The sequence below is a fragment of the Streptomyces sp. NPDC041108 genome (assembly GCF_055592645.1).
Genome location: NZ_JBVIYK010000001.1, coordinates 582,426 through 639,588 on the forward strand (window position 1 = coordinate 582,426; position 57,163 = coordinate 639,588).

General features: G+C 72.6%; 48 protein-coding genes and 1 pseudogene (2 of these 49 only partly in view). 37 read left to right on the forward strand and 12 right to left on the reverse strand.

The genetic code is table 11. The features are described from left to right. Positions 1-863, forward strand: partial view of an SWIM zinc finger family protein gene (locus ACZ6BB_RS02400; protein WP_471613462.1) — the 3' portion only. It extends 1,585 nt beyond the left edge of the window; the window shows 863 of its 2,448 coding nt (coding positions 1,586-2,448); its start codon lies beyond the left edge, outside the window; its stop codon occupies positions 861-863. 279 nt (positions 864-1,142) lie between these two features. Here ACZ6BB_RS02400 and ACZ6BB_RS02405 read toward each other — a convergent pair whose 3' ends face one another. Next, a complete protein-coding gene (locus ACZ6BB_RS02405) occupies positions 1,143-2,507 on the reverse strand; it encodes a glutamate decarboxylase (protein WP_471613463.1) in 1,365 nt (454 codons plus the stop codon). A 524-nt stretch (positions 2,508-3,031) separates the two neighbouring features. Here ACZ6BB_RS02405 and ACZ6BB_RS02410 point away from each other — a divergent pair. The 5 genes and pseudogenes from ACZ6BB_RS02410 (at position 3,032) to ACZ6BB_RS02430 (ending at position 8,434) form a co-directional block, all read left to right on the forward strand. Continuing rightward, positions 3,032-4,519, forward strand: coding sequence for an alpha/beta hydrolase family protein (locus ACZ6BB_RS02410; RefSeq protein WP_471613464.1), 1,488 nt, complete (start codon positions 3,032-3,034; stop codon positions 4,517-4,519). Between the two features lie 598 nt (positions 4,520-5,117). Next, positions 5,118-5,366: pseudogene (locus tag ACZ6BB_RS02415) on the forward strand (hypothetical protein); the annotation flags it as partial. Positions 5,367-5,591: 225 nt separating this feature from the next. Next, positions 5,592-6,890, forward strand: coding sequence for a bifunctional 3-oxoadipate enol-lactonase/4-carboxymuconolactone decarboxylase PcaDC (pcaDC, locus tag ACZ6BB_RS02420; RefSeq protein ID WP_471614100.1), 1,299 nt, complete (start codon positions 5,592-5,594; stop codon positions 6,888-6,890). Between the two features lie 58 nt (positions 6,891-6,948). Beyond that, entirely contained in the window at positions 6,949-7,584 is a 636-nt protein-coding gene (locus ACZ6BB_RS02425) for an MBL fold metallo-hydrolase (protein WP_471613465.1), read from the forward strand. Between the two features lie 70 nt (positions 7,585-7,654). Continuing rightward, positions 7,655-8,434 carry an exodeoxyribonuclease III gene (locus ACZ6BB_RS02430; RefSeq protein WP_471613466.1) on the forward strand — a complete coding sequence of 260 codons (780 nt, stop codon included), beginning with the start codon at positions 7,655-7,657 and terminating at the stop codon, positions 8,432-8,434. Between the two features lie 11 nt (positions 8,435-8,445). On the opposite strand, the gene ACZ6BB_RS02435 is transcribed toward ACZ6BB_RS02430, so the two are convergent. Further along, entirely contained in the window at positions 8,446-10,206 is a 1,761-nt protein-coding gene (locus tag ACZ6BB_RS02435) for an SGNH/GDSL hydrolase family protein (RefSeq protein WP_471613467.1), read from the reverse strand. A 212-nt stretch (positions 10,207-10,418) separates the two neighbouring features. Here ACZ6BB_RS02435 and ACZ6BB_RS02440 point away from each other — a divergent pair, with 212 nt between their 5' ends. Further along, positions 10,419-10,868 carry a DUF6278 family protein gene (locus tag ACZ6BB_RS02440; protein ID WP_471613468.1) on the forward strand — a complete coding sequence of 150 codons (450 nt, stop codon included), beginning with the start codon at positions 10,419-10,421 and terminating at the stop codon, positions 10,866-10,868. Between the two features lie 253 nt (positions 10,869-11,121). Then, positions 11,122-11,865, forward strand: coding sequence for an amino acid ABC transporter ATP-binding protein (locus ACZ6BB_RS02445; protein ID WP_471613469.1), 744 nt, complete (start codon positions 11,122-11,124; stop codon positions 11,863-11,865). A 155-nt stretch (positions 11,866-12,020) separates the two neighbouring features. Here ACZ6BB_RS02445 and ACZ6BB_RS02450 read toward each other — a convergent pair whose 3' ends face one another. Further along, positions 12,021-13,619, reverse strand: coding sequence for a CocE/NonD family hydrolase (locus ACZ6BB_RS02450; RefSeq protein WP_471613470.1), 1,599 nt, complete (start codon positions 13,617-13,619; stop codon positions 12,021-12,023). A gap of 135 nt (positions 13,620-13,754) precedes the next feature. Then, entirely contained in the window at positions 13,755-14,510 is a 756-nt protein-coding gene (locus tag ACZ6BB_RS02455; protein ID WP_471613471.1) for a hypothetical protein, read from the reverse strand. A gap of 183 nt (positions 14,511-14,693) precedes the next feature. Between ACZ6BB_RS02455 and ggt the strand changes: the two genes are divergently transcribed. Then, positions 14,694-16,499: a gamma-glutamyltransferase gene (ggt, locus tag ACZ6BB_RS02460; RefSeq protein ID WP_471613472.1), complete on the forward strand. Its 1,806-nt coding sequence runs from the start codon at positions 14,694-14,696 to the stop codon at positions 16,497-16,499. Between the two features lie 81 nt (positions 16,500-16,580). On the opposite strand, the gene ACZ6BB_RS02465 is transcribed toward ggt, so the two are convergent. Both ACZ6BB_RS02465 and map read right to left on the reverse strand, forming a co-directional pair. Further along, a complete protein-coding gene (locus tag ACZ6BB_RS02465; protein ID WP_471613473.1) occupies positions 16,581-19,178 on the reverse strand; it encodes an ATP-dependent Clp protease ATP-binding subunit in 2,598 nt (865 codons plus the stop codon). A 294-nt stretch (positions 19,179-19,472) separates the two neighbouring features. Then, a complete protein-coding gene (gene map, locus ACZ6BB_RS02470; RefSeq protein WP_471613474.1) occupies positions 19,473-20,240 on the reverse strand; it encodes a type I methionyl aminopeptidase in 768 nt (255 codons plus the stop codon). A 73-nt stretch (positions 20,241-20,313) separates the two neighbouring features. On the opposite strand from map, the gene ACZ6BB_RS02475 reads away from it, so the two are divergent. The 9 genes from ACZ6BB_RS02475 to ACZ6BB_RS02515 all read left to right on the forward strand — a co-directional run bounded on the left by ACZ6BB_RS02475 (position 20,314) and on the right by ACZ6BB_RS02515 (position 31,688). Beyond that, positions 20,314-20,589 carry a helix-turn-helix domain-containing protein gene (locus ACZ6BB_RS02475; protein ID WP_471613475.1) on the forward strand — a complete coding sequence of 92 codons (276 nt, stop codon included), beginning with the start codon at positions 20,314-20,316 and terminating at the stop codon, positions 20,587-20,589. A 146-nt stretch (positions 20,590-20,735) separates the two neighbouring features. Continuing rightward, the gene (locus ACZ6BB_RS02480; RefSeq protein WP_471613476.1) at positions 20,736-22,283 is read left to right on the forward strand and encodes a hypothetical protein; all 1,548 of its coding nucleotides are present in this window, start codon (positions 20,736-20,738) and stop codon (positions 22,281-22,283) included. 242 nt (positions 22,284-22,525) lie between these two features. Further along, positions 22,526-23,368, forward strand: a complete 843-nt coding sequence (locus ACZ6BB_RS02485; protein ID WP_471613477.1) for a nitrilase-related carbon-nitrogen hydrolase — start codon at positions 22,526-22,528, stop codon at positions 23,366-23,368. An 83-nt stretch (positions 23,369-23,451) separates the two neighbouring features. Then, the gene (locus ACZ6BB_RS02490; RefSeq protein ID WP_471613478.1) at positions 23,452-24,738 is read left to right on the forward strand and encodes an aspartate aminotransferase family protein; all 1,287 of its coding nucleotides are present in this window, start codon (positions 23,452-23,454) and stop codon (positions 24,736-24,738) included. A 31-nt stretch (positions 24,739-24,769) separates the two neighbouring features. After that, on the forward strand, positions 24,770-26,347 hold the full coding sequence (locus ACZ6BB_RS02495; RefSeq protein WP_471613479.1) for a PucR family transcriptional regulator: 1,578 nt from the start codon (positions 24,770-24,772) through the stop codon (positions 26,345-26,347). Between the two features lie 155 nt (positions 26,348-26,502). Then, on the forward strand, positions 26,503-27,345 hold the full coding sequence (locus tag ACZ6BB_RS02500; RefSeq protein WP_230213592.1) for a nitrilase-related carbon-nitrogen hydrolase: 843 nt from the start codon (positions 26,503-26,505) through the stop codon (positions 27,343-27,345). Positions 27,346-27,475: 130 nt separating this feature from the next. Further along, positions 27,476-28,879, forward strand: coding sequence for a dihydropyrimidinase (hydA, locus tag ACZ6BB_RS02505; RefSeq protein ID WP_471613480.1), 1,404 nt, complete (start codon positions 27,476-27,478; stop codon positions 28,877-28,879). An 11-nt stretch (positions 28,880-28,890) separates the two neighbouring features. Further along, a complete protein-coding gene (locus ACZ6BB_RS02510; protein ID WP_471613481.1) occupies positions 28,891-29,910 on the forward strand; it encodes a TIGR03842 family LLM class F420-dependent oxidoreductase in 1,020 nt (339 codons plus the stop codon). Between the two features lie 209 nt (positions 29,911-30,119). Continuing rightward, on the forward strand, positions 30,120-31,688 hold the full coding sequence (locus ACZ6BB_RS02515) for an NCS1 family nucleobase:cation symporter-1 (protein WP_471613482.1): 1,569 nt from the start codon (positions 30,120-30,122) through the stop codon (positions 31,686-31,688). Positions 31,689-31,736: 48 nt separating this feature from the next. Here the strand turns inward: ACZ6BB_RS02515 and ACZ6BB_RS02520 are convergent, their stop codons facing one another. Beyond that, positions 31,737-32,408 carry a hypothetical protein gene (locus ACZ6BB_RS02520; RefSeq protein ID WP_471613483.1) on the reverse strand — a complete coding sequence of 224 codons (672 nt, stop codon included), beginning with the start codon at positions 32,406-32,408 and terminating at the stop codon, positions 31,737-31,739. Positions 32,409-32,649: 241 nt separating this feature from the next. On the opposite strand from ACZ6BB_RS02520, the gene ACZ6BB_RS02525 reads away from it, so the two are divergent. From ACZ6BB_RS02525 to ACZ6BB_RS02595, 15 genes are all read left to right on the forward strand, one after another. After that, positions 32,650-33,264: a DUF4232 domain-containing protein gene (locus tag ACZ6BB_RS02525; protein ID WP_471613484.1), complete on the forward strand. Its 615-nt coding sequence runs from the start codon at positions 32,650-32,652 to the stop codon at positions 33,262-33,264. Between the two features lie 40 nt (positions 33,265-33,304). Next, positions 33,305-33,508: a hypothetical protein gene (locus ACZ6BB_RS02530; RefSeq protein ID WP_471613485.1), complete on the forward strand. Its 204-nt coding sequence runs from the start codon at positions 33,305-33,307 to the stop codon at positions 33,506-33,508. A gap of 61 nt (positions 33,509-33,569) precedes the next feature. Further along, complete coding sequence (locus ACZ6BB_RS02535) at positions 33,570-35,396, forward strand: gamma-glutamyltransferase family protein (RefSeq protein ID WP_471613486.1); 1,827 nt, start codon at positions 33,570-33,572, stop codon at positions 35,394-35,396. A 111-nt stretch (positions 35,397-35,507) separates the two neighbouring features. Continuing rightward, positions 35,508-36,353: an inositol monophosphatase family protein gene (locus ACZ6BB_RS02540; protein ID WP_471613487.1), complete on the forward strand. Its 846-nt coding sequence runs from the start codon at positions 35,508-35,510 to the stop codon at positions 36,351-36,353. 156 nt (positions 36,354-36,509) lie between these two features. Next, positions 36,510-37,922 (forward strand): phytoene desaturase family protein, encoded by a 1,413-nt coding sequence (locus ACZ6BB_RS02545; protein ID WP_471614101.1) that lies wholly within the window; start codon positions 36,510-36,512, stop codon positions 37,920-37,922. A gap of 101 nt (positions 37,923-38,023) precedes the next feature. Continuing rightward, positions 38,024-39,022: an SCO3242 family prenyltransferase gene (locus ACZ6BB_RS02550; RefSeq protein ID WP_471613488.1), complete on the forward strand. Its 999-nt coding sequence runs from the start codon at positions 38,024-38,026 to the stop codon at positions 39,020-39,022. A 31-nt stretch (positions 39,023-39,053) separates the two neighbouring features. Further along, positions 39,054-39,902 (forward strand): sugar phosphate isomerase/epimerase family protein, encoded by an 849-nt coding sequence (locus tag ACZ6BB_RS02555; protein WP_471613489.1) that lies wholly within the window; start codon positions 39,054-39,056, stop codon positions 39,900-39,902. Positions 39,903-39,961: 59 nt separating this feature from the next. Continuing rightward, entirely contained in the window at positions 39,962-40,786 is an 825-nt protein-coding gene (locus ACZ6BB_RS02560) for an EboA domain-containing protein (protein WP_471613490.1), read from the forward strand. A gap of 133 nt (positions 40,787-40,919) precedes the next feature. Further along, complete coding sequence (locus ACZ6BB_RS02565) at positions 40,920-41,774, forward strand: TatD family hydrolase (RefSeq protein ID WP_471613491.1); 855 nt, start codon at positions 40,920-40,922, stop codon at positions 41,772-41,774. Between the two features lie 10 nt (positions 41,775-41,784). Continuing rightward, on the forward strand, positions 41,785-42,951 hold the full coding sequence (gene eboE, locus ACZ6BB_RS02570; RefSeq protein WP_471613492.1) for a metabolite traffic protein EboE: 1,167 nt from the start codon (positions 41,785-41,787) through the stop codon (positions 42,949-42,951). Beyond that, on the forward strand, positions 42,948-44,360 hold the full coding sequence (locus ACZ6BB_RS02575) for an alkaline phosphatase family protein (protein WP_471613493.1): 1,413 nt from the start codon (positions 42,948-42,950) through the stop codon (positions 44,358-44,360). Before eboE ends, ACZ6BB_RS02575 begins: the two co-directional genes overlap by 4 nt. Further along, positions 44,357-45,541, forward strand: a complete 1,185-nt coding sequence (locus ACZ6BB_RS02580) for a cytochrome P450 (protein WP_471613494.1) — start codon at positions 44,357-44,359, stop codon at positions 45,539-45,541. The genes ACZ6BB_RS02575 and ACZ6BB_RS02580 overlap by 4 nt, the downstream gene beginning before the upstream one ends. A gap of 170 nt (positions 45,542-45,711) precedes the next feature. Further along, entirely contained in the window at positions 45,712-46,212 is a 501-nt protein-coding gene (locus ACZ6BB_RS02585; RefSeq protein WP_471613495.1) for a VOC family protein, read from the forward strand. 115 nt (positions 46,213-46,327) lie between these two features. After that, a complete protein-coding gene (locus ACZ6BB_RS02590) occupies positions 46,328-46,837 on the forward strand; it encodes an O-acetyl-ADP-ribose deacetylase (protein WP_471613496.1) in 510 nt (169 codons plus the stop codon). 258 nt (positions 46,838-47,095) lie between these two features. After that, entirely contained in the window at positions 47,096-48,043 is a 948-nt protein-coding gene (locus ACZ6BB_RS02595; RefSeq protein WP_471613497.1) for a hypothetical protein, read from the forward strand. Positions 48,044-48,046: 3 nt separating this feature from the next. Here ACZ6BB_RS02595 and ACZ6BB_RS02600 read toward each other — a convergent pair whose 3' ends face one another. Continuing rightward, positions 48,047-48,415 (reverse strand): ArsR/SmtB family transcription factor, encoded by a 369-nt coding sequence (locus tag ACZ6BB_RS02600; RefSeq protein WP_028796612.1) that lies wholly within the window; start codon positions 48,413-48,415, stop codon positions 48,047-48,049. Positions 48,416-48,472: 57 nt separating this feature from the next. Between ACZ6BB_RS02600 and ACZ6BB_RS02605 the strand changes: the two genes are divergently transcribed. From ACZ6BB_RS02605 to ACZ6BB_RS02615, 3 genes are all read left to right on the forward strand, one after another. Continuing rightward, positions 48,473-50,422 carry a heavy metal translocating P-type ATPase gene (locus ACZ6BB_RS02605; protein ID WP_471613498.1) on the forward strand — a complete coding sequence of 650 codons (1,950 nt, stop codon included), beginning with the start codon at positions 48,473-48,475 and terminating at the stop codon, positions 50,420-50,422. Positions 50,423-50,562: 140 nt separating this feature from the next. Then, positions 50,563-52,047, forward strand: a complete 1,485-nt coding sequence (locus ACZ6BB_RS02610) for an AlkA N-terminal domain-containing protein (protein WP_471613499.1) — start codon at positions 50,563-50,565, stop codon at positions 52,045-52,047. 37 nt (positions 52,048-52,084) lie between these two features. Beyond that, complete coding sequence (locus tag ACZ6BB_RS02615) at positions 52,085-52,585, forward strand: methylated-DNA--[protein]-cysteine S-methyltransferase (RefSeq protein WP_471613500.1); 501 nt, start codon at positions 52,085-52,087, stop codon at positions 52,583-52,585. A gap of 43 nt (positions 52,586-52,628) precedes the next feature. Here the strand turns inward: ACZ6BB_RS02615 and ACZ6BB_RS02620 are convergent, their stop codons facing one another. Then, on the reverse strand, positions 52,629-53,336 hold the full coding sequence (locus ACZ6BB_RS02620; protein WP_471613501.1) for a response regulator: 708 nt from the start codon (positions 53,334-53,336) through the stop codon (positions 52,629-52,631). Continuing rightward, positions 53,333-54,592 carry a sensor histidine kinase gene (locus ACZ6BB_RS02625; protein WP_471613502.1) on the reverse strand — a complete coding sequence of 420 codons (1,260 nt, stop codon included), beginning with the start codon at positions 54,590-54,592 and terminating at the stop codon, positions 53,333-53,335. Before ACZ6BB_RS02625 ends, ACZ6BB_RS02620 begins: the two co-directional genes overlap by 4 nt. Positions 54,593-54,825: 233 nt before the next feature. Between ACZ6BB_RS02625 and ACZ6BB_RS02630 the strand changes: the two genes are divergently transcribed. Then, positions 54,826-55,614 (forward strand): class I SAM-dependent methyltransferase, encoded by a 789-nt coding sequence (locus ACZ6BB_RS02630; protein WP_471613503.1) that lies wholly within the window; start codon positions 54,826-54,828, stop codon positions 55,612-55,614. Between the two features lie 22 nt (positions 55,615-55,636). Here the strand turns inward: ACZ6BB_RS02630 and ACZ6BB_RS02635 are convergent, their stop codons facing one another. Together ACZ6BB_RS02635 and ACZ6BB_RS02640 are read right to left on the reverse strand one after the other, a co-directional pair. Continuing rightward, entirely contained in the window at positions 55,637-56,371 is a 735-nt protein-coding gene (locus ACZ6BB_RS02635; protein WP_471613504.1) for an SIR2 family NAD-dependent protein deacylase, read from the reverse strand. A 66-nt stretch (positions 56,372-56,437) separates the two neighbouring features. Then, positions 56,438-57,163, reverse strand: partial view of a protein kinase domain-containing protein gene (locus tag ACZ6BB_RS02640; protein WP_471613505.1) — the final stretch only. It continues 1,656 nt past the right edge of the window; only the last 726 of its 2,382 coding nucleotides appear in the window; its start codon lies beyond the right edge, outside the window; the stop codon is at positions 56,438-56,440.

The following is a 57,163-nucleotide window of genomic DNA, read 5'->3' on the forward strand; positions in this document are numbered from 1 at the left end:
CCGGCGAGCTGGAACCCCGGTGCAGCTGCCCCGACTTCGGCCACCCCTGCAAGCACGCGGCGGCACTCTGCTACCAGACCGCGCGACTGCTGGACGAGGACCCGTTCGTGCTGCTGCTGTTGCGAGGCCGGGGCGAGCGGGAGCTGCTCGACGCCCTGTCCCGGCGGAACGCGGCCCGTGCCGCGCGCGCCGCGCAGGAACAGGGGCACGAGCCCGCGGCGTTCCCGGGGGTCCGGGCCCGCGACGCCCTCGCTGCACGCACCCTCCCCCCGCTGCCCGCCCCGCTGCCCCCGCCGCCGCACCCGGAGCAGCCGCCGGTGTACCCGGGCGCGCCCGGCGGCCCGGACCCGTTCGCGCTGGACCAGCTGGCCACCGACGCCGCGGCCCGCGCCCACGCGCTGCTCACCACGGGGCGCGACCCGGTGGCCGAACTGACGCTGTGGCAGGACGCGGTACGGCTCGCCGCCGCCCGCCCCGGCTCCGGTCTCACCGCCACGACCCGGGCTCTCTACTCGTCGCTGGCTGCGGCCACCGGCCGGACCCCGGCCGACCTGGCCCGCGCGGTCGCCGCCTGGCGGCAGGGCGGTGCGGAAGGGCTGACCGTCCTGGAGGAGCCCTGGGATCCGCCCGCCGGCCGCTTCGACCGCGCCCGCCCCCTGTTGCGCGCCGCGGACCTCCCGGCCTTCCGCCCCTGGCGCAACCACCTCACCCACCCTCGAGGCCATATCCAGCTCCGCCTCGGCCGCGACGGCCTGTGGTACGCGTACGAGTCCGAACCGGGCCACGACGACTGGTGGCCGAGAGGCACTCCGGACCTCGACCCGGTCGGCGCCCTGACCGGCCTGGGGGCCTCCGACGACTGACGCACGCCCGGCGCCGGCGGGACCGCGCCCCTCTCCTCGCCAGGATCTGTGAGCCCGTGGCGAGCGCGACGGTCAGGTCCACTGCACCTGCGTACGGCACGCACCGCCGCAAAGCCGTCCGGGTGACCCGGGCGGTAGAGCCGCCCGCGGGACAGACTCGTGGGCCTGCTCTCCACGGCCCGGCCACAGCAATGAGACCAGCGCCGTTCACGATGCTCATCTGGGCTGCCGCGCCCGACGCCACTCCCGACGCTCGCCCTGAGGGTGCCGGTAGCTGCGTCAGAAACTGGTGCTGCGGTGGACCTGAGCGCGCTCGACCTCGGTGGTCGCACCCTTGTGATCCAAGGTGCTGCACGCGTCAGCGATGTCCTGGGTCAGACGCTCGATCTGCTCACGACTCAGGGTCTCCTTGACCAGGGCGCGCAGGATCTTCACCCGCTCGGCGTCGGGCGGGAGCGTGTACGCCGGCACCATCCAGCCGCGCTCGGCCGAGAGCTGCCAGGCGATGTCGGACTCGTCATAGGCGTGCTTGCCGACGAGGCGGAAGGCGACCAGCGGCAGCTGCTCGAGGTCGCTGCCGATCACTTCGAAGCGACCGCTGTCACGGAGGTTGTCCGCCAACGCGCGGGCGTTCTTCTGCATCGTCTCCATGACGTAGGTGTAGCCCTGGCGACCCAGCCTCACGAAGTTGTAGTACTGCGCGAGCACCATCGCCGAGCCGGTCGAGAAGTTCAGCGTGAACGTCGCGTCGGTCTTTCCCAGATAGTTCTCGTAGAACACAAGGTCCTCGGCCAGGTCGGACTCTTCACGGAAGACCAGCCAGCCGACACCGGGGTAGACCAGGCCGTACTTATGGCCCGAGACATTGATGGAGCGGACCTGCTGGAGCCGGAAGTCCCATTTCGAGTCCGGGTAGAGGAAGGGCCACACGAAACCACCGCTGGCACCGTCGACATGAATCGGGATGTCGAGGTCCCGTTCCTTACGGATCTCCCGCAGGAGCTTGTCGATCCCGACGACATCGTCCTTGTGGCCGGTGAAGGTGGTGCCGACCACGGCGACCACACCGATCGTGTTCTCGTCGAGGCGGGGTTGCACGTCCTCCGGGCCGATCGTGTACTTGCCCTCGGCAAGCGGCACGATCCGCGGCTCGACGTCGAAGTAGCGGCAGAACTTCTCCCACACGACGTGGACGTCACCGCCGAAAACCAGATTGGGCCGGTCGACCGACAGGCCGGCCGCCTGGCGGCGCTCCCGCCACTTCCACTTCAGCGACAGCGCACCGAGCATGATCGCCTCGGACGAGCCCTGGGTCCGACATCCCGTGGTCTTGCCCGGCGCGTGGAACAGGTCGGCGAGCATGCGCACGCAGCGCTGCTCGATCTCGGCGGAGATGGGGTACTCCGCGTGGTCGATGAAGTTGCGGTGGAGGTTCTCGGCGATGACGCGTTGTGCCTCCGGCTCCATCCAGGTGGTGACAAACGTGGCGAGATTGCGTTGCGGGTCGCCTTCCATGACGAGGTCCTCATCCAGCAGCCTCATGGCATCCGTCGCGGTCATTCCCTCCTCAGGGAATTTCTCCGACGGGGCGGGCATGGTCAGGAAACGGTTACCGAACAGATCTGCGACGTCTCTCTTGGTCATGCCTGCGATTCAATCAGTTCCAGAGCTTTGCTCTCTGAAGCACACGCCGACGAAGCGCAGCGAGGCGCGGCCTCGTACGCCTGGCCGTTCACGGCCGGAGAGTAGCTGCAAGGCGTAAATCGAATTCGCCTTTTAAGTTTTAGGAATTTCGCCTCGCGTCGGCCGATTGAAATCGACCACCGCTCGGTCATCCACTTGAAAAATCTCCGCCTTCAAAGACGCTGATAATGAAATGGATCGGGGCAGCCTTGTCGGTCGGCGCCCCGATAGAGACTCTCGGCATCGGCCTGGCGACCGCGTCGCCCCAGGCCGGGCCGAGCGCAGGACCTGCGCTGCCCGCACGCACCGCAGCCCTGTCACGGTAGGCAGCGATCCGGCGGAAACGCATGAGTCCACCGTCTGAGGGCATCGCGCGGAAGTACGACCACAGGAGGAGACCGGCCACCACCCACGGTCGCAAGGCCGCTCACATGGGCATGCCTCGGATTGCGACTCCGGTTGTGCACGACGGCGACCCACGGGCGATGTGGCGGCGCGTGCCCCGCACCGAGCATGGCCGGGTGACCGAGAACATCATGGGACTGCGCATGTCCCTTCTGGAAGTCCTTGTCCTGCTGAGTGCCGTGGCGCTGGTGGTGGCGCGCTGGCTTCCCCCTGCCGTCCGCCAACGCTTCAGGATCACGGCGGGGGCGGTGTTCATGCTGTCCGCGATCGTGCTGAGCGTGGTGGGGATCCGCTGGCAGTTGCTGCCAGTACTGGCAGGCGCTGCGGTTTCGTTGCCGTTCGCCCTCTCTCCCCTGCTGCGACGCCGTACCGGCCGGCCGTCGTGGCGGGCCCGGTGGTGGCTGGCCTTGCCCGGGTCGGTGGCCTGCGTCGGCCTGATCGCCACGGGTCCGGTGGCCGCCTGGGCCTTTCCCGTACCCGTGTTCCCCGAGCCGTCGGGCCCTTTCGCGGTCGGCACCCGCGTGGTGCAGTGGACCGACCCACGCCGCCCCGAGACCTTCACTGCCGATCCCCATGACCGGCGCACGGTCGTGGTCCAGCTCTGGTATCCGGCGCGGAGCCCCGCAGGCGCGCAGCGGGCCCAGTACCTCGGCCGCACGGAGCATGAGGCGCGCACCGTCTCCGACGCCCTCGCCCGCGCGGTCGGCCTGCCTGGCTTCCTGGTCGACGGCATCCCACGTGCCCACACCCATTCGGTCTTCAACGCTCCGGTGGCCGACAGGGGTGGACGGTTCCCGGTCGTGCTGTTCTCTCCGGGATCGGGCGGAGTGCGCACCCAGAACACCGCCTGGGCGGAGGAACTGGCCAGCCACGGCTATGTGGTCGCCGCCCTCGACCACCCGTACGACTCCGCGGCCGTCGTCCTCACCGACGGCCGAACGATTCGCACCAAGACCACCTCCACCGGCGACCGGGGCAAGGACAACAAGCTCGCGGCCCGCTGGACGGCTGTTCGGGCCGCCGACCTCAGCTTCGTCCTCACCCAGCTGGACCGTCTGGACCGAGGTGAGATCGCCGGGCCGCTGACCGGACGCCTGGACACCGGCCGGGTCGCGGCCACCGGCCACTCCATGGGTGGTGCCGCCGCCCTGCAGGCAGCCCGGCAGGACCACCGGCTCGATGCCGTCATCGATCTGGACGGCTACCCGCACGGCCCCACCTCCCCCTCCCTCCACCAGCCGACGCTCGCGCTCACCCAGGCCATCACCCCCGCAACCGACCCGCAGTACATACCCCGCCTCACCAAGGCCCTCGAGCTCAACACCGCGACGAGCTACCGGCTCACCATTCCCGGCGCCGCCCACCTCACCTTCATGGACGGCCCCCTGTACCTGCCCCCTGTGCCCTCGATCGTGGGCTCCCTGGGCCGGACCGAGAGCCCCCGCGTCGTCGCCGCAACCACTCTCGCCTTCCTGGACACCACCCTGCGGCACAAACCCGGTGACCTGCCCGACGTTCTGGCGGCCCACGGCGGACTCAGCGTCCACCGCCCGAGCGACAACCGCTGATCAGCTGTGCGGCGGCAGCCGATGGCACGGCCGTTTCCCAGCCGGCGTGCCGTCCGCGGCGCCGTCCCCGCCGCGGACCAGCGCGCCAGGCCGATCTGTCGGCAACCGAGGAGCGCCCCGGACCCTCGCGGATTCCGCAGGAGCGGCCCACCCACCGGATCACGGAACTCGTACCGATCCCTTTCGGCCCAGTGAGTCCCCATCACGTCGGTTCCACCGAGGCGCCGAGGCGATCCCGGCCTGCCGCCACGGACCCGCTCCCACTCGTCCGCAGCCGCGGTCACGCGGTTCTCCTCCTGATCGCGGCGGTGGCCGGCGTCCCGATCTGTGCGACTGTGGTGGCACCCCTACCGGCACCTTGCCCGCGCGGTGTCGGTGGCGCACACCGGGCCGCGGCAGCCGGCCAGTGCCCGGGGGCGCGTACCGCATTGTCTTCCGCGACCGGCCGCAAGGTGGATTGACTGTCGTCAGATCGCGAGAATGTACAAATTCACGAAGGCGTCGGCCGTCAGAGCCCCCACCCAGGCCGGCAACCAGCTCAAGTCCGTTCTCATTACTGCCGATCCCGCCTTGCGGGAAGAACAGGCCGGACTGGGCAATGCCGGGTTCTTCCGTACCTGTGCGCGGTTCACCGACGCGAGCAGCCAGGAAGAGGGCGGTGGAGCGGGGCTGCTGCAGGCCACTCGTGTCACGCAGGGTCTGCTGTGCCCTGCCGGATCGGGAAGCTCTCCGAGCAGATCCGGTGTGTGGACGCTTCTCCGGCTCGCCTCGTCACCTATGCGGGGTCTGTCCTGTCGAGCGTTCCTCGGGGCGCCGGCAGTACCGTCGCCTCAACCGCGGCGGTGACCGGCGGGCCAACGCCGCGCTCCACCGCATCGTGTGCACCCGCCTGCGGGTGGACCCCGCATCCGGGGCTGGTACGAGCGCCGGATCAAGGAGGGCGAGACCCGGCGCGAAATCGTCCGCTGCCGCAAACGCTACGCTGCCCGGGAGGTCTTCCGCCTCGTCAGGAACAGCTACGGCCAGCACCCCGTTCGTAGGGGCTGTTGTGACAGATGAGAGGCTCGGACGGGTGAGCGAGACACCACCGAACACCCTGCAGTACCGCTTTGACGGGCCAGAAGACGCTCCCGTCCTGATCCTGGGTCCCTCTCTGGGCACCACATGGCACATGTGGGACCGTCAGGTCCCCGAACTGACCAAGCAGTGGCGGATCTTCCGTTTCGACCTGCCCGGTCACGGCGGCGCCCCCGCCTACCCCGGTGGCTCCGTCACCGAGCTGGCCGCCCGGCTGCTGGCCACGCTCGACGCCGTCGGGGTGCAGCGCTTCGGTTACGCGGGGTGCGCGTTCGGCGGTGCCATCGGGGCCGAGCTGGCGCTCCGCCATCCCGAGCGCCTCGCCTCGCTCGCGCTGATCGCCGCCTCGCCCCGCTTCGGCACGGCCGACGAGTTCCGCCAGCGCGGCGTGATCGTCCGCACGAACGGCCTGGACCCGATCGCCCGGACGTCCCCGGACCGCTGGTTCACCGGCGGGTTCGCGGCGGCGCAGCCCGCGATCACCGAGTGGGCGGTGCAGATGGTCCGCACCACCGACCCCGGCTGCTACATCGCCGCCTGCGAGGCGCTCGCCTCGTTCGACGTGCGCGCCGAACTCGGCCGCATCGGCGTACCCACCCTCGTCCTCGTCGGCTCCGACGACCAGGTCACCGGCCCCGCCGAGGCCCGTACGCTCGTCGCGGGCATCCCGGACGCACGGCTCGCCGTCGTTCCCGGCGCCTCGCACCTCGTCCCGGTCGAGCAGCCCGCCGCCGTCACCGACCTCCTGGTCCGGCACTTCTCCACGGCCTGGCAGCCCGCCTACGACTCCACCACCGGCCAGGTCGCCATCCCCGTGGCCCCGGCCAAACCGGCTCTGGCCGGCGTGCCGCCGCAGGCGGGACCGGTCGCCGAGATCGCCCCGGCCGCCGCCCAGCCCGAGGCGCTGGGGAGACCGGATCCGTACGACGCCGGGCTCAAGGTCCGCCGCGAGGTGCTCGGGGACGCGCACGTCGACCGGGCGCTGTCCACGGCGGACGAGTTCTCCGGCGACTTCCAGGAGTTCATCACCCGCTACGCCTGGGGCGAGATCTGGGACCGGCCCGGCCTCGACCGCCGCTCCCGCAGCTGCGTCACGCTGACCGCGCTCGTCGCCGGCGGACACCTGGACGAACTCGCCTTCCACACCCGCGCCGCCCTGCGCAACGGCCTCACCCCGGACGAGATCAAGGAAGTCCTCCTCCAGGCCGCCGTCTACTGCGGGGTGCCGGCCGCGAACAGCGCGTTCCGGGTGGCCCAGCAGGTCATCCGCGAGGAGACCACTCCGGAGGTGTGAGCCGGCCGCGCCCGGCACCGGCGCGCCCGGCACCGGCGGCCGGGGGCAGGATGGATCCATGAAGCTCACGAAGAAGTCGCACGCCTGCGTCCGTCTGGAGAAGGACGGACGCACGCTCGTCATCGACCCGGGCGGGTTCAGCGAACAGGACGCCGCCGCCGGCGCCGACGCCGTCCTGGTCACGCACGAGCACCCCGACCACTTCGACGAGGGACGGCTGCGGGCGGCCCTGGAGGGCAACCCGGCCGCCGAGATCTGGACGCTGCGCTCCGTCGCCGAGCAGATCTCCGCCGCCTTCCCGGGCCGGGTGCACACCGTCGGCCACGGCGACACGTTCACCGCCGCGGGCTTCGACGTCCAGGTGCACGGCGAACTGCACGCCGTGATCCACCCGGACATCCCGCGCATCACCAACGTCGGCTACCTCGTCGACGCCGGCCGTGTCTTCCACCCCGGCGACGCCCTCACCGTCCCCGGCCACGCCGTCGAGACGCTGATGCTGCCCGTCATGGCCCCCTGGAACAAGATCTCCGAGGTGATCGACTACGTCCGCGAGGTGAAGCCGCACCGCGCGTACGACATCCACGACGCCCTCCTCACCGACCTCGCCCGTCCCATCTACGACCGCCAGATCGGCTCCCTGGGCGGCGCGGAGCACCTGCGCCTGGCCCCCGGCGCCTCGGCGGACGTCTGAGCGGGCCGTGGGTCCCGCCCGCGACCGGGCGGGACCGGCGTTGTCGTACCCGCCGGGTAGGTTGTGAGGCATGCGCATCGCGACCTGGAACGTGAACTCGATCACCGCCCGCCTCCCGCGGCTCCTGGCCTGGCTGGAGAGCAGCGGCACGGACGTGCTCTGCCTCCAGGAGGCCAAGATCGCCGAGGACGGCTTCCCGCTGGACGCGCTGCGGGAGGCGGGTTACGAGGCGGCGGTGCACGCCACGGGCCGGTGGAACGGCGTGGCGGTGATCTCCCGCGTCGGCATCGAGGACGTGGTCAAGGGCCTGCCCGGCGACCCCGGGTACGACGGCTCGGTGGAGCCCCGCGCGATCTCCGCCACCTGCGGTCCGGTGCGCGTCTGGTCGGTGTACGTGCCGAACGGCCGCGAGGTCGACCACCCGCACTACGCGTACAAGCTCCAGTGGTTCGAGGCGCTCAAGGCCGCCGTCGCCGGTGACGCGGCCGGCAGCCGCCCCTTCGCCGTGCTGGGTGACTACAACGTGGCGCCGACGGACGACGACGTGTACGACGTCGCCGCCTTCGAGGGCCTCACCCATGTCACGCCCGCCGAGCGTGCCGCGCTCGCCTCCCTGCGCGAGGCGGGCCTGACCGACGTCGTCCCCCGCCCCCTGAAGTACGACCACCCCTTCACGTACTGGGACTACCGCCAGCTCTGCTTCCCCAAGAACCGGGGCATGCGCATCGATCTGGTGTACGGCAACGAGGCGTTCGCGAAGGCCGTGACCGACTCGTACGTCGACCGTGAGGAGCGCAAGGGCAAGGGGGCCTCCGACCACGCGCCGGTCGTGGTGGACCTGGAGGTGTAGGTCCCGGCCGCTCAGAGGAGTCCGAGGTCCACCGACTCGGCCAGCGCGGCCAGCCCCGTCTCGTTCGGATGCAGATGGTCCCCGCTGTCGTACGCGGGGAGCAGCCGGGCCGGCCGGCCGGGGTCGCGCAGCACCGCGTCGAAGTCGAGGACGCCGTCGAAGGCGTCGTTGCCCCGGATCCAGTCGTTCACCGCGACCCGCTGGGCGTCGGCGGCGGCCGTGCAGCGGGCCTCGCCCTCGCAGGGCGCGATCGTCGCCGCCAGCATGCGCAGGCCCCGCTGGTGCCCCCGGGCCGCGATCTCCCGCAGCCCGGCGACGACCTCGCCCGCCGTCGTGCCCCAGCGGACGTCGTTGACGCCCTGGAAGACGACGACGGTACGGGCGGAGGTCTGGGCGAGGACATCACGGTCGAGGCGGTGCAGGGCGCTCACGCCGCCCGTGTCGGTGGAGACGCCGTCGCCCGGATAGCGGTCGGTGACCACGCGGTTCGCCGAGATCCCCTGGTTGAGGACGCCGTAGCGAGGGACCTCGTCCTGGTCCAGCAGCCGCCGGGCCAGCACGTCCGGCCACCGCCGGTTGGCGTCGACCGTCACCTTCTCGCCGTCGGTGATCGAGTCCCCGAGCAGGACCACCGAGCCCGGTCCGCCGCCCACGTCCACGCCGGTCAGCAGCGGCCAGGTGGTCACCGTCGAGGTGTAGGCCGCCGCCGAGGTCTCGCCCGCGTGGTCGCCCGGCCCGCTCACGTACGACGTCTGCTGGGCGAGCCGGTGCACGGGCGCGGCCGTCACCGTGTCCGGCAGATGGAAGCTCACCAGGAGGTCGGTGTCCGGGGGCACCTCGAAGCCCAGTGGGTCGCTGTACGCCTGGGCGCCCGCCGGGATCAGGGTGCCCGCCGCGCCCCCGAACGACAGCGGCACCGGCGCACTGCGGGCAGTGGCGCCCTCGGCCCGCAACGCCACCGTCGCGCTCCCCACCCGTACGGGCGCCGAGGCGAAGGTGTTGTCGAGCCGGATCCGCACCCGGGGCCCGCCCGCCGAGGTGTGGACGACGAGCCGCAGGGTCCGGTCGGTCCATGGTCCGACGGCCGTGTAGCCGGAGGTGGACGCGGCCCAACCGCCGGTCCAGCCACGTGACTCCGGGCGGACGGACAGGGCGAACACATGCAGGTCGGGGTTGCGCGGCAGGGTGACGGAGGCGATCTCGCGGCCCCGCCCGACCGGCACGGTGACGACGTACAGCCGTGCTTTCTCGGTGAGTTGACCGCCGGGGGTGTTGAGGTGGGGGAGGGAGACGGCCTTGGTGGCGAGCGGGCCGGTGCGCCAGTCGGAGGCGGTCAGGCGGTACGCGGAGCGGGCGCCGTTCGCATAGCGGACCGTCCCGGTGCCGGCCGCCTCCGTGCCGCCGGTGGCGGCGACGAGGAAGGCGAGGGCGTCGCCCCGGCCCCGCACCCGGACCGACTGGCCGGCGGCGCGTACGTTGTCGGGCTCGCCCGCCGTTCGGCGCGGCCAGGTCAGCCGCGCGCCCTGAACTGTCAGTGTGCGCCCCGGTGTCCATCCGGCTGCCGTCAGGTCGGCGGCGGAGAGCGAGTTCCCGAGTCCGTCGAAGTCGGCCTCGGCGGGCCGCGCGTCGTCACTGACCGCCCGGTTGTCGAAGAGACGTTTCAGGGGCGCCGGTCTCTCCTTCCCGCCGTGGGAGGCCCGGGCCGTGGCGACCGGCGCGGCCGTCGCCACGAGTGCCAGGACGACGGCCGTTCCCCAGACACGTCGGCGCACGCGTGACCCCTCCCGTTCGGTGCGGACCTCGATGGTGACGATGATGACGGATGCGGCATGGGACGACGACGAGGCGACAGATGTGTCATGAACCTAAAGAGGCGTCAGGGACCCGTCAATGAGGCGTGCTCGAACGGTGGACGAACTCCGGGCGAACAGGCGGACCCGCGCGCCTGTGGTGCCGGGAGCCAGGCGGATGACACGCTGAGCGCATGAACATCTCTTTCCTGGGCAACTGGCGCAAGAGGCGTGGCTCCGCCTTCGGGGTCGCGGTGTTCACCGGCGGCGACGGTGACGACGACGGTCACGCGGGACTCGCCCAGCTCCTCGCCGAATGCGAACTGCTGCGCGCTCAGGCCGCACAGGCGGGTGTGCGCCTGGACGACTCCGCGTCCTCGCTGGAAGCCCTCGACCAGCTCGTCCCGCGCTGGCGCGACGACGAGGAGAGCGCGGCCTGGCTCGGCAACGACGCCGGGCTCTACCTGGGCACGGTGGTCGTCCGGACCGTCCCCGGCGCCCGCTGGGAGATCTGGCCCGACGGTCAGCCCGTGGTGCGCCTGGCGTCCGGCCGGGAGATCGACGTGGTCGAGGCCGGCCAGGAGTGGGCGGCGAGCGGCGCGCCGGAACTCTCCCAGCTCTACGCCGAGGTCGCGGAGTCGTGACGCCCTCGCACCGCGCTCTCGCCGCCGCCCGTGGCGCCGTCGGGGGCACCGTCGGTGCGGCGACAATACGGCTAATGCGCGGCCGTGCGTGTCGTGGACGGGGGTCACGGCCGTCCGGATAGTTTGCGGCACCTGCGGCACGGCACGCACCGCACGACGGAGCACGGCACTGCACGGCAGGACACGGCACCGCACGACATGACAGGGCACACCACACCACGGCACGGCCGAGAGCGAGTAGGGCGGGCAGGGCATGGCGGTCGATCCGCTGATCGAGATGCGCGGCGTGAACAAGTACTTCGGGGAGCTGCATGTCCTCCAGGACATCGATCTCACCGTCGGCAAGGGGGAGGTGGTCGTGGTCATCGGCCCGTCGGGGTCGGGGAAGTCCACGCTGTGCAGGGCGATCAACCGGCTGGAGCCCATCCGTTCCGGCACGATCCTGCTCGACGGGCAGCCGCTGCCGGACGAGGGCAAGGCCCTCGCGGCACTGCGCGCGGACGTCGGGATGGTCTTCCAGTCGTTCAACCTCTTCGCGCACAAGACGGTCCTGCAGAATGTGTCGCTCGGTCAGATCAAGGTGCGCAAGAAGAAGAAGGAGGACGCCGACCGGCGCTCCCGTGAACTCCTGGACCGGGTCGGCCTCGCCGACCAGGCGCCCAAGTATCCGGCGCAGCTCTCCGGCGGCCAGCAGCAGCGCGTGGCCATCGCCCGCGCCCTCGCCATGGACCCCAAGGTCATCCTGTTCGACGAGCCCACCTCGGCCCTCGACCCGGAGATGATCAACGAAGTCCTGGAAGTCATGCAGCAGTTGGCGCGCGAGGGCATGACCATGGTCGTCGTCACCCATGAGATGGGCTTCGCCCGCTCCGCAGCCAACCGTGTCGTCTTCATGGCGGACGGCCGCATCGTCGAGGACCGCGCTCCGGACGCGTTCTTCACGCATCCGGAGAGCGACCGTGCCAAGGACTTTCTCTCCAAGATCCTCAAGCACTGACCACCGCCACCGGACCGGGTGCGGTCCTCGACTACGATGAGCGGTTCATCCACTTGGGGTGAGCGAGGCCGTGGACGCCACCCCGGCCGAAACAGGGACGCCGCCGCCGGACACGCGGCGGCCAGGGGCCAGGCCCGTCCGGCGGCAGCCGGAGATCACTGCTCGCGCAGCGGGATCGACACGTACGACGGGTCGTTCGGCGGCGAGGAGAAGGTCAGCTGCGCGCCGGTCGGGTTGTGCTCGATGTAGAGCGGGTCGACCGTGTCGACGACCAGGGCGAGACGGTGGCCCGCCGGAACGTCGTAGGCCGTGGAGAGCAACTCCAGGTCCACGCCGAGCGGCTGGCCGGGCGTCACGCCGTGGAAGGTGTACGGCGCGTGGCTGACCAGCTTGCCGAGGCCGAGCGGGCCCACGTCGTACAGATGGGCGACGAGGGTGCCGCTCTCCTTGGTCGGGGTCACCGTGGTGTGCAGCTTCGCGGTGCCGCGCACGGCCTGCGCGGTCGCGTACTTCTCCGACTGCCAGACGGCCGCCCAGCGGCGCGGCAGCAGCGGGATCGAGGCCACGGGAGGGAGTCGTGCCACCTGGTCCAGGATGCTGGACAGGAGGACGACCCCGCCGTTCGCGCCCGAGTCGACGTTCGCGCGGATCGTGGTGCCGCCCGTCAGGGCGAACTTCTCGCGGGTCGCGGTGACGGACTTCCAGTCCGGATAGCCCTCGAAGGCGCCGCCCGTGCGGGACTTGAGCCGGACGGGCTGCTCGCGGTCGATGCCGTTGTCGGTGCCCTTGAGGTAGCGGTCGAACCAGCGCCGGGTGTCCGTCCACACGTCGTTGGGCAGCCCGAACAGGCCGGTCAGCTCGGTGGTGGCGTGGTCGCCGGGGCGCAGCTCCAGCCGCTTGGGGCCGGTGAGCTTCTCGTAGAAGTCGGCGTACTGGTTGGGCGGGAAGACCGAGTCGCCCCAGGCGTTGGCGAGCATGACGGCCGTGCCGTGGTTGTTCAGCTGGTCCAGATAGGTCTCGGGGGAACGTTTCTTCCCCCAGGCGATCATGTCCTCCTCCTTCGTCAGGTCGGAGGCGTAGAAGCTCTTGAAGATCTGCTGGAGTTCAGGGCTCTGGCGGCCGGTGATCCGGCCGGCGCCGTCCAGCAGGGCGGACGCCTGGAGGTGCTGGGTGCGCCCGCCGTAGATCGAGTCGATCAGGTCCGCCCAGCCGCTCAGCGCGGCGACCGCCTTGACGCGCTTGTCGTGCGCGGCGGTGAGCAGGCTGATGCCCGCCCCGTACGACAGCCCCGCCATGCCGATGTGCGCGGCGTCGGCCGGGGTGTTGGCGAGGGCCCAGTCGATCACCTTGGAGGCGTCGGCGGTGTCGGGCGGGCCCGCGACCTCTATGTATCCGCCGGACTCCCAGAAGCCGCGGACGTTGTAACTGACCACCACGTAACCGGCGTCGGCCAGTTTCCGCGCCTGGGCCAGATACTCGATCTGCGGGAGGCCCCAGCTCGTGGGCAGCACGAGGAGCGGGTACGCGCGCGAGGTGTCGGCGGGCGCGACGACGTTGGCCTTGAGGACCGTGCCGCCGTCGCCGGTGATGTCCACGAAGCGGGTGGTGGGAGCGGCGGTGGAGCCGGAGGCCGCCTGGGCGGCGGGGGCGAGACCGAGGGCCGTACCGGCGATCAGGGTGGCCGAGACGGCGCCGACAACGCTGGTCCGCAGCGCCCCGGCCGTACGCGAGGTGGTGCCGTGCTGGTGTCTCATGGGTCGCCTCACTCGTGTCAGTGCAAAGTGACCCGACGGTAACCGGACTCCCTTACCGGAAGTAACTCCCCGGTAAGTTACGTGACGGTAACGTTCGGCGGTGAACCAGTGCGGCGGTGAACCTGTGCGGCGGCGCTAGGAGGCGCGGTGCGAGATCTGGGCCGGCGCGGAGGGCGCCGGGGCCTGGGCCGCGCGGGTGACGTCCGCGACGAGTTCGACGACATCGGCGCCGTACGCCTGCGAGTTGACGACCTTCAGGAGCAGGACGAAGGTGCCGGTGCCGTACTTGCGGTGCAGGCGCTCGTGGTTGCGGGCGAGGTAGCGGGTGGCGGCCTGGTTGGTGATCGCGCGCTGCCCGCAGAACAGGAAGACGGGCCGGGCCTGGTCCGGCTGGCCGGTGGTGAGCCGGGCCAGGATGACGTGCTCGGTGATGCCGGGGTCCAGACGGTACTGCTCGCTGCCGATCTGGAAGGCGGCCCGGTGGGGGCCGGGCTCGGGGTCGCTGTTGAAGACGACGCCCGGCAGCATCGCGGATATGTGCGCGGCCATCCGGCGGTTCGAGACCGGGCCTCCCACACAGAACTCGGTGCGCTCGCCGAAGCCCTGCTGGGCCGCGTCCTGGGTGATCATCTGCGCGTGCGCGCCGCAGTCCTTGATCAGCGCGGAGAGTTCCAGCAGCGCGAACACGTCGTACCGGTGGACGGCCAGGTCCGCGCTGGACGGATCACGGTTGACCACCAGCAGGGACTCGGAGTTGTCGGGCAGCCCGAAGAACGTCTGCTTGCGGCGGAGCTTCCTCTTCCACAGGTACGTCCGGAAGGCCCAGCCCAGCGAGGCGCTGAGCCCCGCCGTGAGCACGCCGAGGACGAGATTGCGCACGTCGTCATTCATGGCCGCGCATGGTAGCGGGCGCGGCCGAGACCTGTCCGAATCCATGTCCGATTCCGGGCCCGGTGTCCCGGTTCGGTGTGCCGTCGCTGGGGTGTCGCGACACCGCCGGATGGCCGAGACGCCGCTGACGGGGTCATGGCGCCCGCGTTAGTCTGCGCGGACGGTCCTTGACTGGAGGTACGGATGCGTCTGCGTCGCCCTGTCGCGCGGAAACTGGCTGTACTGGCGGCAACATCCGCCGTGGTCACGGTGGGGGCGGCCCCGCCGTCCCCGGCCGCGGCGGACCCCGTCGAGAAGGTGCCGCTCGCCGTCGGCTACGGCGGAGCCGTCTCCAGCGTCGACCCGGACGCCTCCGCCGCCGGTGTCGAAGTGCTCCGCAAGGGCGGCAACGCGGTGGACGCGGCCGTCGCCACGGCCGCCGCGCTCGGCGTCACCGAGCCCTACTCGGCCGGCATCGGCGGGGGCGGCTACTTCGTCTACTACGACGCCGGCTCCCGTACCGTCCACACCATCGACGGCCGGGAGACCGCGCCCCTGAGCGCCGACGAGAACCTCTTCCTGGAGAACGGCACGCCGATCTCGTTCGCCGAGGCCGTCACCAGCGGGCTGAGCGTCGGCACCCCCGGCACCCCCGCGACCTGGCAGACCGCGCTGAGCAGTTGGGGCAGCAAGCCGCTCGCCAAACTGCTGAAGCCCGCCGTGAAGCTCGCCCGCCACGGTTTCACCGTCGACGCCACCTTCCGTGCCCAGACCGCCTCCAACGAGGCCCGGTTCCGCAACTTTCCGGCCACGGCCGACCTCTTCCTCCCCGGCGGGCAGCTGCCGGTGGTCGGCTCGACCCTGAAGAACCCCGATCTGGCCCGCACCTACGCGCTGCTGGGCCGCAAGGGTGTCGGCGCCCTGTACCGGGGCGACCTGGCCCAGGACATCGTCGACACGGTCAACAAGCCACCGGTGGACCCGGGGTCGGGGTACAACGCCCGGCCCGGCGACCTGACCACGGCCGACCTCGCCGCGTACCGGGCCAAGCGCCAGGCGCCCACGAAGACGTCGTACCGCGGTCTCGGCGTCTACGGCATGGCCCCCTCCTCCTCCGGGGGCACCACGGTCGCCGAGGCGCTCAACATCCTGGAGCGGACCGACCTGGCGAAGGCGAGCGACGTCCGGTATCTGCACCGCTACATCGAGGCGAGCCGCATCGCGTTCGCCGACCGGGGCCGCTGGGTCGGCGACCCCGCCTTCGAGGACGTACCGACGAAGGGGCTGCTGTCGCAGCGGTTCGCCGATTCCCGCGAGTGCCTGATCAAGGACGACGCGGTGCTCACCAGCCCCGTCGCGCCGGGCGATCCGCGGAACCCGGCCGCCTGCGGGACCGGCGGCACCGCCGCGCCGACGACCTACGAGGGTGACAGCACCACCCACCTCACGGTCGCCGACAAGTGGGGCAACGTCGTCTCGTACACGCTCACCATCGAGCAGACCGGCGGCAGCGGCATCACCGTGCCGGGCCGCGGTTTCCTGCTCAACAACGAGCTGACGGACTTCTCCTTCACCCCGGCCAACCCGGCCGTGCACGACCCGAACCTGCCCGGGCCGGGCAAGCGGCCCCGCTCGTCGATGTCGCCGACGATCGTGCTCGACCGGCACGACCAGCCCGTGGTGGCGCTCGGTTCGCCGGGCGGCGCGACCATCATCACGACCGTGCTGCAGACCCTGACCGGGTTCCTCGACCGGGGCCTGCCGCTCGTCGACGCGATCGCCGCGCCACGGGCCAGCCAGCGCAACCAGACCACCACCGAACTCGAACCGGGCCTGTGGAACAGCCCGCTGCGCACGGACCTCGAAGCCATCGGACACGGTTTCCGGCAGAACCCGGAGATCGGCGCGGCCACCGCCGTCCAGCGTCTGTCGAACGGCAGGTGGCTGGCCGCCGCGGAGACCGTACGGCGCGGGGGCGGAGCGGCGATGGTCGTGCACCCCGCGAAGTAGCCCGCCGCCCGTCGGACTCACGGCCGTCGGACCCGCGGCCGTGGGTTCCCGCGCCGGGAGACCCACGGCCGGCGCGGGAACCTACGGCTGGGCGGAGTCGTCGGACGCGGGCGCCGGCGGTGGTGTCGTACGGAAGGCGAGCCGTCCGTCCTCCGCCTCCGCCACCACCCGGCTGCCGGACGGCAGCCGGCCGTCGAGCAGCAGCCGGGACAGGGGGTTGTCGACCTCGCGCCGGATCGTGCGGCGCAGCGGGCGGGCACCGTACTCGGGCTGGTCGCCGTGGCGGGCGAGCCATGCGACGGCCTGCCCGGTGAAGTCGAGGGTGACACCCCGCGCGCGCAGCCGGTCCCGGGTGCGCTCCAGCAACAGGTCGGTGATCCGCCGCAGCCGGTCGTCGGTGAGACGGCGGAACACCACGATCTCGTCGACGCGGTTGAGGAACTCGGGCCGGAAGTGTTCCCGCAGCGGCCGCAGGATCCGCTCGCGCCGGTCCTCCTCGGCCGCCTCCGCACCGGCCGCCGAGAAGCCCGCCCCGGCCCCGCCGCGGACCATGGCCTGCGAGCCCAGGTTGCTCGTCATGACGATCACCGTATGGGTGAAGTCGACCGTGCGGCCCTGCGCGTCGGTGAGCCGTCCGTCGTCGAGGACCTGCAGCAGCAGGTTGAAGACGTCAGGGTGGGCCTTCTCCACCTCGTCCAGCAACAGCAGCGCGTACGGGTGCCGGCGCACGGCCTCCGTCAGACGGCCGGCCTCCTCGTGGCCGACGTACCCGGGCGGGGCGCCGACCAGCCGGCTGACCGTGTGCCGCTCCTGGTACTCGCTCATGTCGAGCCGCACCATCCGGTCCTCGCCGCCGAAGAGGGCCTCCGCCAGCGCCCGGGCCAGTTCGGTCTTGCCGACGCCGGTCGGGCCCAGGAAGAGGAAGCTGCCGACGGGCCGTTCGGGACCGGCGAGCCCGGCGCGCGAGCGCAGCACGGCGTCCGCGACCACCTCCACCGCCTCGTCCTGACCGACCACCCGCCGGCGCAGCCGCTCCGCCAGCCCGAGCAGCCGCTGCGCCTCCTCCTGGGTCAGACTGCCGACCGGGATGCCGGTCTGCCGGGAGACGACCTCGGCGATGTCCTCGGCGGTGATCACCAGGCTCTGCCCGTCGTCGGCCCGCCCTCCGGCGTGGTGCGAGCCGATCCGCTGCCGCAGCTCGCCGATCCGGTCCCGCAGCCGGGTGGCCCGCTCGTACTGTTCGGCCGCGACCGCCTCGTCCTTGTCCCGGGCGAGCTCCTCGATCTCACGCTCCAGGGTGCGCAGATCGGTCCCCTTGGTCCGGGCGCGCAGCCGGACCCGGGCCCCGGCCTGGTCCATCAGGTCGATGGCCTTGTCGGGCAGCCGGCGGTCGGCGAGATACCGGTCGGACAGGTCCACGGCGGCCGTCAGCGCCTCGTCGAGGTAGCGGACCTGGTGGTGGGCCTCGTACCGGTCGCGCAGCCCGCGCAGGATCTCCAGGGCGTCCTCGCCGCCCGGCTCGGGGACGAGCACCGGCTGGAAACGGCGGGCCAGCGCCGCGTCCTTCTCGATCCGCCGGTACTCCTCCAGGGTCGTCGCCCCGACGATGTTCAGCTCGCCGCGTGCCAGGGCCGGCTTGAGGATGTCGCCCGCGTCCATGCCGCCGCCCTCGCCCGAACCGGCGCCCACGACGGTGTGCAACTCGTCGACGAAGACGACCAGTTCCCCGGAGTGCGCGCGGATCTCGTCGACGATGTTCGTCAGACGCTGCTCGAAGTCGCCCCGGAAACGGGTCCCGGCGACGACCCCGGACAGATCCAGGGCGACCACCCGGCGCCCGGCCAGGACGTCGGGCACGTCCCCCTCGGCGATGCGTTGGGCCAGCCCCTCCACGATCGCCGTCTTGCCGACGCCCGCCTCACCGATGAGCACGGGGTTGTTCTTGCCGCGACGGGAGAGCACTTCGACGGTCTGCTCGATCTCCTCCTCCCGCCCGATGACCGGGTCGATCCGGCCCTGCCGGGCGAGGTCGGTCAGATCGCGGCCGTACTTGTCGAGTGTCGGGGTGGCGGTCGGGGCGCGGCGCGGCAGGTCGGGGTGCGGCAGGTCGGGGTGCGGCGGCGGTCCGGAGAGGCCGGCGCCCGCCGGTGGCTCCGGCGGCTCCGCCGGCAGCGCGGCGGCCGCCGGCCGCGCCGCGCCGAGGATGTGACCGGCCGCCGAGTCGGGGTTGGCGGCGAGGGCGCTCAGGACGTGCTCGGGGCCGATGTGTCCGGAGCCGGTGGCCCTGGCCCGTTCGTGCGCGTCCAGGAGCGTGCGTTTGACCGCGGGAGTGAGGGCCAGGGAGGCGGGTGCGGGGCCCTGGCCCGGCCGGTGGCGCTCCGGGCCGGACCGGTCGTCGATCTCACCGGCCAGCGCGTCGGGGTCGGCGCCCGCGCGGGCCACCAGACTTCGGGTCGGTTCGGCGCTCAGTGCGGCGCGCAGCAGGTGCTGGGTGTCCAGGTCGGTGCTGCCGCGCCGGGCCGCGTACGCGGCGGCGTCGGCCACCAGTCGGCGGGCCTGGCCGCTCATCAGGCGGCCGACCTCGATCCGCCGGGGGCGCGGGCCGCCGAAGAAACGGGCGAGGAACTCACTGAAGGGGTCCGGACCGTAGGCCTCGGGCCCCGGGATACCGCTGTTCATTCGGCGCCGGGTTCCCGTGTGCGGTTCGGCTATGCGGGGGCGTCGTCGGGGTTCCGGTGGTCCGGTGGCTGCGGGTGCGCCGTGGTTGTTTCGCGCAGTTTCGCCGCGCCCCTGAGAAAACGGGGCTGCGCCCCGGCTTCTCATCGGTGCGTGCCGCCGGGGTTCGTGTGCCGCCGGCGTCTTGAGGCCCGCGGGGCCTGGCTGTTGAGGGGCGCGGGGAACCGCGCGAGACGCCCCACGCACTCGCACTCGCACCCGCACCCGAACTCGCACCCGCAAGAGCACGCGGAGCCCCTAGCGGGCCGTCAGTACGCGCGGGCCCGTCCTCGTGACGGCCACCGTGTGTTCCGCGTGGGCCGCGCGGGAGCCGTCGTCCGTGCGCAGTGTCCACCCGTCCGGCGCCGCGTGGAACCCGTCGCCGCCCCCACCGAGAACCATCGGTTCGATCGCCAGGACCATCCCGTGCCGCAGCTTCATGCCCCGCCCGGCCCGCCCCTCGTTCGGCACGCCCGGGTCCTCGTGCATCTGCCGCCCGATCCCGTGCCCGCCGAACCCGTCCGGAATGCCGTACCCGGCGGAACGGCACACGGTGCCGATCGCGTGCGCGATGTCGCCGATGCGGTTGCCGACGACGGCCGCCCCGATGCCCGCCGCGAGGGCGCGTTCGGCCGTCTCCACGAGCCGCAGGTCGGCCGCGCGCGGCTCGCCCACCACGAAGCTGACCGCCGAGTCCCCGGCCCAGCCGCCCAGCACGGCGCCGCAGTCGACGGAGAGCAGGTCTCCGTCCCGCAGCCGGTACGCCGTCGGGATGCCGTGCACGATCGCGTCGTTCACGGAGGCGCAGATGACCGCGGGGAACGGCGTGGGCGCGAACGAGGGCCGGTAGCCGAGGAACGGCGACGAGGCGCCCGCCTCCCGCAGCACCTCGCGCGCCACCTCGTCCAGTTCGAGCAGGGACACTCCCACGTCGGCCGCCTTCCGCACCGCCGTCAGCGCGTGCCCCACGACCTGCCCGGCCTCGTACATCGCGTCCATGGACGCATCCGTCTTCAGTTCCACCATGCCAATTATTATACCGCTCAGGGCCCAATTAAAATACCGGTCCCTCGGCGGGGATCGGTATTAGAATGGGGTCATGGTGCGCACCCCACTGACCCCCGAAGAGCGCGAACGCGGCGAGCGGCTCGGCCGGTTGCTGCGCGAGGCCCGCGGCGGCCGGAGCATGGCGGAGATCGCCGCTCACGCGGGACTCTCCGCGGAGACCCTGCGGAAGATCGAGACCGGCCGGGCCCCCACCCCGGCCTTCTTCACGATCGCCGCCCTCGCCCGCGCCCTGGGTCTGTCCATGGACGAACTCGTCACCCGCTGCGCCCAGGCCGCCGAGAACGCACCGGCGGCAGCCGTCGCCTGAGCCCCGGCCCGGACCCGTCGCGCACGCCCGTCGCCCGGCCGCGCACAGCGCATCGCGTCCGCCCCGAAAACCTCACGTAGCCCGCCCGTAACACAACTGGTGTTTTCTTGCGGGTCGGAGCACTCCAGTCGGCCGGGGAGCATGCGATGACTGTGAATCAACTCCCGGTGCAGGTGCAGGAGTTCGCGCAATACCTGAACAAGCTGATGGCGAAGCTGGACCAGGGCGGCGGCTGGTGCGCCGTCTTCTGGCAGCGCGATCCCGACGGCATGCGTGCCTGCCTGGACGGCCAGGAGGTGCCGCCCTGGGACGTCGTGGAAGCGCTCATGCACGACCTCGACACCGCCTACGGCCCGGCCGCCGCGGCCCAGGAGACCCGGCGCGCCCGCGCTCTGCACAGCGCCTCCCTCGCCGCCTACGACGCCCGGCCCGGCGGCCGCGACGCCCTCGGCGACCGCCTCGACGTCATGCTTCGCGAACAGCGCTACGCCGCCGAACGCACCGCCGAACTGACCCGCCGGCTCCAGTCGGCCACCACCCAGGTCGAGGCCGACACCGTCCGCCTCGACCTCGCCTGGGCCCACGACGACCGCGAACGCGCCACGGCCCGCTGCACGGAGCTGCGCACCCGCATCGAGCACGCCGACCGCCGCGCCCCGCACGACCCCGTGCGGGGCGCGGCGCACGGTCGGAAGAACACCGCCGGGGACGTCTTCCGGGTGGGCGAACCACAGGCGCGCGAGACCACGGCCGAGTCGGCGCGGTACCCGGGCGAGCGTGCGTACGTGGAGCACTACGGCGTCGGAGGCCCTGCCCCCGTCCCCGAAGGGGGCGTTCGTACGGCTCCGGACGCCGATCCGGGCGCCGCCCCCGCCCCCGACCCGGGCGCCGCCCCCGAGGCCGGCGCCCAGGCTGCCGCCCCGGCGCCGGTCAAGCAGCGGGCCAGGCGCCGCCCGCGCGGGGGCGCCCGGTTCGCCGGGGCGGTGGAGGCCGAGGACGACCCGCCCGTCGCGCCGGAGGACGACCGGCCCCACATGCCCGCGACCGCACCGGCCGCCGGTCGCAGGGGCCGCGCTCCCCGGGGCGCCCGGTACGCCGGAGTCGCGGAGCGGACCGAAGGGGAAGCGGAGCCGCCGAGGCAGCCGCAGGCGCGGCAGCCGCTGGACGACGACGCGCGGCGCGAGGTCGCCGGCACCGTGGAGCGCCTGGTGCTGCTGCGCCGGGAGGGCCGCAGCGGCGAGGCGCACGCCCTTCTCGTGGAGGCCGCGCGGTGGCCCGCCGCCCGCTTTCCGCTGCTCGCGGCCGACCTGCACCGGGCGGGGCTCGACGCCGACTGGGCGACCCTGCTGTGGGAGGCCGGCTCGCTGCCCGCCGACCGGCTGGTCGCGGTGGCGGACGCCCTGAACGCGGTGGGCCGCGCCCCGGACGGGGAGCAGATGCTGCGGCAGGGCGTCTCGCGGCCCGCCGAGGAGATCGGCGAGGCGGTGCTCGCCCTCACCACCGAGGGGCGTGAACGGGAGGCGCGTGCGCTGCTCGACGTCTATGTGCGCGTGCGCACTCCGGAGGAGGCGGCGCGCACCGCGCAGGCCCGTCCGCGACTGCTCAGGCCCCTCGTGCTGGCGGCGGCGAGCCGCGTCTCCGAGGAGCGCCACCGCGAGGTGGTGCACGCGCTGCGCGTGCAGGGGCTCAGCTGACCCGTCCGCCCCGTCCGCCCCGTCCGCCCCGTCCGGCCCACCGGCACCGCCCGACGGCGCCGGCGGGCCCGGCGCGCGAAACGCAGGGGTAATCACCCACTGGAGTGCGAAACGTGATCGACTCGGCCGGTTGACGACGATGGTCTTGCCCAGCCCGTCGACGGGGCTTAGTTTCAAGCCTCTACGGCCTGCGTCTACGGGCGTAGAGGCTCGCTGGGGTCCCTGTCGAAGGAGCAGCTGAGATGGCCAACGTCGTACGCGCCGCCCTCGTCCAGGCGACCTGGACCGGCGACACCGCCTCCATGGTCGCCAAGCACGTCGAGCACGCCCGTGAGGCCGCCCGGCAGGGCGCGAAGGTGATCGGCTTCCAGGAAGTCTTCAACGCGCCCTACTTCTGCCAGGTCCAGGAACCCGAGCACTACGCCTGGGCGGAGCCCGTGCCCGACGGCCCCACCGTCACGCGCATGCGGGAGCTGGCCCGCGAGACCGGCATGGTGATCGTCGTCCCGGTCTTCGAGGTCGAGCAGTCCGGGTTCTACTACAACACCGCCGCGGTGATCGACTCCGACGGCAGTTACCTCGGCAAGTACCGCAAGCACCACATCCCCCAGGTCAAGGGCTTCTGGGAGAAGTACTACTTCAAGCCCGGGAACCTCGGCTGGCCGGTCTTCGACACGGCCGTGGGCAAGGTCGGCGTCTACATCTGCTACGACCGCCACTTCCCGGAGGGCTGGCGCCAGCTCGGTCTGAACGGCGCCCAGCTCGTCTACAACCCCTCCGCGACCCACCGGGGCCTGTCCTCCCACCTGTGGCAGCTGGAGCAGCCCGCGGCCGCCGTCGCCAACGAGTACTTCGTCGCCGCGATCAACCGGGTCGGAGTGGAGGAGTACGGGGACAACGACTTCTACGGCACGTCCTACTTCGTCGACCCGCGCGGCAAGTTCGTCGGCGAGGTCGCGAGCGACAAGGGCGAGGAACTGGTCGTACGGGACCTCGACTTCGACCTGATCGAGGACGTGCGGCAGCAGTGGGCGTTCTACCGGGACCGCCGCCCCGACGCCTACGAAGGACTCGTACGGCCCTGACGGGACTCGTACCGCCCCGGCGTGGGCACGTACAGCCGTGACACCCGCAGAACCCGTACAGGAGTGAAAGGAGTGGTGCAGCCGTGACCGACGAACTGCTCGGACGCCACAAGGCCGTACTGCCCGACTGGCTCGCGCTCTACTACGCGGACCCCCTGGAGATCACCCACGGCGAGGGCCGTCACGTCTGGGACGCCGCCGGCACCCGGTACCTCGACTTCTTCGGCGGCATCCTCACCACGATGACCGCGCACGCGCTGCCCGAGGTCACCAAGGCGGTGAGCGAGCAGGCCGGGCGGATCGTCCACTCCTCGACGCTCTACCTCAACCGGCCGATGGTCGAACTCGCCGAGCGGATCGCCCAGATGTCCGGCATCCCCGACGCCCGTGTCTTCTTCACCACCTCCGGCACCGAGGCCAACGACACCGCGCTGATGCTGGCGACGACCTACCGCCGCAGCAACCAGATCCTGGCGATGCGCAACAGCTACCACGGCCGCTCGTTCAGCGCGGTCGGCATCACCGGCAACAAGGGCTGGTCCCCGACCTCGCTGTCCCCGCTCCAGACGCTGTACGTGCACGGCGGCGTCCGCACCCGCGGCCCGTACGCCGACCTGAGCGACGCCGACTTCATCACCGCCTGTGTCGCCGACCTGGAGGACCTGCTCGGTCACGGCCGCCCGCCGGCCGCGCTGATCGCCGAGCCGGTCCAGGGCGTCGGCGGCTTCACCTCACCGCCGGACGGCCTGTACGCGGCCTTCCGTGAGGTGCTGCAACGGCACGGCGTGCTGTGGATCGCCGACGAGGTGCAGACCGGCTGGGGCCGCACCGGCGACCACTTCTGGGGCTGGCAGGCGCACGGGCAGAACGGCCCGCCGGACATCCTCACCTTCGCCAAGGGCATCGGCAACGGCATGTCCATCGGCGGTGTCGTCGCCCGTTCCGAGGTCATGAACTGCCTGGACAGCAACTCGATCTCGACCTTCGGCGGCACCCAGATCACCATGGCCGCCGGGCTCGCGAACCTGAACTACCTGGTCGAGCACGACCTCCAGGGCAACGCGCGGCGCGTCGGCGGACTGCTCATCGAACGGCTGCGGGCGATCACCGCCCAGATCCCCCAGGTGCGGGAAGTGCGCGGCCGGGGCCTCATGATCGGCATCGAGCTGGTCAGGCCCGGCACCGACGAGGCCAACCCCGAGGCCGCGTCCGCCGTCCTCGAAGCCGCACGCCGGGAGGGCCTGCTGATCGGCAAGGGCGGCGGCCACAACACCAGCGCGCTGCGCATCGCGCCCCCGCTGTCGCTGACCGTCGCCGAGGCCGAGGAGGGCGCCGGCGCCCTCGAACGGGCTCTGAGGAGCATCCAGTAGCACCAGAGGATCAGATCTGAGGAACACCGCCATGACCACCACCTCGGCCCCCGCTCCGGAACCCGCCCTGTCGGTACGCCAGGTCCTCAACCTGGACCGGGTCCTCGCCGGAGAGCCCGAGGTGGTGGCCGGGGCCGGTCAGCTCGACCGGCCCGTGCGCTGGGTCCACGTGGCCGAGGCCCCCGACGTGGGCGTGATGCTCACCGGCGGCGAGATGGTCCTCACCACCGGGGTCCTGCTCGCCGGGAACGAGGAGGCCCAGGCCGAGTACATCCGCTCCCTGTACCGGGCCGAGGCCGCGGCGGTCGTCCTCGGCCTCGGCCGGGCCTTCCCGACGCCGCCCGACGTGATGCGCCGGGCGGCGGAGCGGTGCGGTCTGCCGATGGTGGTGCTGCACCGGCCGTTCCCCTTCGCCGAACTGACAGAGGAGGTCCAGTCGCGGCTCGTACGGCGGAAGTTCGCGGCCGTGAGCCTGTCGGAGGCCGTCCGTACGGCCCTGACCGGGCTGATCACCGCCGGTGCCCCGCTCCAGCAGCTCCTCGACGAGATCGCCCACCACGCGGGCTGTCCGCTCGTCGTCACCAATCTCGCCCATCGCGTCCTCGCCACCGCGGGGGAGCGGTCCGCGGTCGACGACGTGCTGCGCGACTGGGAGCGCATCGCACGGCAGGCGGGCGGCAGCGAGGGCGACGGCTGGGTACGGGCCGAGCTGGGCGGACGCGGGGAGCGCTGGGGCCAGATCGTGCTGTGCGGACACCGGGGCGACACCGCCACGGGGCGGCTGCTCGCCGACCGGGCCGCCGAGGCGCTCGTCCTGCACCGCATGCTCGGCGGTTCGGCGCACAGCTGGGAGGAACAGTCCGCGCAGAGCCTCCTGACGGACCTCGTCTCCGGGGTCGTACCGGCCCGGCAGCTGCTGCCGAGGGCCCGCGCGGCCGGACTCCCGGTCAACCGCCGTACCTTCGTGCCGCTCGTCGTGCGCGAGGAGGATCCGGCCCAGCTCGACCGGGTACTGCGGATGCTCGGACTTCCCGGGCTCGTCGCCGAACTGGCGGAGGGCGCCACCGCCGTGCTCCTCAGCCTCGCCCGGGACCAGGACGCGACCGCCCTCACCACGCACTTCGCGACCCGGCTGCGGTCGGAGTCGGGGGCGCGCGGGACGGTCGTCGCGGCCGCCGAGGCGCGGACCACCTGGGAGGACGTGCCGGGCGGACTGCGGGAGGCGCGCCATGTGGCGGACGCCGTCGCCCAGTCCGCGGCGACCGGGCTCGACCTGCCCCCGGTCGTACGCCTGCGCGATGTCCATCTGCGCGGCCTGGTCCGGCTGCTGCGGGACGACCCGCACGTCCAGGCGTTCGCCGAGCGGGAGCTGGACGGGCTGCTGCGCGGTGACGGGCACGCCGAGCAGGACCTGCTGCCCGTACTGCGCACCTATCTCGCGACCGGCCGCAACAAGTCGCACACCGCCCAGCTGCACCACGTCAGCCGGCCCGCGCTGTACCGCCGGCTGGAAGCCATACAGGCCCGCCTCGGCGTGGACCTCGACGACTTCGAACAGGCCGCGTCCGTCCACATCGCCCTCCTCGCCCACGATGCGCAACAGGGCTGAAACATGCCGGGACCTGCGAAAACAGCGGTGAAACATGCGCCCAGGAAGGGGTGACACGGTGGAACGGAGAAGGCCCGCAGACGTGACACCGTGCAACTCAAACCGGCTTCGCGGACTTCCTACTCTCGCTGCACACCGAGTGACCGGAGGTCCCGATGAGCAGAGTCATCCGCGCAGCGATCTTCCAGACGGCCTGGACCGGCGACAAGGAGTCGATGATCCAGGTCCACGAGCAGGCGGCCCGCGACGCCGCCGCGCAGGGTGCGCAGGTCATGTGCTTCCAGGAGCTGTTCTACGGGCCCTACTTCTGCCAGGTCCAGGACAAGGCGTTCTACGAGTACGCGGAAGCGATTCCCGACGGCCCCATCGTCAAGCGCTTCCAGGCGCTCGCCAAGGAACTCGGCCTCGTCCTCGTGCTGCCGATGTACGAGGAGGAGCAGCCGGGCGTCCTCTACAACACCGCCGCCGTGATCGACGCGGACGGCAAGTACCTCGGCAAGTACCGCAAGCACCACATTCCCCAGGTCCCCGGCTTCTGGGAGAAGTTCTACTTCCGCCCCGGCAACGCGGGCTGGCCGGTCTTCGACACCGCCGTGGGGAAGATCGGTGTCTACATCTGCTACGACCGGCACTTCCCCGAGGGCTGGCGTGCGCTGGGTCTCGGCGGCGCGGAGATCGTGTTCAACCCGTCGGCCACCTCACGGGGCCTGTCCCGCTACCTGTGGCAGCTGGAACAGCCGGCGTCGGCCGTCGCCAACGAGTACTTCATCGGCGCCATCAACCGGGTGGGAGTCGAGGAACTCGGCGACAACGACTTCTACGGCACCTCCTACTTCGTGGACCCCGAAGCCCAGTTCGTCGGCGAGGTCGCGAGCGACAAGGAGACCGAACTCGTCGTCCGCGACCTGGACCTGGCCAAGCTCCGCGAGGTACGCGACCGCTGGCAGTTCTTCCGCGACCGCCGCCCGGACGCGTACGGCCCGCTGACGGCGCCGTAGCGACGCACGGCCCGCGCCCCTGATTCCCTCAGGGGCGTGGGGCAGTGCCTGATACGCGGCTTCCGCCGCGTGGGCGCGACCAGCCACGAACGACCGGCACTTTCCCGACAACCGAACGGAGCGTGACCGAATGAGCGGCCGTACTCTGATCCGCGGCGGTCTCGTCATCACCGCATCAGACGAACTGCACGCCGACGTCCTGATCGAAGACGGCCGCGTCGTCGCCCTGGCGGCGAGCGGCACCCCCACCGCCGGCGCCTGGACCGCCGACCGCACCCTCGACGCCACCGGCAAGTACGTCGTCCCGGGCGGCGTCGACGCCCACACCCACATGGAACTCCCCTTCGGCGGCACCTTCGCCTCCGACACCTTCGAGACCGGGACCCGGGCAGCAGCCTGGGGCGGTACCACGACGATCGTCGACTTCGCCGTGCAGAGCGTCGGCCACACCCTGCGCGAGGGCCTCGACGCCTGGCACGCCAAGGCGGAGGGCAACTGCGCGATCGACTACGGCTTCCACATGATCGTCTCCGACGTGAACCAGGACACGCTGAAGGAGATGGACCTGCTGGTGCAGGAGGGCGTGACCTCCTTCAAGCAGTTCATGGCCTACCCGGGCGTCTTCTACAGCGACGACGGCCAGATCCTGCGCGCCATGCAGCGCTCCGCCGACAACGGCGGACTGATCATGATGCACGCGGAGAACGGCATCGCGATCGACGTGCTGGTCGAACAGGCCCTGGCCCGCGGCGAGACGGACCCCCGCTACCACGGCGAGGTCCGCAAGGCCCTCCTCGAAGCCGAGGCCACCCACCGCGCCATCAAGCTCGCCCAGGTCGCCGGAGCACCCCTGTACGTCGTGCACGTCTCGGCGATGGAGGCGGTCGCCGAGCTGGCCCGGGCACGCGACGAGGGGCTCAACGTCTTCGGCGAGACCTGTCCGCAGTATCTGTTCCTCTCCACGGACAATCTCGCGGAGCCGGACTTCGAGGGCTCCAAGTACGTGTGCAGCACCCCTCTGCGGCCGCGCGAGCACCAGGCGAAGCTCTGGCAGGGCCTGCGCACCAACGACCTCCAGGTGGTCTCCACCGACCACTGCCCGTTCTGCTTCGTCGGCCAGAAGGAACTGGGCCGCGGCGACTTCTCCAAGATCCCCAACGGCCTCCCGGGCGTCGAGAACCGCATGGACCTCCTCCACCAGGCGGTCGTCGACGGGCACATCTCGCGGCGCCGCTGGATCGAGATCGCCTGCGCCACCCCGGCCCGCATGTTCGGCATGTACCCGAAGAAGGGCACCATCGCGCCGGGCGCGGACGCCGACATCGTCATCTACGACCCGCACGCCGAGCAGGTCATGTCCGCCGAGACGCACCACATGAACGTCGACTACTCGGCGTACGAGGGCAAGCGCACCACCGGCCGGGTCGAGACGGTCCTCTCGCGCGGCGAACTCGTCATCACCGAGCGGGAGTACACCGGGCACGCCGGGCACGGCGTCTACACCCCCCGCTCCACCTGTCAGTACCTCAACTAGGAGCGGAGCACATGGACTTCGGACTCGTCCTGCAGACCGACCCGCCGGCCTCGCGCGTCGTCGAGCTGATGAAGCGTGCCGAGAACAACGGTTTCACGTACGGCTGGACCTTCGACTCCGCCGTGCTCTGGCAGGAGCCGTTCGTCATCTACAGCCAGATCCTGTCCAGCACCACGAGACTGACGGTCGGCCCGATGGTCACCAACCCGGGCACGCGCACCTGGGAGGTCACCGCCTCGACCTTCGCCACGCTCAACGACATGTTCGGCAACCGCACGGTGTGCGGCATCGGCCGCGGCGACTCGGCGATGCGGGTGGCGGGCCGCAAGCCCAACACCCTGGCCCGGATCAGTGAGGCCATGAAGGTGATCCGGTCGCTGGGCAGCGGGGGAGAGGCCGACCTCGGCGGTACGGTCATCAGCTTCCCCTGGATCAAGGAGGGCGCCGAACTCCCGGTCTGGATGGCCGCGTACGGCCCCAAGGCCCTGAAGATGACCGGTGAGGAGGCCGACGGCTTCATCCTCCAGCTCTCCGACCTGTATCTCACCGAGTACATGGTCAAGGCGGTCAAGGACGCGGCCGTCGCCGCCGGGCGCGACCCGTCCGAGGTGAAGATCTGCGTGGCCGCCCCCGCGTACGTCACCGAGGACGACTCGCCCGAGGCGCTGGCGCACGCGCGCGAGCAGTGCCGCTGGTTCGGCGGGATGGTCGGCAACCACGTCGCCGACCTGGTGTCGAAGTACGGCGAGCACTCCGCGGCCGTACCGGAGGAGCTGACGGACTACATCAAGGCACGTGAGGGGTACGACTACTCCCACCACGGACGTGCCGACAATCCCGACACCCAGTTCGTGCCGGACGAGATCGTCGACCGGTTCTGCGTGATCGGCACTCCCGAGGCGCACATCGAGAAGCTGAACGCGCTGCGCGCCCTGGGCGTGGACCAGTTCGCCGTCTACGACATGCACGACGCGCAGGAGCGGGTGATCGACGTCTACGGCTCCACGGTCATCCCGGCCGTCAACGGCTGACCCTCCGCTCCCTTCCCGGAACGGGCCGGTGACTGCGAGAATCCGGCCACCGCAACAAACGGAACCAGTAGCTCCGATTCTGGTGCCGACCGCTTCGCCTCCCGCCCCCCACACCTTGTCTCCCTTCCCTCCGCCGTCCCGGAGGGAAGGGGCCCAAGGCCCCCGCACGGCCTTTCGTTCCCGTCCCGCCTCCCCTGATTGGCCTGCCCATGACCGAAATAGCTCCCTCGGGGTCGCCGACAGCTCAGACCGCCGACCCGTCCGGCCGGATCGAGCTGGCCCCCGAGGCGTTCCCCGCCGAGAGCCCCTTCGCCAACGAGGACCTGCGCCCCGTACCCGTCTCCGAGCGCAAGTGGACGACGTACAACTTCGCGGCGCTGTGGATCTCCATGGCCCACTGCATCCCCAGCTGGACCCTGGCCTCCGGCCTGGTCGCCCTCGGCATGGACTGGAAGCAGGCCGTCTTCACCATCGCCCTGGCCAACATCATCGTGCTGCTGCCGATGCTCGCCACCGGGCACGCCGGCCCCAAGTACGGCATCCCCTTCCCGGTGCTCGCCCGCGCCTCCTTCGGGCTGCGCGGCGCGAACATCCCGGCGATGATCCGGGCGGCCGTGGCCTGCGGCTGGTTCGGCATCCAGACCTGGATCGGCGGGTCCGGCATATTCGTCCTCGGTTCCAAACTCACCGGCGGCGAATGGGAGAAAGCGGGACAGATCGGGGGGCACCCCTGGCCCCTGTGGCTCTGCTTCATCGTCTTCTGGGCGCTGCAGATAGCGATCATCTACCGCGGCATGGACTTCCTGCGGCACTTCGAGAACTGGGCCGCGCCCTTCGTGATCGTCGGCGCGCTCGTGCTGCTGATCTGGATCGCGATCAAGGCCGACGGCTTCGGTGCGCTGCTCGACCAGCCGTCCAAGCTCGGCTGGGGACCGGACTTCTGGCCGGTCTTCTTCCCGTCGCTGATGGGCATGATCGGCTTCTGGGCGACCCTGTCCCTGAACATCCCCGACTTCACCCGCTTCGGCGCCAGCCAGAAGGCGCAGACCTGGGGCCAGGCCCTGGGGCTTCCCACCACCATGACCCTCTTCGCCGTCCTCGCCGTGCTGGTCACCTCCGGCTCCGAGGTGGTCTACGGCGAGGCCATCTGGGACCCGGTCGCGCTGGCGGCCAAGACGGACAGCGCCTTCGGACTGCTCTTCGCCCTGATCATCGTGCTGGTCGCCACCATCTCCGTGAACATCGCGGCGAACGTCGTGTCACCGGCGTACGACCTGGCGAACCTCGCCCCGAAGCTGATCAACTTCCGCACGGGCGCCCTCATCACGGGCGTCGTGGGCATCCTGATCTTCCCGTGGAAGCTGATCTCGACACCCGAGTTCTACATCTTCACCTGGCTCGGCGTGGTCGGCGGTCTGCTCGGCACCGTCGCCGGCATCCTCATCGCCGACTACTGGATCATCCGCCGCACCGTCCTGCACCTCGCCGACCTGTACACGCCCGGCGGGCGCTACTGGTACGCGTCCGGCTGGAACTGGCGGGCCATAGCGGCCTTCGTGGTCGGCGGTGTCCTCGCGGTCGGCGGCTCCTACTCGACCGTCTCCGAGGACGGCGTGGCCTCGGGACCGTTCCCGCACGACGGCATGATCCCGTTCCTCAAGCCGCTCGCCGACTACGGCTGGGCGGTGGGTCTGGGCACGTCGATGCTGCTGTACGTGGCGCTGATGTCCGGCGAGAGGAAGAAGGCGGGGCAGCGGACGGAGAAGGCGGCCGTCTGACGCGGCCGTGACCGGGGCGGCGGTGGCCGTGCCGGAGGGATCCCGCTTCTAGCGGGCGCCCTTCAGGACGGCCGCCGCCTCCTTCGCGGCCTTGATGGCGCCCTTGTTGATCACGTCCGTGCCGGGCGCCTTCTGGGACTCGAAGTCGCTGCCGTTGTAGGTGACGACCACCAGGGCGTTGGACATACGGACGTACACCACGCCCTCGCGGGTCTGCTGCTTGTCGTCCGTGGTGAGGTTCACCACGGAGTAGGCCTCGTCGCCGAGACCCGGGACGGCGCCGCCGCCGCTCTTCTCCGTGGTGCGGGTCGTGTAGGCGCTCCGGGCCTTCTCGTCCGACTGCTGGATCTCGTACGAGATGTCGAGCCAGCGGTAGTCGAAGCCCTTGAGCGCGTTCCACGAACAGGTGCGGCGCACGGACTCATTGGTCGACGCGATCTCCTTGCCCGCCGTCTTCGCGCCCGGAACAAGGGATTTGACCGTTTTCGTCGTGACGCCGGAACAGGGGGAAGGTGCCTTCGCGTACGTTTTCGTCACGGCCGATGCCGACGGAGCGGACTCGGAGGTCGAGATGGGCGCCGACGCGGTGTCCTGTGCGGAGTCCTCACCGGCCGGACTCGCGGACAGCGGACCGGACGACAACGCCCAGCCGGCGGTGGCGAGTACGGCGACGGGCAGCAGCCGCGCGGTGAGGGCGAGCGGCAGAGGCAGTTCACGCACAGCGCACTTCTCGGGGTCGAGGCGGGAGGTACCGCCGGGCGGTGGGATACGTCAGTGTCACATGACTCCCTGTGGGACGAAAGTGCGAACTCTCTCCGTGCATACGTGGTGACAGGGGTGTCCGGTTCAAGACGGGCCCGCCGTCTTCGGATCGGCGGCGCAGTCGCGGCCTCCGCGGGGCGGCCGTGTCAGGATCGGCTTCGTGATCCCGATACGTGATCGTAGGGCCCCACGCTCCCGCGTGTTCCTCGTGGCGGCGCTGACGCTGGCCGTGGCCGGCTGCGGACTCTCCGAGGAGCTGGACCGCGAGCGAGACCCCGACCGCGTCGGGCCCCCGACTGTCGCCTCGTCGGCGGCCACGGACGCGCCCGAGGGGCCGCGGGACCCGGAGCCGACCGGCACCCCGGCAGCCTGCCCGCCCGCAGGGGTGCGCATGACCCCCGGTCCCGTGGAAGCGGCGATGGGTCTGAGGGCGATGGGCGTCACCCTCACCAACTGCGGCACGAAGCCGTACACCCTCAAGGGCTACCCGGCGATCCGGGTGCTCGACGAGCACGGCGAGCCCTACGACGGCATACGTGTCCTGCGGGGCTCCCGGCACATCACCACCGGTGTGCCCGACTTCGGCCCGCACAAGGTCACTCTGAAGCCCGGCGAGTCCGCGAGGACCGAACTGGTCTGGCGCAACACGGTCACCGAGGCGGACATACCCGGCGTCCACGCCCCGACCCTGAGCATCGCCCCCCAGCCGGGCCGGCCGGCCGAGGTCCTCGACCCCGAGGGCGGCATCGACCTCGGCACCACGGGCCGTCTCGCCGCGACGGCCTGGACCCAGGTCGCCGGGGACGGACCCTGACCGGTCGCGGCGCCTCGCGGACGATCAGCACCCTGGACGCATGACGCGGTCGCGGAACGCCGTCGAGCCCCAACTCCCTTCCCTGCCCGAGGAGATCCTCGCCCACTACGCGCGCGGCGGGGAGACCACCCGTCTCCACGAGGGTGCCGGGCGGCTGGAGCCATGGCGCACCCAGGACGTCCTGCGGCGGCTGCTGCCTGCCGCTCCCGTGCGCGTGTGCTCACGGGTGGGACGGAGTCCCTGAGGCGCCGGTCGCGGCCTGCGTACGATCACCGAACGCCCGGCGCGCAGTGAGGAGTCCGCCCGTGTTCACCACTCGACCGACGCTCCAGGGGACCTTCGGCATGGTCTCCTCCACCCACTGGCTCGCCTCCCAGTCGGCGATGGCGGTCCTGGAGGACGGCGGCAACGCCTTCGACGCGGCCGTGGCGGCCGGCTTCGTCCTGCACGTCGTGGAACCCCACCTCAACGGGCCCGCCGGCGAGGTGCCGATCCTGCTCGCGCCGGCGGACGGCGAGGTCCGGGTGCTGTGCGGACAGGGCGTGGCACCCGCCGGTGCGTCCATCGGGCACTACCGGGGGCTCGGGCTGGAGCTGGTCCCCGGCACGGGACCGCTGGCGGCCGCCGTGCCGGGCGCGTTCGACGCGTGGATGCTCCTGCTGCGCGACCACGGCACCAAGGACCTGGCCGACGTCCTGAAGTACGCCGTCGGGTACGCGCGGGACGGCCACCCCCCGGTGGAGAACGTGGGGGCGACGGTCGAGTCCGTGCGGGACCTCTTCGAGAAGGAGTGGCCGTCGTCGGCGCAGGTGTACCTGCCGGGCGGACGGGCGCCCCGCCCCGGTGAGCTGTTCCGTAACCCGGCCCTGGCCGCGACCTGGCTGCGGCTCCTCGCCGAGACCGAGGGGGCGAAGGGCCGCGAGGCCCGTATCGAGGCGGCCCGCGAGGTCTGGCGCACCGGCTTCGTCGCCGAGGCCCTCGTCCGGCAGTCCGGGCGGCCCACGCTCGACACCAGCGGCGAACGGCACACCGGGACGCTCGCCCCGGCCGACCTCGCCGGCTGGTCCGCGTCCTACGAGCCACCTGCGACCTACGACTGGAACGGCTGGACCCTGTGCAAGGCCGGCCCCTGGAGCCAGGGCCCGGTCCTCCTGCAGCAACTCGCGCTCCTGCCCCCGGAACTTCCCGCCCACGGCTCCGCCGCGTACATCCACCTCCTCGTCGAGGGCTGCAAGCTCGCCATGGCGGACCGCGAGGCCTGGTACGGGGACGCGGCGCCGGTCCCGCTCGACGACCTGCTGTCCGAGGAGTACAACGCCGCGCGGCGGGCCCTCGTCGGTGACACGGCCTCCTACGAGCTGCGGCCGGGCGCTCCGGGCGGCCGCACCCCGCGCCTGAGCGCGCACGCGCGCGTGGTGGCCGACGACGAGCCGGGCGGCGGTCCCCCGGGGGCCGGCGAACCCACCGTCGCCCGGGGGCCCCGGTCACTGCTGCCGGGGGAACCCGAGGTCGCGGCGGACGGGAGCACCCGGGGCGACACCTGCCACCTCGACGTCGTCGACCGCTGGGGGAACATGGTCGCCGCCACGCCCAGCGGCGGCTGGCTGCAGTCCAACCCGGTGGTGCCCGAGCTGGGCTTCCCGCTCGGCACCCGGCTGCAGATGACCTGGCTCGACGAGGGACTGCCCAACTCCCTCACCCCCGGCCGCAGGCCGCGCACCACGCTCACCCCGTCGCTCGCCCTGCGCGACGGGGTGCCGGTCATGGCCTTCGGCACGCCCGGCGGCGACCAGCAGGACCAGTGGCAGCTGCACTTCTTCCTCGCCGTCGCCCTGCGCCCGCCGGTCCGCGGCGGCCTCGACCTCCAGGGCGCGATCGACGTCCCGAACTGGCACAACGACAGCTTCCCCGGCTCCTTCCATCCGCGCGGCACGCGCCCCGGCAGTGTCACCGTCGAGTCCCGGACACCCCCGGAGGTCGTCGAGGAGCTGCGCCGCCGCGGCCACGACCTCGTGGTGGGCGAGGCATGGTCCGAGGGCAGGCTCTGCGCGGTCGCCCGGGATCCCCGCAGCGGGGTGCTGTCGGCGGCGGCGAACCCGCGCGGGATGCAGGGGTACGCGGTCGGGCGCTGAGCCGCGGCGTCCTCGCGCGCGGGTGCGGCCCGCCCCGGCTGTTCATGGCGATTCCGTACCGAATACACCGGACGGGCAGGGGTTGTCAGTGGCGCGTGCTGTCATGGAGGCATGATCGAAGACAACGAAACCATCGACGAGTTTCTCGCCCGGCACGCCTCGGACGTCGAGGAGGCGATCCGCAAGGCCGCCGCCGCGGAGATCATGCCGCGCTTCCGGCAGCTCGCCGCGCACGAGGTCGACCAGAAGGCCGGCCCGCACGACCTGGTGACCGACGCCGACCGCAAGGCCGAGCTGTATCTGACGGAGGCGCTCTCCGCGCTGCTGCCGGGCTCGGTCGTGGTCGGCGAGGAGGCCGTGCACGCCGACCCCGCGTCGTACGAGGCGATCCAGGGCGACGCGCCGGTCTGGATCGTCGACCCGGTGGACGGCACCCGGCAGTTCGTGAACGGCGACCCCGGCTTCTGCACCCTCGTCGCCCTCGCCCGCGGCGGTGTCCTGCACGCCTCCTGGACGTACGCGCCCGCCCTCGACCGGTTCGCCGTGGCGATCCGCGGCCGGGGCGCCACCGTCGACGGCGTGCCCCTGCGCGCCGGCTCGCCCGCTCCCGGCCGGGACCTCGACATCGCCACCTCGCACCCGGACTACACCACGCCGGAGCAGAAGCGGGCCCTGCTCGGCCTCTGGACGCAGGGCGTGGCCCCGCGTGCCTGCGGGTCGGCCGGACTGGAGTATCTCGCCGTCGCCGAGGGCCGGCTGGACGCGACCGCGTTCTCCTGGGAGGCGGCCTGGGACCACGCGGCCGGCCTGCTGCTCGTCCAGGAGGCGGGCGGCGCCCATCTCACCCTGGCCGGCGAGCCCTTCCGGATAACCGGCGGCAACGCCCTGCCCTTCACCGCGGCCCGGGACGCGGCCACGGCCCGCCGGGTGGTGGGGCTGCTGTCGGGCGGCGCCTGACGAGCAAGCGGAAGCGGCACCTCCGCCGGTGGGGCCCACCCTTCCCGGGGCCTGTCGGTGGCCGGGCATATCCTGGGCCCAGGTCCGTCCGCGGGCGGGGAACTCCGCCGGCGGGGCGTGACCATCGGCTGACGAAGGGGTCCGGACGTGCCGTCGATGCTCGACGCGGTGGTGGTGGGGGCGGGGCCGAACGGCCTGACGGCTGCCGTGGAGCTGGCCCGCCGCGGGTTCTCCGTGGCCGTGTTCGAGGCGAAGTCCACCGTCGGGGGAGGCTCCCGCACCGCGGAGCTGACGCTGCCGGGCTTCCGCCACGACCCCTGCGCGGCCGCGCACCCGCTCGGCGTCAACTCGCCCGCGTTCAAGGCGATGCCGCTGGAGCGCTACGGCCTGGAGTGGCTGCACGCCGAGCTGCCCATGGCGCACCCCTTCCCCGACGGCTCGGCGGCCGTGCTGTCGCGCTCGGTGGGGGAGACGGCCGCCTCGTTCGGTCCGCGTGACGCGGGCGCGTACCGCAGGCTGGTCGAGCCGTTCCTGCCCAAGTGGGACACGCTCGCCCGGGACTTCATGTCGCTGCCGCTGTCCGCGCTGCCCCGCGACCCGGTCACCCTCGCCCGCTTCGGGCTCGTCGGACTGCCGCCGTCCACCTGGCTGATGCGCCGCTTCAAGGACGAGCGGGCCAAGGCGCTGTTCGCCGGCCTCGTCGCCCACGTCATCGCCCCGCTCGGCGGCCTCGCCACCGGCGCGGTGGGGCTGGTCTTCGCGCTCGCCGCGCACGCCGCGGGCTGGCCGGTCGCCCGGGGCGGCTCGCAGGCCATCGCCGACGCGCTCACCGCGTACCTCAAGGACCTCGGCGGCGCCGTCCACACCGACTACGAGGTCAAGCGCCTCGACGACCTGCCGCCCGCGCGCGCCTACGTCTTCGACACCTCACCCACCGCGCTGGCCCGGATCGCGGGCTTCGGCGGCCACTACGACGCGTACCGCTACGGCGCGAGCGTCTTCAAGCTCGACTACGCGCTCGACGGCCCCGTGCCCTGGACCGCCCCGGAGGCGCGCGTCGCCGGAACCGTCCAGGTCGGGGCGAGCCGGGCCGAGATCGGCACGGCGCTCGACGCGGCCTCCCGGCGCGGCCGGGCGCCCGACCGGCCGTTCCTGATCACCGTGCAGCCGAGCCTGGTCGATCCGAGCCGGGCCCCCGAGGGCAAGCACTCCTTCTGGGCCTACGGCCACGTCCCCAACGGCTGGACGGGTGACCTGACGGACGCCGTCGAGCGTCAACTGGAGCGTTTCGCCCCGGGGTTCCGCGACCGCGTGCTCGCGCGCGCCACCGCAGGACCGCCGGAACTCGCTGCGCACAACGCGAACTACGTGGGCGGGGACATCGCCTGCGGCGCGGCCTCCGGCCTGCAGCTGCTGCTCCGCCCCAAGCTCTCGCTCACCCCGTACGCCACCCCCCACCCGGCCGTCTTCATCTGCTCCTCGGCGACCCCGCCCGGCCCCGGTGTGCACGGTATGTCGGGACACAACGCGGCCAAGGCGGTCTGGCGCCGGCTCCGGCAGGACCTGTGAGTTCACCGGCGGGCCGAGCGATCCGGACGACATCACGAATCGACAAAGGTCTTCACATTTTCTCCATGTGAATGTTCAAGCGGCATGGGTAGGTTGCCGCCATGAATGATCGGAGTGCGTTACCGGGCTCCGGCTCGCGACCTGCCGTGGGCCTCGCCGACCTCGCACAACTCGTCCGCGCACCGGCCGCTCTGAGCGTCCCGGGCGACGTGCTCGCCGGAGCCGCCGCAGCGGGTCGACCGCTCGGTGCGCGGACGTTCGGCGTGATGGGTTCGTCCGTCTGCCTCTACTGGGCCGGTATGGCCCTCAACGACTACGCCGACGCCACCGTCGACGCGGTCGAGCGTCCCGAGCGCCCCGTCCCCTCGGGCCGGGTCCCGCGCCGCACCGCCCTCGCCGTCGCGGGCGCCCTGACCGCCGGGGGCCTCGCACTCGCCGCCGCCTCCGGGGGCCGCCGGAGTCTGCTGGGCGCGCTGCCGCTGGCCGGGGCCGTCTGGGCGTACGACCTGAAGCTCAAGTCCACCCCGGCGGGACCTGCCGCCATGGCCTGCGCGCGGGCCCTGGACGTCCTCGCGGGCGCCCTTGCGGCCACCGGGCGCGGCCCGGACCGTACGCCCGGAACCGGTGCCGCCCTGCTGCGCGGTGCCGTCCCCGCCGCGCTGGTCGGCGCCCACACCTACACGCTGACCGTGCTCAGCCGTCACGAGATCTCGGGCGCCCCCGCCCGGCTGCCGGCCGCGACCCTCGCCGCCTCCACGACCACCGCCCTCGCGGCGGCCCTCCCGGCCGTCCGCACGGCCGCCGCCCACCGCGCGGGGAGCGACGGTGCCACCGGGGTGTCACCCTCGGCCACGGCCCGGGCCGCCGTGGTCGCCGCCGGGGCCCTCGCCTACCTCGGCAGCTACGGAACGGCCCAGGCCCGCGCCGTACGGGAGCCGTCGGGCGAGAACGTACGACGGGCCGTCGGGGCCGGGATCCTCGGGCTGATGCCCCTGCAGGCGGCGCTGACCGCGCGGAGCGGAGCCACGGCCGCGGCGGCGGCCCTGGGCGTCGTCCACCCCCTCGCGCGGCGGCTCGCGCGACGTATATCCCCCACCTGAACAGCACGGACCTCCGCGGAGGAAAGCCGGTATGACCCAGCCCCCCACCCCCCTCAGATTCGGCTACGGCACCAACGGCTTCACCAACCACCGGCTCGGCGACGTCCTCGCGGTCCTCGCCGACCTCGGGTACGACGGCGTCGCGCTCACCCTCGACCACGGCCACCTCGACCCCTACGCAGGGGACCTGCCCCGGCGGGTGGACGCGGTCGCCCGGGACCTGGCCCGGCGCGGTCTCGACGTGACCGTCGAGACCGGCGCCCCCTACCTCCTCGACCCCTGGGGCAAGCACCACCCGACGCTCATGGCGGACGACGCCGAGCGCAGGATCGACCTCCTGCGGCGCGCCGTCCGTATCGCCGCCGACCTCGGCTCGCCCACCGTCCATCTGTGCAGCGGGCCCGCGCCGGACGACGGACTGCCGGAGCGGGAAGCGTGGAAGCGGCTCGCGGCGGGCGTCGAGACCGTCCTGGACACGGCGGGGCGGTACGGCGTCTCCCTGGCCTTCGAGCCCGAGCCGTACATGTTCGTCGACACCGTCGAACGGTGCCTGGAACTGGCCGACATGACCGGCGGACACGAACTGTTCGGGATCACCCTCGACATCGGCCACGCGCACTGCGTGGAGGAGCACACGGTTCTGGAGTGCGTCCGCCTCGCCGCCCCACGCCTGCTGAACGTGCAGATCGAGGACATGCGGCGGGGCGTCCACCAGCACCTCGAACTCGGCGCCGGAGAGATCGACTTCCCACCCGTCCTCGCCGCCCTGCGGGACCTCGACCACCGCGGACTGGTCTCCGTGGAGATCCAGGGCGGTTCCCTCGACGCCCCCGAAGTGGCCCGTCGCTCACTGGACTTCCTCCGCGCGGCGACGGCCTGACCCGACCCCACGACCACCACCCCCTCATGTCCTCCCACCCCGCAGGAGGTTGTTCCGTCATGCTCTCCACCGGACTGCCGACCGCCGAGTCCCCCGATCCGGCCGAACCCCCCGACCCTCCCGACCCCCGAACCCTCCTCGCCTCGCACGCGCTGGACCCGGCGGCCCGTGCCTGGCTCGACGAGGCCGTGGCCCGTGTCGCCGGCCGGCCCGCCGCCATCCGAGCCCTCTTCCCCGCCGCCCGGCGACACTGCGGCCGTGCCCGGCTGAACGCGCGCCTCACCGTCGACGAGGCCGCCCGCGCCGCGCTGCTCACCGCGCTGCCGCTGGGCGGCCAACCGCTCGCCGACGAACTGGCGGGCCTCTTCCGCCACGGCGACCCGGCCGAACAGCGGGCCGTCCTGCGGGCCCTGCACCTGTTCGCCGACGGCGCCGACGCGACCGGCCGGGAGCCCCTCGGCGACCTCGCCCTGCCGCTCGTCCGTGAGGCGCTGCGCGGTAACGACAGCAGCCTCGTCGAGGCCGCCCTCGGCCCGTACGGCGCCGCCCGCCTTCCGGACGCCGAGTACCGGCAGGCCGTGCTGAAGTGCCTGTTCCAGGAGATCCCCCTGGCCCGGACCGCCTCTCCCGCCGCCCGCGCCGACGCGGAACTCGCCCGCATGCTGGCCGACTTCGCGCACGAACGGGTCGCCGCCGGACGCGACGTACCGGCGGACGTCTGGCCCGTCGTCGGCGCCTTCCCCGCAGCCGGCCGGCTGGCCGACCGGCTCACCGCCGAGACGAGGGCCGCCGCGCCCGACCGCCGTGCGGCCGCCGAGCGCGCCCTGCGGGCGCTCCACCGGGCCACCGCCTCCGCCCAGCCACCGCGTCCGCCCAGCCACTGAGTTCGCCCGGCCACTGAGTTCGCCCGGCCACCGCAACCGCCCGGGCCACCGCATCCGCATGTTCCACCGGCCTTCACGTCCCGTCGTCGGCATCGCTCACGGACCCAGTCCGAGGAATCCGAGGCAGAAGCACATGCGCATCTTCGACCCCCACATCCACATGACCTCCCGCACCACCGACGACTACGAGGCGATGCACGCGGCCGGAGTGCGCGCCGTCGTCGAGCCGGCGTTCTGGCTGGGCCAGCCCCGCACCTCGCCGGAGAGCTTCTACGACTACTTCGACGCGCTGCTCGGCTGGGAGCCCTACCGGGCCTCCCAGTTCGGCATCCAGCACTTCTGCACGATCGCCCTCAACCCCAAGGAGGCCAACGACCCGCGCTGCCGGCCCGTGCTCGACGAACTGCCCCGCTACCTCGCCAAGGACCGCGTCGTCGCCGTCGGCGAGATCGGCTACGACTCGATGACGCCGGAGGAGGACGAGACCCTCGCGCTCCAGCTCCAGCTCGCGATCGAGCACGAACTGCCCGCCCTCGTCCACACCCCGCACCGCGACAAGGCCGCCGGCACCCGGCGGACCCTGGACGTCGTGAGGGAGTCGGGCATCGCCCCCGAACTCGTCGTCCTCGACCACCTCAACGAACTGACCGTCGGCATGGTCCTCGACAGCGGCTGCTGGGCCGGGTTCTCGATCTATCCCAGGACCAAGATGAGCGAGGACCGCATGGTCGCCGTCCTCCAGGAGCACGGAACCGAACGCGTGCTGGTCGACTCGGCCGCCGACTGGGGCCGTTCCGACCCGCTCAAGACCCGGAAGACCGCCGACGCCATGCTCGCCGCCGGGTTCGACGACGACACCGTGGACCGGGTGCTCTGGCGCAACCCCGTCGCCTTCTACGGGCAGAGCGGCAGGCTGGACCTCGACGAGCCCCAGCCGGACGAGGAGTCGAGCTTCCAGGGCAACTCCGTCCGGCGCGGCGGGGAGTGAGGGCCCGACCATGCGCTTCCGACACCCGGACGGCACCACCGTTTACCTCGGCTACTGCAGCAACGTCCATCAGGCGGAGGACATCCACGGCGTCCTCGCCCAGCTCGCCGACCACGCCGAACCGGTGCGCGAGCGCCTCGGCGTCGACCGGCTGGGCATCGGCCTCTGGCTCGCCCGCGACGTGGTGTCCGAACTCGTCGCCGTACCCGGCGAGGTGAAGAACCTCCGGAACGAACTCGCCCGCCGGGGACTGGAGACCGTCACCCTCAACGCCTTCCCCTACGCCGGGTTCCACCGCGAGGTGGTCAAGAAGGACGTCTACCTCCCCGACTGGGCGGACGAGGCCCGGCTGGCCCACACCCTGGACTGCGCCCGCGTCCTCGCCGCGCTCCTCCCGGACGACGCCGGGCGCGGCAGCGTCTCCACCCTGCCGCTGGCCTGGCGCGCACCCTGGCCGCCGGACCGCGCCGACACCGCCCGCCACGCCCTGGACCGGCTCACCGCCGGGCTCGCCGCCATCGAGTCGGACACCGGCCGCCGTATCCGGGTCGGCTTCGAACCGGAGCCCGGCTGTGTCGTGGAGACCACCGCCCAGGCCGTACGGGAGCTGCGCGGCCTCGACCCCGAGCGGCTCGGTGTCTGTCTCGACGCCTGTCACCTCGCCGTGCAGTTCGAGGAGCCGGGCGCCGCCCTGCGGCGCCTCGCGGACGCCGGGCTGCCCGTCGTCAAGCTGCAGGCGTCCTGCGCGATCGAGGCCGCCGACCCGGCCGACCCCGCCGCCCACGCGGCCCTGCGGCGCCTCGCGGAACCCCGGTTCCTGCACCAGACGCGCACGGCGGCACGGCAGGAGTCACCGGACGTGCGGGGCGTCGACGACCTGCCCGAGGCGCTGGACGGGGGCCTGCCCACGGACACCGGCCCCTGGCGCGTCCACTTCCACGCACCGCTGCACGCCGACGCCGAACCGCCGCTGCGCACCACCGCCGACCAGCTGAGCCGGGTCCTGGCCGGACTGCTCGGCGGGGCCTCGGCCGACTGCGACCACATCGAGGTCGAGACCTACACCTGGTCCGTCCTCCCCGAACCGCCCACCGGCCTGCCCGGCGGCATCGCCGCCGAACTCGCCTGGGCCCGCGCCCGGTTGACCGGCCTCGGCCTTGAGGAGGACCAGAAGTGAGTGCCCGCAACAGCCCCCGCCCCGACCGGCTCGTCGTCCTCGACATCGTCGGCCTCACGCCCCGACTCCTGACGCACATGCCCGCCGTGGCCGCCCTCGGCGAGCGCGGCTTCCGGGCCCGGCTCGACCCCGTGCTGCCCGCCGTGACCTGCGCGGCGCAGTCCACGTTCCTCACCGGCGAACCGCCCTCCGTACACGGCGTGGTGGGCAACGGCTGGTACTTCCGGGACCTCGGCGAGGTGCTGTTGTGGCGCCAGCACAACGCCCTCGTCGGCGGCGAGAAGATCTGGGAGACCGCCCGCAGGACGAACCCCGGCTACAAGGTCGCCAACATCTGCTGGTGGTACGCGATGGGCGCGGACGTCGACCTCACCGTCACCCCCCGCCCGGTCTACTACTCCGACGGCCGCAAGGAGCCCGACTGCTACACCTGGCCGCCGGCCCTGCACGACGAACTCACCGACCGGCTGGGCACGTTCCCCCTGTTCACCTACTGGGGACCCAACGCCGGCCTGCCCTCCACCCAGTGGATCCTCGGCGCCGCCCGCCAGGTCTTCGACGAGCACGACCCGGACCTCACCCTCGTCTACGTCCCCCAGCTCGACTACGAACCCCAGCGCTCCGGCCCCGGCTCGCCCGCCACGGCCCGGGCGGCCCGGCAACTCGACGACGCCCTGCGCCCGTTGATCGACCACTTCCTGAGCGAGGGCGCCACGGTGGTCGCGCTCAGCGAGTACGGCATCACCCCCGTCTCCCGCCCCGTGGACATCAACCGGGCCCTGCGCCGGGCCGGTCTCCTCCAGGTGCACACCCAGGACGGCATGGAGTACCTCGACCCCTGGACCTCACGGGCCTTCGCCGTCGCCGACCACCAGATCGCCCATGTGTACGTGCGGGATCCGGCCGACACCGCGGAGGTGGCCAAGCTCCTCGCCGAACTCGACGGCGTGGACGCGGTGCTGGACGACGCCGGCAAGGCGGCCCACGGGCTGGACCACGAACGCTCCGGCGAACTGGTCGCGGTCGCCGACCCCGACGCCTGGTTCACCTACTACTACTGGCTCGACGACGACCGCGCCCCCGACTTCGCCCGTCAGGTCGAGATCCACCGCAAGCCCGGCTACGACCCCGCCGAGCTGCTGTACGACGAGACCGTCCCCGCGGTGAAGCTCCGCGCGATCGGCCAGGTCGCCCGCAAGAAACTGGGCTTCCGCTATCGCCTCAGCACGGTCCCGCTGGACCCCTCCGGCGTCGGCGGCAGCCACGGACGCCTCCCCGCCGACCCCGACGACGGACCCGTACTGCTGTGTTCGACGAGCGAACCGGCCCGGGAGGCGTACGCCGCCACCGAGATCAAGTCGTTGCTGCTGGGTCTCGCGGGCCTGACGCAAGAGGAGCCGCACACATGACCGACCACCCAGTCCTCCCCGCCCTCCGCCCGCTGCTCGACCCGTCGCCGGAGTACGCCAAGTGGCGTACCGAGGAGCCGATCCGGCGGGTGACGATCTGGGGTGACAACAGCCCGTGGCTGATCATCCGGCACGAGGACGCCCGCGCGGTCCTCGCCGACCCCCGCTTCAGCGCCGACGCGACCCGCGAGGGCTTCCCCGGCTTCCGCCCGCAGTCGCCGCCCCGCGGGCCGGGCCAGTTCTTCATGATGGACCCACCCGAGCACACCCGCCTGCGCCGCGTCCTGATCCCCGATTTCACCTTCCGCCGCATCGAAGCGCTGAGGCCGGCGTTCGCCCGGATCTGCGGCGAACTGCTCGACGCGATGACGGGGGAGGGCGCCACGACCGCCGACCTGGTGGAGGCGTACGCCCTGCCACTGCCCTCGCTCGCCATCTGCGAGCTGCTCGGCGTGCCCTACGAGGACCACGACTTCTTCCAGCGGCAGGCGAACGCGTTCAGCGTTCTCTCGTCGGGGCCGGCGGAGATGATGGCCGCCAGCACGGCCCTCCACACGTACCTGGGTGAACTGCTCGCCCGGCGAGCCCGGGAGCCCGCCGACGATCTCCTGTCGCGTCTCGCGCGGGACCGGGTGGCGACCGGCGAGGTGAGTGAGTCCGAGGCCGTCGGCATCGCCTCGCTGTTGCTGGTGGCCGGTCACGAGACGACCGCGAACATGTTTCCGCTGGCGGTCGTGGCCCTGTTGCGCCACCCGGCACAACTGGCCGCCCTGCGCGCGGAGCCTGGTCTGTGGCCCGGAGCCGTCGAGGAACTGCTGCGTCATCTGACCGTGGTGCACTCGGGGCTGCGGCGGATCGCCACCGAGGACGTGGAGGTCGCGGGCGTCCGCATCCGCGCGGGCGAGGGCGTGGTCGTGGCGGTCCAGGCCGCCAACCGCGACCCGTCCGTCTTCGCCGACCCCGACACCCTGGACGTCCGCCGCGACACCACCGGCCATCTGGCGTTCGGCCACGGGCTGCACCAGTGCGTCGGCCAGTCCCTCGCCCGCGCGGAACTCCAGGTCGGCCTGCCCGCCCTCTTCGACCGCCTGCCGGGCCTGCGGCTGACCGGAGCGCCGGAGGACTTCGCGCTGACGATGAGCACGGTCCACGGGGTGCGGTCGTTGCCGGTGAGCTGGTAGCCGGCGTGGCTTCGACGCAGGCCGCGCAGGGTCGAGCGGGACCCCGCGGGCGGGCCTCAACAGTGCGGAGGTGCTCGTCCGGGCCCGCCGCCGACCAGCGACGCGACCGACATGCCTCGCAAAAGAGGACTGATCAGCCATGCGGCAGCACCACAAGCGATGGAGGCTAGATGTCCGTACGCCGGCTCAACCACGCTGTCCTGTTCGTCCGTGACATCGAATGTTCCGTCGCCTTCTACAGCCAGGCGTTCGGCTTCACCGTGGAGCACGAGATGCCCGGCAGGGCCGCCTTCCTCAGGGCCCGGGGCAGCGACAACGACCACGACCTCGGTCTCTTCACCCTCGGACCCGCCGCGCCCGGCCCGCAGCGCGACCGCGTCGGACTGCACCATCTCGCCTGGGAGGTCGGCACACTTGGTGAACTCGCCGAGACGGCGGAGCTGCTCGAGGCACGCCGGGCTCTGACCGGGAGCACCGACTTCCTGGTGACCAAGTCCCTGCACGGCGTGGACCCGGACGGCAATGAGTTCGAGGTGCTGTGGCGCGTCCCACGCGCCGACTGGCCGACCTCGGGGGAGAACCGGAGACCGCTCCAGCTGGACCTCCGGTCGGCGATCGACCGATGGGGCCCCGATCTGAGAACGGGAGCGGCTGCCGGGTCGGTCACGTGACAGCACATCGGACCCGGCGGCGCGAGACCGGTCGGCAGACAGGGCTCGGCCCGAGGCCGACGGAGCCCGGAATACCGGGGGCTCGTACGCTCCGTCGGCTGGTATAGAGGCGGGCATGACCACCATCACCCTCGTCCGGGGCGACATCACCCAGCAGTCCGTCGACGCCATCGTCAACGCCGCGAACTCCTCCCTCCTCGGCGGGGGAGGGGTGGACGGCGCGATCCACCGGCGTGGGGGCCCCGCCATCCTGGCCGACTGCCGCAAGCTCCGCGCCTCCCACTACGGGCGGGGTCTGCCCACCGGCCGGGCCGTCGCCACCACGGCGGGCGACCTGGACGCGCGCTGGGTGATCCACACGGTCGGCCCGGTCCACAGCCAGAGCCTGGACCGCTCCGCCCTGCTGGTCTCCTGCTACCGCGAGTCCCTGCGCGTGGCCGACGAGCTGGGCGCCCGCACGGTCGCCTTCCCCGCCGTCTCCGCCGGCGTCTACGGCTGGCCGATGGACGACGCCGCCCGGATCGCCGTGCAGACCGTCCGCGCCACACCGACCTCGGTCGAGGAGGTCAGGTTCGTCCTCTTCGACGACGAGGCGTACGCGGCGTTCGCCGCACAGGCGGGCTGACGGCGGAGCCGGCGGCGCGGCCGGCCGCGCCGCCGGGCGGGAAGCGGCCCGGCGTGTCGTCCCGCCGCACTCTGACGGACGAACGGCCGAATCGGCTCGAACGGAGTCGTACGGAGCTGCCCGCCGGGAGAAAGTCGCAGGTCAGGATTGTCGGTGTGGCAGCTTGACAGGGCTGGTCCCGGCGTCGTGCTCGGTTGCGGCGGTTCCTGCCGCCTTCCACGGTGAGCGCAAAGGACAGCTGCTTCGAAAGGAACATGCATGCGCGCCCTCGTCTCCCGTGGTCTCCTCCTGTCGCCCCTGGTCTGCGGGGCACTGGTCCTCGGTCCGGCCGGCACCGCCACCGCGGCCGTCGACGCGGGCCGCACCGCCTCGGACCGTGCCTCGACGCGGACCGCCGTGGTCCCCGAACCCGATCTGGACGCGCTCTTCGACGCGTTGGACGCCGAGATCGACGCCCTCCTGGCGAAGGAGGAGGCCGACGCGGACGCCCTCGTCGCCCAGGAGATCGCCGAGGTGGACGCGCTGCTCGCGCGGCTCGACCTCGACATGGACGGGCTCCTGGCGGGCATCGAGGCCGACATGGACGGGCTCCTGGCGGGCATCGAGGCCGACATGGACGCGGCCACGGCGACCGAGACGGAGACGATCACCGAGACGGCCACGGAGACGGTCACCGAGACGGCCACGGAGACGGTGACGGACCCGGCCGTGGAGGCCGACGCCGCCGGAACCGATCCGGACGTGCTGCTCGACCAGCTGGACCTGCTCGACCGCATGGACCAGGGCGATGTCCTCGCCCCCCTGCTGGACGAGTTGACCACGATCGCCCGGCTGGACGCCGGCCGGCTCGACACGGACGAGGCGGCCCGGCATGCCGCGGCCCTCCGGACCGCCCACACCACCGTGCAGCAGCGGCTGCAGAAACTGCGGGCGGCGGACCGGACCGGCACCGACCGCGCCGCCGCGGCGGCCGACCCGGTCACCGATCTCCTGGCCACGCTCCAGTCCGCGGTCGACGCCCTGCTCAAGGCCCTGACCTCGCTCGACCTGGGCGCCGTCCTGGGGGCCGTGACCGGTCTGCTCGCCCCGGTCCTCGGTGTCGTCACCGGCCTTCTGCAGCCGGTCCTCGGCCTCGTCACCGGTCTGGTCGAGGGTCTCCTCGGCGGTGTGCCGGCCGTGACCCTGCCGGCGCCGCCCGCGGCGTGAGCCTCAGTCCCCGTCCGGCGCGTCGCTGAGTCCCAGCCTCAGGTGCTCGACGTGGAACACGGCCTGGTCCAGCAGCTCGGCGACATGGTGGTCGTGCAGCGCGTACACCACCGAACGGCCCCGCCGCTCGCCCACGACCAGGCCGAGATTGCGCAGCAGACGCAGCTGGTGGGAGCAGGCGGACTGTTCCATCCCGACCTCGGCGGCCAACTCGGTCGCCGGGAGCGGGCCTTCGCGCAGCCGGGCAAGGATCAGCAGGCGGGACGGGGTGGACAGGGCCTGGAGCGTGGTGGCCACCTTGGCGACATTGCCCGCGTCCAGGCGCACGCGAGGGGTGGCGTCCTGCGCTGAGGTGACGGCTCCATGACCCATGGCCCGTATCTTACCTATCAGACATGAAGGCATGAATGAGTCTTCATGTGTTCCTGTATGGTGGGGCGCGTGTCTGCCACCCTCGCCCCGTCACCCGTCCCTCGCGCGTCCGCGCCGACGGCCCCCCGCCGCCGTACCCGCCTCCTCGCCCTGCCCGAGGCCCGCTGGGCGCTGGCCTCGACACTCGCCTTCCTGCTCGCGTTCCCCCTGGATCTCGCCGGCGCCTCCGCCTGGCTGTACGGCCCGCTCTACGCGATCGCGTACGCGGCCGGCGGCTGGGAGCCCGCCCTCGAAGGGCTGCGGGCCCTGCGGGAGAAGAGTCTCGACGTCGACCTGCTGATGATCGTCGCGGCGCTGGGCGCGGCCGCGATCGGACAGGTCCTCGACGGCGGTCTGCTGATCGTCATCTTCGCCACCTCCGGCGCCCTGGAGGCCCTGGCCACCGCCCGCACCGCGGACTCCGTACGGGGTCTGCTCGACCTCGCGCCCACCACGGCCACCCGGCTGCCGGCGGACGGCTCCGCCGAGGAGACCGTGCCGACCGACCGGCTCGCCGTCGGGGACGTGGTGCTGGTCCGCCCCGGCGAGCGCGTCGGCGCCGACGGGCGGGTCCTGGAGGGGGAGAGCGAGGCCGACCAGGCCACCATCACCGGCGAGCCGCTGCCCGTCCCCAAGGCCCCGGGCGACGAGGTCTTCGCCGGCACCCTCAACGGCACGGGAGCGCTGCGCGTCCGCGTCGAACGAAACCCGGCCGACTCCGTGATCGCCCGCATCGTGACCCTCGTCGAGGAGGCGTCCCGCACCAAGGCGCCCACCCAGCTGTTCATCGAGAAGGTCGAACAGCGCTACGCCGTCGGCGTCGTCGTCGCCACCCTCGCCGTCTTCGGTGTCCCGTTGGCCCTCGGCGAGGACCTCACGGCCGCGCTGCTGCGCGCCATGACCTTCATGATCGTGGCCTCGCCCTGCGCGGTCGTCCTCGCCACCATGCCGCCGCTGCTCTCCGCCATCGCCAACGCCGGCCGCCACGGCGTCCTGGTCAAGTCCGCCGTCGCCATGGAGCGGCTGGGCGAGATCGACGTCGCCGCCCTCGACAAGACCGGCACCCTCACCGAGGGCACGCCCGAGATCACGGCCGTACGGCCGCTGCCGGGTTCCGGGCTCGACGAGGACGGGCTGCTGGCCCTGGCCGCGGCCGCCGAGCATCCGAGCGAACACCCGCTGGCCCGTGCGGTGGTCGCCGCCGCCGGGGCCCGCGGGCTGCGCCTCGCCGCCGCCGAGGACTTCGCGGCCCTGCCCGGCCGGGGCGTGCGGGCGCGGGTCGAGGGGCGTGCGGTGACGGTGGGGCGGCCCGGGGAGGACCATGACGCCCTCGCCGGCGTGCGGGCCGAGGGGACGACCGTCGTCGTCGCCCGGGACGGGGAAGCCGTCGGGACGCTCACCCTGAACGACCGGCCACGGCCCGACGCATCCGGCGCGGTGGCCGCGCTCACCGCCGTCACCGGGGTGTCCCCGGTCCTGCTCACCGGGGACAACGCCCGCGCCGCGGCCCGGGTGGCGGCGGACACGGGTATCGCCGACGTACGGGCCGGACTGCTGCCGCAGGACAAGGTGGCGGCGGTACGGGAGCTCCAGGACGAGGGCAGGAAGGTGCTGTTCGTCGGGGACGGCGTCAACGACGCGCCCGCGCTCGCCGCCGCGCACTCCGGGGTGGCGATGGGGCGTGCCGGGTCCGATCTCGCACTGGAGACCGCGGACGCGGTGGTGGTGCGCGACGAGCTGGGCGCGATCCCGGCGGTGGTGCGGTTGTCACGGGCCGCCCGGCGGCTGGTGGTGCAGAACCTGGTGATCGCCGGGGTGTGCATCGCGGTCCTGGTGGTCTGGGACCTGGTGGGTCATCTGCCGTTGCCCCTCGGGGTGGCCGGGCACGAGGGGTCCACGGTGCTGGTGGGGCTGAACGGGCTGCGGCTGCTGCGCGAGTCCGCGTGGCTTCGGGCCACACGCGCCTGAGCAGGGCCTGAGCAGGGCCTGAGGGGGCCTGTGCGCGGGGGAGGGGAGCCGCCGGCCGCGCAGGCCGCTCCCACCTCGATGTCGGATTCTCGCCAGCCCTCACCCCTCTCCTCCCCGATGCTGGTGTCATGCGGAACGGGATGCACGAAGACACGGAGCGGTGTGTGCGGGCCGTGCGGTCGAAGGACGCGCGGTTCGACGGGTGGTTCTTCACGGCCGTGCTGACCACGCGGATCTACTGCCGCCCCAGCTGCCCGGTGGTGCCGCCGAAGGCGGAGAACATGACGTTCTATCCGAGTGCGGCGGCGTGTCAGCAGGCCGGGTTCCGGGCCTGCAAGCGGTGCCGGCCCGACACGAGCCCCGGATCACCGGAGTGGGACCAGCGGGCGGACCTCGTGGCACGGGCGATGCGGCTGGTGGGGGACGGGGTGGTGGACCGGGAGGGCGTGCCGGGGCTGGCACGGCGCCTCGGGTACAGCGCCCGGCAGGTCGAGCGGCAGCTGCTGGCCGAGCTGGGCGCCGGGCCACTGGCGCTCGCCCGGGCGCAGCGGGCGCAGACCGCGCGGCTGCTGATCGAGACGACCGCGCTGCCGATGGCCCAGATCGCGTTCGCCGCCGGGTTCGCGTCGATCCGGACGTTCAACGACACCGTGCGGGAGGTCTTCGCGCTGTCGCCCAGCGAACTGCGCGAGCGGGCGACCCGCTCGGCCCGGCAGCGCTCCGACTCTCCCGGCACGTCCGGGGCGCTGAGCCTGCGGCTGCCGTTCCGGGCCCCGCTCAACCCCGACAACCTCTTCGGTCATCTCGCCGCGACCGCCGTCCCCGGGGTGGAGGAGTGGCGTGACGGCGCGTACCGGCGCACGCTCCGGCTGCCGTACGGGCACGGCATCGTGGGTCTCACGCCACGGCCCGACCACATCGCCTGCCGGCTCACCCTCGGCGATCTGCGGGACCTGCCCGTCGCCATCAGCCGCTGCCGCCGGCTGCTCGACCTGGACGCCGACCCGGTCGCCGTGGACGAGCAGCTGCGCACCGACCCCGTGCTCGCGCCGCTGGTGGACAAGGCGCCGGGGCGCCGGGTGCCGCGTACCGTCGACGAGGCCGAGTTCGCCGTACGGGCGGTGCTGGGGCAGCAGGTGTCCACGGCGGCGGCCCGGACGCACGCGGCCCGGCTGGTCCGCGCGCACGGTGAACCGGTCGACGACCCCGAAGGCGGTCTCACCCACCTCTTTCCGTCCCCCGAGGCGCTGGCGGCCGTCGACCCCGAGGCCCTCGCGATGCCCCGCACCCGCCGGACCACCTTCACCACCCTGGTACGCCGCCTCGTCGACGGCGAGCTGCACCTGGGCGTCGACAGCGACTGGGCCGAGACCCGCGCCCGCCTTCTCGCCCTCCCCGGCTTCGGACCCTGGACCGTCGAGGTCATCGCCATGCGCGCCCTCGGCGACCCCGACGCCTTCCTCCCCGGCGACCTCGGAATCCGGCGCGCCGCCCGGGAGCTGAGCCTGCCGTCCACCCCGGTGGCGCTCACGGCCCGTGCGGCGGCCTGGCGGCCGTGGCGGGCGTACGCCGTGCAGTATCTGTGGGCGACGGACAGCCATCCCATCAACTACCTTCCCGTCTGAGCCCGTTCCGGGCGCACGCATCTTTCGAGGATCACTCATGAAGCACCAGGCGTCGCAGAAGCGGCACACGGTCGTCGACAGTCCCTACGGCCCCCTCACCCTCGTCGCCGACGACGGTGTGCTGTGCGGCCTCTACATGGCCGAGCAGCGGCACCGTCCGCCGGAGGAGAACTTCGGCGCACGTGACGACACGCTCTTCGCCGGGCCCGAGGAGCAGCTGAAGGCGTATTTCGCGGGCGAGCTGCGGGAGTTCAGCCTCGAACTCCGGCTGCACGGCACCCCGTTCCAGCAACTGGTCTGGGAACAGCTCGCGGCGATCCCGTTCGGCGAGACCCGCTCGTACGGCGATCTCGCCGACGCCCTCGGCAACCCCAAGGCGTCCCGCGCGGTCGGGCTGGCCAACGGCCGCAACCCCGTCAGCATCATCGTCCCCTGCCATCGCGTGGTCGGCTCCGACGGCAGCCTCACCGGCTACGGCGGCGGCGTCGAACGCAAGCGGCGCCTGCTGGACTTCGAGCGGGGAGCGGCCCTCTTCTAGCCCGGGGGCCGGAACACGGGGCCGGGAGCGTCGGGGGCGCGGATCACGACAGCAGCCGGCGCTCCTTCGCCACGGCCACCGCGCCCGCCCGCGTCTCCACGCCCAGCTTGGCGTAGATGCGGCCGAGGTGCGTCTTGACGGTGGCCTCGCTGATGAAGAGGGCCCGCGCTATCTCCCGGTTGCCCAGACCGCGGGCCAGCTGGCCCAGGATCTCGTGCTCGCGCTCGGACAACGCGGGCCGGGGGCTGCGCAGTTGGGCCATCAGCCGGTCGGCGACCGGTGCCGACAGCGCGGTGCGGCCGGACGCCGCGTCGCGGATCGCCGCGAACAGCTCCTCGGGTCGCTCGGCCTTGAGGAGATAGCCGGTGGCCCCCGCCTCGATCGCGCGGCTGATGTCGGCGTCCGTGTCGAACATGGTCAGCACGAGAACGCGGGGCACCGGAGTGGCGGGACCCCCCGCGCCGGCCGCGCCGGCCGGGCCCGCCGTCAGCCGCCGGGTGGCCGTGACGCCGTCCACACCGTCGCCGAGCTGCAGGTCCATCAGGACCACGTCGGGGCGCAGGCGGGCGGCCAGGGCGAGCGCCTCCTCGCCGGTGCCCGCCTCACCGACCACCTCGATGCCCTCGGCACTGGACAGCAGCGCACGCAGCCCGGCGCGTACGACGGCGTGGTCGTCGCACAGCAGCAGCCGCACCGGCGGCCGGGCGACGGCCGGCGAGCCGGGCGGCCGTGCGGGCACCGGCCCGCTCATCGGACGCACTCCTCGGCGGTGTCGAGGGCCGTCGGCGTACGGGGGACGGCCGCCGACACCACCGTGCCCTCGCCCGGCGTGGACTCCACGGTCAGCGTGCCGCCCGACTGCCGTGCCCGGATGCGCATGGCCGGCAGCCCGTGACCGCGCTCCCGCCCGGCCACCGCCCCGGCCCGGCCCGCCTCCGCGGCCGCCGGGCGGTCCGCGTCGAAGCCCCGCCCGTTGTCGGCGATGTCCAGCGAGACCTGGTCGTCGAGGCAGGTCAGGGTCAGTGCGGCCCGGGTCGCGGCGGCGTGTTCGCGTACGTTGGCCAGGGCTCCCTGGGCGATGCGCAGCAGGGCCGCCTCGGCGCGCTCGGGCAGCGCGCCGAGGCGGCCGTCGAGGCGGAACTCCACCGTCAGGCCCGGTCCGCTCTCCCGCTCGGCGAGCGCGCCGAGCGCGGCGGGCAGGGAGCGCTCCACGAGATCGGCCGGAGCCAGGTCGTGCACGAACCGGCGTGCCTCGGCCAGGCTGTGGGAGGTGATCTCGGCCGCCCTCCCGATGTGTGCACGGGCCGCGTCCGGGTCCGTGGCCCAGACGCGTTCGGCGGCCTGGAGCAGCATCCGCTGGCTGGACAGCCCCTGGGCGAGGGTGTCGTGGATCTCCGTGGCCAGCCGCTGCCGCTCCGCGAGGACGCCCGCCCGGCGTTCCGTGGCCGCGAGATCCCGGCGGGTGCGGACCAGGTCGCCGATGAGGACGCGCTGCCGGGCCGCCTGGCGCCGCAGATGGACGAAGACGGCGGTGGCGACCGCCGCGACGGCCGGCGGCGCCGCGACCATGTTGGGGTTGATGGTGCCCTGGGACACCCGGATCTCGGCGGCGACGACCAGCGTGGTCACCAGGACCGCCAGGGGCACGGCCATCCGCGGCGGCAGCGTGTGGAACCCGGCGAACAGCAGCGGCATGGCACACCACGTGGCACTCGGCGCCAGGGCGAGCAGGACGACCCAGACCGCCGTCACCGACCCCAGCCAGGTCAGATGCCGGGTGGAGGGACGGCCGCCGGGCGGCGGAGCGGGCGCCAGCAGCTGCCCGAGGGCGTACAGCAGCCCGAACACCGCGAACAGCGCCACCACCCAGCCGGTAGGCGTGCCGCCCTGATCACGCGTCAGGAACCGGGCGAACGAGGAGCACAGCAACAGGACGAACGCGGCGTGCACGACGGCGGCCAGCCAGCGGCCGTCCGGGTCCGTACGCTCGTGTTCCGGCCAACTCATCGCCCCACCGGCTCTCTTGTCGTGCTCCTCGGGTACTTCACAGCCCGCCCTCCCGTGTCTAACGTGACCGGCTCCCGGCCGCATCAACCGATCGGCTGATACGAGGATCGCCCGATCCGCCCGCGGACCGGAGCCGGTCGACCGAACCGGACACCCCGCCGCCGCCCCGAAGCTGACAGCACGACCCGAGCCACTCGGGACGCGACCCCCACGTCCTGAGGGAAGGAAGCCCCGTGCCACCGACCGAGAAGAACCTCACCGTCAACCGGGCCGCTCTCGGCCACCGCGTCGCCTACGCCCTGCGCCACCCCGGCCGCGTGCCACGCCACTTCGTCCGGGTGACCCGCGACATGTGGCTGCGCCACCGCCACCCGGACCACATCGACTACTACCGCGCGGTGATGCGCTCCGACACCCGCGCCGACCCGGACGCGGCGGTCGGCAGCCGCAGCCGGGAGAGATGGCTCGCCCTCGGCGCCATGCAGTTCGACTACCTGCTCGGCCACGGTCTGCGCCCCGAGCACCGCATGCTGGAGATCGGCTGCGGCAACCTGCGCGGCGGCTGGCGGTTCATCCGGCACCTGGAACCCGGGCACTACTACGGCCTCGACATCTCGCCCGACATCCTCGCCGCCGCCCAGGACACCATCGTCGAGATGGGGCTGCAGTCACGCCTGCCCACCCTCACCCCCGTACGCGACCTGACTCTCAAGTTCCTCCCCGACGCCCACTTCGACGTGGTGCACGCGCACAGCGTCTTCTCGCACTCGCCGCTCCACGTCATCGAGGAGTGCCTGTCCCACGTCGGCCGGGTGCTGACCCCGGAGGGCTGGTTCGACTTCACCTTCGACCGCACCGAGGGCACGGAACACCACGTCCTGCGGGAGGACTTCTACTACCGCACCGAGACGCTCGTCGCCCTGGCCGAGAAGCACGGACTCCGGGCCCGCTTCATGGACGACTGGGAGAAACTGCCGCACGGCCAGTCCAAGCTCCGCGTCACCCGCCCCGCCGCCTCCTGAAACGCGGGGCCGGGTGGCCCGGTCAGCCGCTTTCGGCCCCGATGCCCCGCAACAGCGCCGGCAGCGCGGTCCCGATCGGTTCCCGCACGACCTCGTCGGCCCGTTCGTCGTACGGGGTCGGATCGGCGTTGACGATGATCAGGCGTGCCCCGTGGTCGGCGGCGACTCCGGCGAGCCCCGCGGCCGGCTGGACCTGGAGGCTGGTGCCGACGGCGATGAAGACCTGGCTGGCCTTGGTGATGGAGACGGCCTCGCCGAGCACCACCGGGTCGAGGCGTTCGCCGAACATGACGGTGGCGGACTTCAGGACGCCCCCGCACTCCAGGCACGGCGGATCGTCCTCGCCGGCCTCCACCCGGGCGAGGGCGTCCTCCATCGGCGTACGGGCCCGGCACTCGACGCACACCACGGACCGTGCGCTGCCATGGAGTTCGAGGACCTTGCGGGCGGGCATCCCGGCGAGCTGGTGCAGCCCGTCCACGTTCTGCGTGATCACCCGCACCGGCACCCCGGACCGCTCCAGCTCGGCCACCGCCCGGTGCGCCACGTTCGGCTCGGCCCGCAGCGTCCGGTTCTGCCGCCGCATCCGCCACGCACGGCGGCGGATCTCCGGATCACCCATGTAGTACGCGTACGTCACCAGCTTCTCGGCCTCCGGGTCCCGCCGCCACAGCCCGTTCGGGCCCCGGTAGTCGGGGATGCCGGAGTCGGTGCTGATGCCGGCGCCGCTGAGGATGGCGACGAGGGGCTTGTCCATGGGGTGAGGGTAGGTCGGGTGCGCGGCCGGGGCGAGCGGATAACCGGGGAGGCGGCGCGGGTGGGGTCAGGGGGCCGGCAGTCCGTAGGTGCGGTCGTAGTGCTGGGCGACCAGGACGCCGCTGTGGTCGCAGGCGAGCTGCCAGTCGTTGACGCCGGTCTCCACGCCGTCGGTGAAGTTCCACAGGAGCCGGCCCTTGGCGGAGCCGATGGCGTAGATGCCGTCCCTGTTCTGGTAGGCCGGGACGTAGACGGCGTCGGGGCCCGTGGTGACCGGCTGGTCGATGTTGAGGCGGGGCGTGGGGCAGAACCAACGGCGGGCGCCGGTACCGGCGTTGAAGGCGTACACCCCGGCCGGGTCGGTGCCGGTGACGTAGACCGTGTTGCCGTAGCTGCCGAGGGAGGCGAACATCCCGCGCTCGGGCTTCACCCGCCAGCGGACCTTGCCGGTGGCGAGGTTCAGCGCCTCCAGATGCCGGCTGATGGCGAACACGGTGCGGTCGGCGACGGCGAGGCCGGGCCGCAGGTCGTAGCCGACGGGGTGCCGCCACAGGACGCCGGAGCTCTCGGTGCTCCGGACGGTGACGTTGCGCAGGCCGTCGGCGTAGACGAAGAACCCGGGCAGGATGACCGGCGCCAGCCGGACGCCGACGTCCTCCGGGCTGATGGGGATGACCTCCGCGCGGCGGCCCGCGAGGTCGACGCCGAACACCGTGTCCGTGGACGTCGCGACGCCCTGCCGCGTGGACTCCCGTCTGAGCCGGACACCGATGACGGAGACCATCCGGTCGTC

Coding starts and splice junctions, on each gene's coding strand:
- ACZ6BB_RS02560 (WP_471613490.1), top strand. CDS start 39,962: ATGCTCTCCACCGGACTGCCGACCGCCGAGTCCCCCGATCCGGCCGAA.
- ACZ6BB_RS02410 (WP_471613464.1), top strand. CDS start 3,032: ATGTGGCGGCGCGTGCCCCGCACCGAGCATGGCCGGGTGACCGAGAAC.
- ACZ6BB_RS02515 (WP_471613482.1), top strand. CDS start 30,120: ATGACCGAAATAGCTCCCTCGGGGTCGCCGACAGCTCAGACCGCCGAC.
- ACZ6BB_RS02510 (WP_471613481.1), top strand. CDS start 28,891: ATGGACTTCGGACTCGTCCTGCAGACCGACCCGCCGGCCTCGCGCGTC.
- ACZ6BB_RS02550 (WP_471613488.1), top strand. CDS start 38,024: ATGAATGATCGGAGTGCGTTACCGGGCTCCGGCTCGCGACCTGCCGTG.
- ACZ6BB_RS02530 (WP_471613485.1), top strand. CDS start 33,305: ATGACGCGGTCGCGGAACGCCGTCGAGCCCCAACTCCCTTCCCTGCCC.
- ACZ6BB_RS02475 (WP_471613475.1), top strand. CDS start 20,314: ATGGTGCGCACCCCACTGACCCCCGAAGAGCGCGAACGCGGCGAGCGG.
- ACZ6BB_RS02445 (WP_471613469.1), top strand. CDS start 11,122: ATGGCGGTCGATCCGCTGATCGAGATGCGCGGCGTGAACAAGTACTTC.
- ACZ6BB_RS02580 (WP_471613494.1), top strand. CDS start 44,357: ATGACCGACCACCCAGTCCTCCCCGCCCTCCGCCCGCTGCTCGACCCG.
- ACZ6BB_RS02495 (WP_471613479.1), top strand. CDS start 24,770: ATGACCACCACCTCGGCCCCCGCTCCGGAACCCGCCCTGTCGGTACGC.
- ACZ6BB_RS02545 (WP_471614101.1), top strand. CDS start 36,510: ATGCTCGACGCGGTGGTGGTGGGGGCGGGGCCGAACGGCCTGACGGCT.
- ACZ6BB_RS02440 (WP_471613468.1), top strand. CDS start 10,419: ATGAACATCTCTTTCCTGGGCAACTGGCGCAAGAGGCGTGGCTCCGCC.
- ACZ6BB_RS02620 (WP_471613501.1), bottom strand. CDS start 53,336: ATGAGCGGGCCGGTGCCCGCACGGCCGCCCGGCTCGCCGGCCGTCGCC.
- ACZ6BB_RS02565 (WP_471613491.1), top strand. CDS start 40,920: ATGCGCATCTTCGACCCCCACATCCACATGACCTCCCGCACCACCGAC.
- hydA (WP_471613480.1), top strand. CDS start 27,476: ATGAGCGGCCGTACTCTGATCCGCGGCGGTCTCGTCATCACCGCATCA.
- ACZ6BB_RS02590 (WP_471613496.1), top strand. CDS start 46,328: ATGACCACCATCACCCTCGTCCGGGGCGACATCACCCAGCAGTCCGTC.
- ACZ6BB_RS02500 (WP_230213592.1), top strand. CDS start 26,503: ATGAGCAGAGTCATCCGCGCAGCGATCTTCCAGACGGCCTGGACCGGC.
- ACZ6BB_RS02595 (WP_471613497.1), top strand. CDS start 47,096: ATGCGCGCCCTCGTCTCCCGTGGTCTCCTCCTGTCGCCCCTGGTCTGC.
- ACZ6BB_RS02635 (WP_471613504.1), bottom strand. CDS start 56,371: ATGGACAAGCCCCTCGTCGCCATCCTCAGCGGCGCCGGCATCAGCACC.
- ACZ6BB_RS02430 (WP_471613466.1), top strand. CDS start 7,655: ATGCGCATCGCGACCTGGAACGTGAACTCGATCACCGCCCGCCTCCCG.
- ACZ6BB_RS02540 (WP_471613487.1), top strand. CDS start 35,508: ATGATCGAAGACAACGAAACCATCGACGAGTTTCTCGCCCGGCACGCC.
- ACZ6BB_RS02465 (WP_471613473.1), bottom strand. CDS start 19,178: ATGAACAGCGGTATCCCGGGGCCCGAGGCCTACGGTCCGGACCCCTTC.
- ACZ6BB_RS02405 (WP_471613463.1), bottom strand. CDS start 2,507: ATGACCAAGAGAGACGTCGCAGATCTGTTCGGTAACCGTTTCCTGACC.
- ACZ6BB_RS02485 (WP_471613477.1), top strand. CDS start 22,526: ATGGCCAACGTCGTACGCGCCGCCCTCGTCCAGGCGACCTGGACCGGC.
- ACZ6BB_RS02610 (WP_471613499.1), top strand. CDS start 50,563: ATGCACGAAGACACGGAGCGGTGTGTGCGGGCCGTGCGGTCGAAGGAC.
- ACZ6BB_RS02450 (WP_471613470.1), bottom strand. CDS start 13,619: ATGAGACACCAGCACGGCACCACCTCGCGTACGGCCGGGGCGCTGCGG.
- ACZ6BB_RS02615 (WP_471613500.1), top strand. CDS start 52,085: ATGAAGCACCAGGCGTCGCAGAAGCGGCACACGGTCGTCGACAGTCCC.
- ACZ6BB_RS02425 (WP_471613465.1), top strand. CDS start 6,949: ATGAAGCTCACGAAGAAGTCGCACGCCTGCGTCCGTCTGGAGAAGGAC.
- ggt (WP_471613472.1), top strand. CDS start 14,694: ATGCGTCTGCGTCGCCCTGTCGCGCGGAAACTGGCTGTACTGGCGGCA.
- ACZ6BB_RS02600 (WP_028796612.1), bottom strand. CDS start 48,415: ATGGGTCATGGAGCCGTCACCTCAGCGCAGGACGCCACCCCTCGCGTG.
- ACZ6BB_RS02625 (WP_471613502.1), bottom strand. CDS start 54,592: ATGAGTTGGCCGGAACACGAGCGTACGGACCCGGACGGCCGCTGGCTG.
- ACZ6BB_RS02585 (WP_471613495.1), top strand. CDS start 45,712: ATGTCCGTACGCCGGCTCAACCACGCTGTCCTGTTCGTCCGTGACATC.
- ACZ6BB_RS02605 (WP_471613498.1), top strand. CDS start 48,473: ATGGTGGGGCGCGTGTCTGCCACCCTCGCCCCGTCACCCGTCCCTCGC.
- eboE (WP_471613492.1), top strand. CDS start 41,785: ATGCGCTTCCGACACCCGGACGGCACCACCGTTTACCTCGGCTACTGC.
- ACZ6BB_RS02455 (WP_471613471.1), bottom strand. CDS start 14,510: ATGAATGACGACGTGCGCAATCTCGTCCTCGGCGTGCTCACGGCGGGG.
- ACZ6BB_RS02555 (WP_471613489.1), top strand. CDS start 39,054: ATGACCCAGCCCCCCACCCCCCTCAGATTCGGCTACGGCACCAACGGC.
- map (WP_471613474.1), bottom strand. CDS start 20,240: ATGGTGGAACTGAAGACGGATGCGTCCATGGACGCGATGTACGAGGCC.
- ACZ6BB_RS02480 (WP_471613476.1), top strand. CDS start 20,736: ATGACTGTGAATCAACTCCCGGTGCAGGTGCAGGAGTTCGCGCAATAC.